The sequence below is a fragment of the Streptomyces sp. NPDC030021 genome (genome assembly GCF_055574035.1).
This window is the reverse complement of the sequence record NZ_JBVIAH010000038.1, coordinates 1-44,822: the sequence shown is the minus strand read 5'-3', so window position 1 is coordinate 44,822 and position 44,822 is coordinate 1. Positions and strand designations below refer to the sequence as shown.

Here is a 44,822-nt window from a genome sequence, read left to right as displayed (position 1 = left end):
CCCCCCCCCCCCCCCCCCCCCCCCCCCCCCCCCCCCCCCCCCCCCCCCCCCCCCCCCCCCCCCCCCCCCCCCCCCCCCCCCCCCCCCCCCCCCCAGCGGCGCCGCGCCGGAAACCAGACGGTTCGGCGCCCGCGCCGTTGCCGGGGCTCCGCCCCGGACCCCGCTCCTCAAACGCCGGAGGGGCTGAATCTGCCCAGCGAAGCCGCATGCGCCCGGAGGGCCGGGGCAGGCCAGAGGCCTGGAGCGAGCCGGAGGGGCTGAAGGTGCCCGGCGGTGCCGGATGGGGCCCGTTACTCCTCGCGGATCGGGATGCGGCCGTTCACCGGCGGGGAGGCCGGGGAAGGGGTGCCCGACGGCGGGGTCTGGCCCATCGAGGCCAGGAGTTGGCGGGCCACGCCCAGGCCCGTGCCGCCCATCGTGAGCGCCTTCGCGAACATCTCCGACATGCCCTCGGCCCCGTTCAGCAGGACCATGTGCTCCACGTTCCCGAAGGCCCCCGCGCCCGCCTCGACGATCGCCGGCCAGTTCTCGGCCAGCTGCTGCGCGACGACCGCCTCCTGGTTCTCCGCCAGCGCGGCGGCCCGCGCCTTGATCGCTTCCGCCTCGGCCAGACCGCGGGCCTTCGCCGACTCCGCCTCCGCGAGGCCCCGCGCCTGCGTGGCCGCGGCCTCCGCCTCACCGGTCGCCCGCGTGGCCTTCGCCGACGCGATGCCCCGCGCCTCCACGGCCTGCGCGTCGGCGGTCGCCGCCGTCGTCACCCGCGTGGCCTCGGCGGCCGCCGCGAGCTCCGTCTCCCGCGCCTTCGCCTGCGCCGCCGAGATCCGGGCGTCACGCTCGGCCTCCGCCCGGGTGCGGGTCTCGTACGCCGCCGCGTCCGCGGGCTTGCGTACGTCCGCCTGCAGCTGCTGCTCGCGCCGGTGCGCCTCCAGCTCCGCGACCCGGGTCTCCTGGACGACGACCTCCTGGCGGGCGGCCGCCTCCGACAGCGGGCCCGCCTGACGGGCCGTCGCCGCCGCCTTGTCCCGTTCGGCCTGGTAGCCGGCCTGCAGGATCTCGCTGTCGCGCGTCGCCTCGGCCATCCGGGCGAAGGCGGCCTGCTCGGCCTCCGTGGCCAGCCGGTTCGCCTCGGCCTGCGCGATCCGCGCGTCCCGCTGCACGGCCGCCGCGTGCGGCATCGCCAGGTTCTTGATGTAGCCGGTCGGGTCCTCGATCTCGTGGATCTGCAGCGAGTCGACGATCAGGCCGAGCTTCTCCATCTCGGTACCGCAGGCCATCCGGGTCTGGCCCGTCAGCTTCTCCCGGTCGCGGATCATGTCCTCGACCGTCAACCCGCCCACGATGGAGCGCAGATGGCCCGCGAAGACGATGTGCACGCGCTCGGGCATCATCTTCTGCTGGTCCAGGAACCGGCGGGCCGCGTTGGCGATCGACACGAGGTCGTCGCCGACCTTGAAGATGACGACGCCCTTCACCCGCAGCGGGATGCCCTGGTGGGTGACGCAGTCCACGGACAGCTGTGTCTCGTTGAGGTCCAGGGACAGTTTCCGTACCGCCTGCACGCCCGGGAGCACGAGCGTCCCCCGCCCGGTGACGATCCGGAACCCCATGCCCTGCCCGAGGCCCTCGGTCTTGTGCGTGGAACCGGAGATGACGAGTGCCTCGTTCGGTTCGGCCACCCGCCACATGAGCTTGAACAGGCCGATCAGAGCCACGATTGCGGCGAGAACGATTCCCGCCACGACGCCGATAGCCATCGGCAACGCCCCCTTAGCGCGGTGCCGTTCGGCACCGACGAGGCCGAGTCTGCGCCTGCCGCAGCCCCGCCGGAAGATGCGGGCCGAGTCTTGTCGCCATCTTGATACGTACAGGTGGGACGGGGCGTCAGTTGTCGTAGGCGGCCATCACGTACACCGTGCGCGGCGGCAGGTACTCGACCACCGTCACCACCGTCCCGACGGCGATGCGGCCGGTCCCCGCGACCGGGTGGGCGAGGAAGTGCTCCGCCCCGCCCCGGATCCGTACGATGACCTCGCCCACCAGCCCCGGCCCGACCGTCCCGGTCACCCGGCCGGTCAGTCCCACCATGTCCGCGTCGGCGCCCGTGTCCCCCATGGGGCGAGGGTACGCCGCACGGCCACCGGAAGGGGCCTGCCGAGCCGGAGCGGGCTGCGAGGCTACGAGTGGCCGAGGTCCGCGGCCGGCAGGTCCGATTCCGAGACCGGGACCGAGCCGGTGTCGGGGGCCGGTCGCAGGGTGAACTCGTCCGAGGCCATCGAGTCGAGCACCGGCGGGGCCGGGCGCAGCGGCGCGGGCATGACCGCGGCCTCCGAGTGGCCGCCGCAGCCGTAGGACAGCGACACCAGACGGCCGTCGGCCGGGCTGAACTCGTTCGCGCAGACGCCGAAGGCCTGGCCGAGCGAGCCGCCGATGGCGACCAGGAAGCCGCAGGAGACGCAGGACGCGGGCGCGGCCTGCGCCATCGGGGTCTTGGCGCCGAAGGACTCGTCCCAGCGGTCAGCGGCGGTGTGCAGCCCGTACCGCGAGAGCACGCGCGCCCGGCGCATGCCCAGTTCCTCGGCGACCGAGGTGATGGAGCCGCGTACGGGGACCACCGCGCGGTCGGTGACGTCGGCGTCCTCGGCCTCGACCAGTTCGGCCATCTCGGTGGAGACCACCGAGTTCGGCGGCGGGGTGTCCTCGCCCGACCAGCCCGGCTCCAGGCGCAGGTCCTCGGCGTCGGTGGGCAGCAGGTCGCCGGGGCCCATGTCGCCGGGGCGCAGCCGCTCGCTCCACGGCACCCACTCGGGGGCCAGCAGCGCGTCGTCGCCGGGCAGCAGCACCGTTTCGTCGAGGGTGACGTTCTTCGCGCGGGAGGCGCGGGTGACGGTGACGGCCCAGCGCCAGCCGCGGTAGCCCGGTTCCTTGGACTCGAAGAAGTGGGTGACGACGCGGTCGCCCTCCGCCACGGCGGAGACGTGCGCGCCCACCACTCCGGGGAAGGCGGCCTCCTCGGCCGCCGCGCGGGCGAGTTCTACCGCCTCGACGCACAGGCGGTCGGGGGTACGCGGGGTACGGCTTCGCGTCGTCGCAGCACTCACTGGTCTCGTTCTCTCCTACGCCGTCTCACGTGTGCGCCGTCCGTACTGTCGTCCACAACGACCCGCCGGTGCTGTCCGTACGTGGCGCGGGCGGAGCGGACCAGAGGGCCGCGTCGACGTCCGCACCCGATCGGACTCCGGGCGCACCTCACTGCGACCCATTCTGCGGGATCACGAAGAGGCGCGCGGCCAGGAGCAACCGCCGGTGGCGCGCTACGCACGCTACCTCCTCTTAAGCCTCGGGCACACATGCAAGGTCCGATTCGCGGACAAGCCACCGGCCGGGCGACGCGCCGGGAGGCGCCCGGCAGGGCCGGGTGGGGCACTATGTCGAGTGTGGCACCCGTACGGTCGTCCGACGACGGCTCGGGACCGGCCAGGCGGGCCGGCCGGGCTGTCGGGCGTGCGCTGCACCTTCCGGCGCGCGGGATCCGGCGGGCCACGCACGCGCACGGGGCGGGGGAATCGGGCCTCGGCAAGCTGATCGAGCTGCACGCCATCAACGGCGCCGGCGATGTGATGATCACGGTGGCGCTGGCCTCGACGGTGTTCTTCTCCGTTCCCACGGACGAGGCACGCGGCCGGGTGGCCCTGTACCTGGCGATCACGATGGCCCCCTTCACCGTGCTGGCCCCGGTGATCGGTCCGCTGCTGGACCGGCTGCCGCACGGCCGGCGGGCGGCGATGGCGGCCTCGATGCTGGCGCGCGCGCTGCTGGCGCTGCTGATGTCGGGTGCGGTGGCCACGGGGGGCATTCAGCTGTATCCGGCGGCGCTGGGCGTGCTGGTGGCGTCCAAGGCGTACGGGGTGGTCCGCAGTGCGGTGGTGCCCCGGCTGCTGCCGCCGAAATTCTCACTCGTCAAGGCGAACTCCCGGGTCACGCTGGCCGGTCTGCTGGCCACGGGCGCGGCGGCACCGGTGGGTGCCGCCCTGCATCTGATCGGGCCGCCGTGGCCGCTGTACGGGGCCTGCGTGATCTTCGTGTGGGGCACCGTCGCGGCGTTCACGCTGCCGCACAAGGTGGACGAGGCCAAGGGCGAGCGCCGGGCGCGGCTGTCCACGCACGAGCCGCACTCGAAGCGTCCGGGCCTGCGGACGGTCAGCCGGCCGGTGCTGTGCGGGCTGCTCGCGAACGCCTCGATGCGTGCGCTGTCCGGGTTTCTGATCTTCTTCCTGGCGTTCCTGCTGCGCGAGCATCCCCTGGCGGGGCAGAGCGCGGCGGTGTCGCTGGGCATCGTGGGCGTCTCGGCGGGCGTGGGCAACGCCTGCGGTACGGCGGCGGGCGCGTGGCTGCGGGCGCGGGCGCCGGAGGCGATCATCGCGGCGGTGCTGTGCCTGACCCTGGGCGTGGCGGTGCTCGCGGCGGTGTTCTTCAGCGGGCTGTTCATGGCCGTGCTGGGCGCGACGGCGGGCTTCTGCCAGGCGCTGGCGAAGCTGTCGCTGGACGCGATGATCCAGCGGGACGTGCCGGAGTCGGTGCGGACCTCGGCCTTCGCCCGTTCGGAGACGCTGCTCCAGGTGGCGTGGGTCCTGGGTGGCGCGATCGGCATCGTGCTGCCGCTGAACGGGGTACTGGGGATGTCGGTGGCCGCGGCGATCGTGGCCCTGGGTACGACGATGGCCCTGCGCGGCGTCCTCTCGGCCCCCCGCCCCCACCACACGGGCACCACCCGCCCCCGCGTGGCGTGACGCCGAGCCTGCGGCGCCGTTGCCGGGGCTCGCCCCGTACGTGCGCTGCGCGCCCGTGCCCTCAAACGCCGGGCGGGCTGGAAGACAGCCCCGCCAGGGGGCACCTCCCAGCGGTAGCCGGGGGAGTTTGAGGCGCGGGGTCTGGGGCGGAGCCCGGGGAAGCCCGGGCGGAGCCCGGGGCCGCTCGCGCGGCGGCGCCGCACCGACAGAACCGCGCCGCGCCGCAGGCCACCGGTACCCCGTGCGGCGGCGCAGCCCACCGGCCCGATAGCCTTCGGCTCATGACCGCACCGCTTTTCTCGGGTAGGGCCCGCCGCAGCGTCGCGGCCCTCGGAGCCGTGTCCGCCGGCCTCCTCCTCCTCTCCGCCTGCGGCGAGAAGCCGACACCGCTGGCGACCGTGACGGTCGGCACCTCGTCGGTGTCCGCCGAAGCCTCCTGCCACAACGACGGCAAGGAGCTCTCCATGGACCAGGTCCAGGAGTGCCTCACCAACCTCAAGAACCCCAAGACCGTCGAGTACGCCCGCGGTGACACGCTGCGTCTCGGTGTCGAGCCGGAGATCGTCGAGGACGGCAAGCGCTGGTCGGCGGTCCTGGACGGCCAGCCGATCACCGAGCCCTCCTCGAACACCTACCGCAGCTTCCCGGGTGCCGACGTCTTCGCGACCGGCGGCCAGGGCGAGGCCCCCTCCTCGAAGAAGCTCGCGTTCCTGCAGATCGCCGAGGACGGCAAGCCGCTCGCCGTCTGGTCCTTCAACCTCAAGCTCAAGTAACCGGGCGGCAGCGGTGCGCGTGCTCGTCGTGACCGCGGTGGCGGCGGAGGCAGACTCCGTCACCACCGGGCTGACCCCTCATCCGGACACTCCTGGTCCTGAGCCACGCACCTTGTCCGGCGGTTACCTGGTCAACCGCCGGGACCTTCCGGGCATCGCCTTCGACGTGCTCGTCGGGGGCGTGGGTCCGGCGGCGGCCGCCGCCGGGACCGCCACCGCCCTGGCCCTCGCCAACTACTCGCTCGTCGTCTCCGCCGGCATCGGCGGCGGGTTCGCGCCCGCCGCCCCGCTCGGTTCCCTCGTGGTCGCCGACGCGATCGTCGCCGCCGACCTGGGGGCCGAGACCCCCGACGGCTTCCTCGACGTGACGGAGCTCGGCTTCGGGCACAGTGTGCACCTGCCGCCCGCCGAGCTCGCCGCCCGCGCCGCCGAGGCGACCGGGGCGCTGCTCGCGCCCGTGCTGACCGTCTCCACCGTGACCGGGACCGCCGCCCGGGCCGCCGCGCTCGCCGCCCGGCACCCGATGGCCGGGGCCGAGGCCATGGAGGGTTTCGGGGTCGCGGAGGCGGCCGCCGCGCACGGGCTGCCCGTACTGGAGATCCGCGCCGTGTCCAACGCCGTGGGCCCTCGTGACCGTGCCGCCTGGCGGATCGGGGACGCGCTGACCGCGCTCGCCGACGGCTTCCGCGTGCTGGGGCCCGTACTCGCGAACTGGGGAGAACGCCATGAGCACGACCACCGGTGAACCGCTGAAGATCGCCTATTCGCCCTGCCCGAACGACACGTTCGTCTTCGACGCGTGGGCGCACGGCCGGGTCCCGGGCGCGCCCGCCCTCGACGTCACCTTCGCGGACATCGACCTCACCAACGGCATGGCCGAGCGCGGCGAGCTGGACGTGCTGAAGGTGTCGTACGCCGTACTGCCGTGGGTGCTGGAGGAGTACGCGCTACTGCCCTGCGGCGGGGCGCTGGGGCGCGGCTGCGGCCCGCTGGTGCTGACCCGCGAGCCGGGGCTGGACCTGACCGGGCGGACGGTGGCCGTGCCGAGCGAACGCTCCACCGCCTACCTGCTGTTCCGGCTGTGGGCCGCGGACGTGCTGCCGGAGGGCGTCGGCAAGGTCGTCGTCCTGCCGTTCCACGAGATCATGCCGGCGGTCCGGGACGGCCGGGTGGACGCCGGGCTGGTGATCCACGAGGCCCGGTTCACCTATCAGGACTACGGGTTGCACTGCCTGGCCGACATGGGTGAGCACTGGGAGTCCACGACCGGCCTGCCGATCCCGCTGGGCGCGATCATCGCCCGGCGCTCGCTGGGCGCGGAGCGGCTGCGCGCGCTGGCCGAGTCGGCCCGTACGTCGGTCCGGATGGCCTGGGACGACCCGGAGGCCTCCCGCCCGTACGTCCGCGCGCACGCCCAGGAGCTGGACCCGGCCGTCGCCGACCAGCACATCGGTCTCTACGTCAACGAGTTCACCGCGGACCTCGGCGACTCCGGCTACGCGGCGGTGCGCGGGCTGCTCACGCGGGCGGCGGCCGAGGGTCTGGTACCGGCCATCCCGCCCGGCTCGCTGGACTTCCCGCAGGACTGACCGCCCGCACACACGACTGCGCCCCGCCGCTCTTCCGAGTGGCGGGGCGCAGTCGTACGCGTGACGGTGCGAGGCTCAGACGTCGAGCTGGTCGGCCACCGCGCGCAGCAGTCCGGCGATCTTCGTGCCGTGCACCTTGTCGGGGTAGCGGCCGCGCTCCAGCATCGGGGTGATGTTCTCCAGGAGGGTCGTGAGGTCCTGCACGATCGAGGCGAGCTCGTCCGGCTTGCGCCGCTGCGCGGCCGCGACGGAGGGTGCCGGGTCCAGTACCGTCACCGAAAGTGCCTGGTCACCGCGCTGGCCCGCGACGACACCGAACTCGACGCGCTGGCCGGGCTTGAGAGCGTCCACCCCGGCAGGGAGCACCGACGAGTGGACGAAGACGTCGCCGCCGTCGTCGCGGGAGAGAAAGCCGAAGCCCTTCTCACTGTTGAACCACTTGACCTTGCCGGTAGGCACGTCCGTCCTCTGTCCTTGTGCTCGTCGGGGGTCCGAAGTGCCGTGAACGGCTCCGGACAACAGCGCAGCGGGCCATGTGTGACCCGCCACCTCAAGGCTAATGGTCGGGGGCCGGGTGACAAGACGTTCCCCGGTCCTTCACGGTCGGCTGCTTCGGCCAGGGAACTACCCTGGTGAGGTGACTGTTACTCCTCATTCAGACGAAGCGCGGCCCGGCGACGGACTCGTCAGGGCCGGCGGCATCGTGTTCATCGCCGGGGCCGTGGCCACGCTGGCGACCATGGCTCCGCTCTTCCTCGACATCGACCCGTTCCCGCCGTACGCGTGGGCGGTCTGCATGCTCATGGGCGTCGGCTTCGCCATCTCCGCGGCGGGCGTGCTCCGCTCGGCCTCGGCGCAGCGCCGGGCCGCCCGGGCCTCGCAGGCGTAGCGGCCCGGGAAGCCTTCAGACGGGCTGCGCGGCGACGTATTGCGCGAGCCACTGGGGCAGCGCCGTGAGGTCGGGCAGCACCACGTCCGCACCCGCCTCGCGCAGTTCCTCCTCCGGGCACGGGCCGGTCGGCACCACCACGGACAGCGCGCCGGCCGTACGGGCCCCGCGTACGTCGCCGACGTGGTCGCCGACGTAGACCTGCGCCCCGTACTCGCGCAGCGCACCGGCCTTGGCCTCCGCCCAGAGCCAGCCGATGACCGCGTCGGGCTCGATGCCCAGGTGCGCCAGGTGCAGGCGGGCGTTGGGCTCGTGCTTGGCCGTGACGACGATCGCGCGGCCGCCGAGCGCCCGGACGGCATCGATCGCCTCGCGGGCGCCCGGCATCGCCGGGGTCGGCGCGATGGCGTGCGTGGGGTAGATCTCCCGGTAGCGGTCGGCCACGGCCGGGATCCGGTCCTGCGGGAACCAGTGCGCGAGCTCCTCGTCCAGCGGCGGGCCCAGTCGGGTGATCGCCGCGTCGGCGTCGATGAACGTTCCCGTTTCGGCCGAGAGGGCCTGGTAGGCGGCCTTGATTCCCGGGCGCGAGTCGATGAGGGTCATGTCGAGGTCGAAGCCGACGGTGAGGTTCATGCCTTCCATTGTGCCGAGGCACCCGCACGGCAGGCCGACTGCGGACCTACGGCCGGCGGACTGCGGGCCTACATCGGGGGAACGCACACCGAAGACGGACTCCAGCCCCGCCAGGGGGTACCTCCCAGCGGTAGCCGGGGGAGATTGAGGTGCGGGGTCCGGGGCGGAGCCCCGGCAGCGGTGCCGCGCCCCGGCTACCGCCGCCGCGCCCGCCACACCAGGTACAGCGCGGAGGCCAGCGCAGCGCCCCGCAGGACCCACGGCCACATCCCGTGCAGCGCCCCGCTCAGCTGGTCGTCGGGCAGGGTCTCGCCCCACTTGCCGTTCATCCGGCCCCACACCCACAGCACCGCCCCCGCGAGCACCGCGCCGGGCGGGCCGAAGACCACCCATTTCCGCTCGGCCGGCCTCAGCACGCGCGAGGCGAACGGAAGGAGCCAGCCGACCACGAGGAGCAGCCAGTAGCCGGTGACCATGCCGACGACGAGGACGGCCGCCGCCAGCAGCAGGAGGGCGTTCGGCCGCGGGCGGGCGGCCGGGGCCGCCGCGGCTTCCGGCCCGGCGGCCCCGGCCGCCGCGGCCTTCTTCGCGCGCCGCCGCTCGCGCAGGAACCGTACGAGGCTCCGCGCGCGCCCCTCGTCCTCCCCGGGCGGAGCCGGCGCCGCCTCCCCCTCCCGCGGCTCGTCCTGCGGCCCTTCCTTGAACAGGTCCGGGATCTCGATGCCGCCCGCGAAGCCGTCGACCTGCGGGCCCGCCCCGTACGCGGCCGGGCTCACCCGCCACCAGTCGGGCTCGCCCCCGCCGGAGGGGCCGAGCTCGTCCAGCCCGGCCAGGTGCGGCGGCACGTTCTCGGGCTCCGCCGCCGGGCGGGCCGGGGCCGCCTTCCGGCTGCGCAGGCGGCCCGGTCCCCGCTGGACGGGGACCGACAGGCCGGCGTCGGCGGGGGCCGCGGGGGCGGGGGCCGCGCCCTGCCGGGAGCCGAGGGTGTCCAGGACCTCCTCGGGCGTGCCGATCCGCTCCAGGATGCGCCGTACGGCAGCCGGGGTGTCCGGGTCGTACTTGGCGCGCCGACGGTCGATCTCGTCCCGCAGCCCCGACACCAGCCGCATCCGGTCACCGGAGGACAGCTGCCGCCGTTGCGCCAAGTCCCCGACGCGGCTCAGATATTCGTAGACCAGATGGTCGCTCTCGATCCCCACGCCCAGGCTCCTCCCTTACCCCTTGTCCCGAAGGTAGCGCGTGCGCCCGTGGAGCTGCTGCGGGCGCAGCGGATACCGTTGACCGGATGGGGACCGGCCGACTGACCGGCCGACGCGACCAGGAGGCGACTGTGCCCGAGGCAAGCACTGCGGCGGGATCCGCCGGCGGGAGCCCGGCGGGAAGCTTCCCGCGTTCACTCGCCGAGGCGCTGCGCGCCCGTGACGACGCGGCGCTCGCGGCCCTGTTGCGCGCCCGCCCGGACCTGCTCGGACCGGTGCCCGGCGATGTGACGCAGCTGGCCACCCGGGCCGGCACCCGGGCTTCGGTGGTGCGCGCCCTGGACCGGCTGGACCGGTTCGCCCTGCAGACCGCCGAGGCCCTCGCGGTGGGCCCGGAACCGTGCCCGTACCCGGTGCTGGAGGGGCTGCTGACGGGCGGCGAGGACGAACGGGCCCGCGCCGCGCTCCCCGATGCCCTGGCCGTCCTGCGCGACCAGGCCCTGGTGTGGGGCGACGAGGAGCGGCTGCGGCTGGTCCGCACGGCGCGCGAGCTGCTCGCCCCCTCGGCCTCCCGGCCCTCCCCCACCGGGCTGGGTCCGACCGTCGCCGAGGCCACGGCCGGGATGTCGCCGACCCGGGTGCAGGAGATCGTGGCGGCCGTCGGGCTGCCCGCCACGCACGACCCGGTGTCCGCGGTGACCGCGCTGACCGGGCTGTTCACCGATCCGGAGCGGATGTCGGCGCTGCTGGACGAGGCTCCGGCGGAGGCGCACCAGGTGCTGGGGCGGCTCGTGTGGGGGCCGCCGTACGGGGAGGTCACCCCGAATCCGACGCCGCCGGTGCGCTGGCTGCGCGACCGGGGGCTGCTGCTGCCCGCGACGGCGCGGACCGTCGTGCTGCCCCGCGAGGTGGCGCTGCACCTGCGCGGCGGGCTCGCGCACCGGGACACCGCGCCGGTGGCTCCGCCGGTGCCCGCGCACCGCGAGCACCGTCCACAGCTTGTGGACGCGAACGCCGCCGGGCAGGCGCTGGCCGCGCTGGCCACCGTCGAGGAGCTGGTGAAGTCCTGGGAGCACGCCGGTCCGCCGGTGCTGCGGGCGGGCGGGCTCTCCGTACGGGACCTGAAGCGGACCGCGGCCCTGCTGGACACGACCGAGCCGCAGGCGGCCTTCTGGGCCGAACTGGCCTATGCGGCCGGTCTGCTGGCCAGCGACGGGGAGGCGGACGAGCGGTACGCGCCCACCCCGGCCTTCGACGACTGGGTCGAACTGCCGCCCGCCGAACGCTGGTCGCACCTCGCGGCGGCCTGGCTGCCGGCCACCCGCACGGCCCCGCTGGTCGGCGAGCAGGACACCAAGGGGCGCACGCTGTCCGCGCTCGGCCCCGAACTCGACCGTTCCGCCGCCCCCGAGGTGCGCCGGCGCGTGCTGGAGCTCCTCGGGGACCTGCCCGAGGGCGGGTCGCCCGACCCGGAGACCCTGTTGGCGCGGCTCGCCTGGGAGCGTCCCGTACGCGGGGCGAGCGATCTGCGGGCCCGCCTCGCGCGCTGGGTGCTGGCCGAGGCGGAGGTCCTCGGCGTGACCGGCCGGGGCGCCCTGTCCGGGCCCGGCCGGGCCCTGCTGGAGCACCGCGACCCGGCGCCGCTGCTGGCCCCGCTGCTGCCGGAGCCGGTCGACCACGTGCTGCTGCAGGCCGACCTGACGGCGGTGGCCCCGGGCCCGCTGCGCCGCCCGCTGGGCGACACCCTCGCCGTGCTCGCGGACGTGGAGTCCAAGGGCGGGGCGACGGTGTACCGGTTCACGCCCGGCTCGGTGCGCCGGGCCCTGGACGCCGGTCATGCCGCCGCGGACCTGCACGCCTTCCTCAAGGAGCACAGCCGTACGCCGGTGCCGCAGCCGCTGGCCTACCTGATCGACGACGTGGCCCGCCGGCACGGACACCTGCGGGTCGGCGCGGCCTCCTCGTACCTGCGCTGCGACGACGACGCGATGCTGGGCGAGATCCTGGCCGACAAGCGCTCGGCCGGGCTGGGGCTGCGCCGCCTCGCGCCGACGGTGCTGGCGGCGCAGGCGGATCCGACCGTCCTGCTGGAGGGGTTGCGGGCGATGGGTTACGCGCCGGCCGCGGAGTCCCGTACCGGCGACGTGCTGGTGGCGCGGGCCGACGCCCACCGCACCCCGGCCCGCTCGGCGCCCGTACCGGTGCCGGAGGGTCCGCCGGTGCCGGACGCGACGCTGCTGGCGGCGGCCGTACGGGCGATCCGCGCGGGCGACGTGGCGGCGACGGCGGTGCGCAAGGAGCCCGCGACGACCTCCGCCGCCGGGACCGGGGTGCCGGGCGAACTGCCGCGCACGAGCGCGGCGGAGACCCTGGCGACGGTGCAGGCGGCCGCGCTGACCGGATCGGCGGTGTGGATCGGGTACGTGAACGCGGAGGGCGCGGCGAGCCAGCGGGTCATCGCGCCGGTGCGGGTGGAGGGCGGCTTCGTCACCGGGTACGACCACACGGCGGACGAAGTACGGACGTACGCGCTGCACCGGATCACCGGTGTCGCGGAGCTGGCGGACGACCAGGTGTAGGGGGCGGGGTTCCGGTGGGGCGGTCGCGGCTCCTGGTCGGCGCCCGCGCCGAAAACCGATGGTCAGCAGGGTGACGGGCCGTCATCCTGAGCCCATGTCCGACGAGCACGTCCCGAACCGCCAGATCCGCGCGGCGCACAGCGACACCACGATCACGGTGTACCAGGCCTACTCCCCGGCGCTCGGGGTGCCGGCCGCCCGCGACGGGCGCTTCCCGCCCGCGTGGAAGCGGGAGCGGATGACGTGGATCAAGCCGTCGTTCCTGTGGATGATGTACCGCTGCGGCTGGGGGACCAAGGACGGCCAGGAGACGGTGCTGGCGGTCGAGATCACCCGTGAGGGCTTCGACCGGGCGCTGCGCGACGCCTGCCTGTCGCACTACGCGCGGGGCGTGCACGAGGACCGGACGGCCTGGAAGGAAGCGCTGCGCGGGGCGCCGGCCCGGGTCCAGTGGGACCCGGAGCGGGACCTGCGGCTGAAGCCGCTGCCGTACCGCTCGCTCCAGCTGGGCCTGTCCGGTCCGGCGTCGCGGGCGTACGCCGACGAGTGGACGGTCTCCATCCGCGATGTGACCGGGCTGGCGCGGGAGATCCGCGGCCTGCTCGGGGCCGGGGACGAGGCGGCCGCGCGCGCCCTGCTGCCCGTGGAGACCCCGTACCCCGCGGGTCCGCTGCCCCACCTGGGGGCGTAGCCGGTCGGTGCCGGTCGGTGCCGGTCGGTTCAATCGCGGATGAGCAGGACGACGAACCCCGCGACGACGCCCACCAGCAGGGCGATCAGGGAGTAGCGGGGCCGGTTCTCGCGCAGCACCGGGAGGTAGTGGTCCACGGCGAAGCGGCCCGGCCCGGTGAGGGTGAGGGCGACGATCGCGGCGAACAGCACCACTTCGAGTTCCACGCCCTTGGGCGGGAAGTAGGCGCTCAGTCCCCGGACGTCGAGGACGTTGATGAAGGTGCCGGTCAGCGCCGCTCCGGCGAGCGGGGTGAGCAGGCCGAGGGCGAGGCCGAGGCCGCCCAGGGTCTCGGCGAGACCGGCGATGACGGCCATGGCGTCCCCGGCGGGGTAGCCGGCCGCCGTGAAGCCCTTTCCGGTAGCGCTGAGGCCCGGGCCGCCGAACCAGCCGAAGAGCTTCATCGTGCCGTGGCCGGCCATGCTGAGGCCGACGACGAGCCGGAGCAGGAGCAGGCCGGTGTCGTGGGTGACGGTGGTGGCGGGAGCCGAGGAGGTGCTGAGGAGCGTGCGGTCCCAGCTTGCTTGCGTCATGAGGGTCCGTTCCGACGTCGCCTGTGGGCGCCTGCGGGCGCCTGCCACCCTAGGCGGCGCGTCGGTGACGCTCCGGGAGCGACGTCTCCGCCCGTCCCATCGGCCCACGGCGTCTACCCGTTCGGCCCTGGAACGCCTGGACACACCCCGGGCAAGGGGCCGCCGTCGACGGTTGGCTACTGTCCCGAGCCATGTCTGAGCTGCCTGATTTCCACAGTGCCATCGTCTACCTGATCAACGCCGACTCCGCCCGGGCGACGCTTCCCTTCCAGCGGGTGGCTGCGTAGGTCACAGGCAGAAACGGTTGTCGCCGGATTCCGGGAACGACTGCGGGCTGCTGCCTGAAGAATGTTGGCGAGAGGTAGGAACAGGGGTCTGCTCGTATCGCGCGATGGCAGCCCTGAAGCGGCGGCTTGGTCAGGCACCTGACAGGCGATCCCGGCAGCCAAAGTCACCTATCCGTAGGTTATTTTGACTGGCCTTCTATCTCAAACCGACCTATCCAGAACGAACGAAGGGGGAACGTCATGAGCATCACCAGGACCGCACGTAGGACGCGGGCCAAGATGACCGTGTCCATCGCGGCCCTGGCCGCGGGCTCACTCATACTCACCGCCTGCAGCGGAAGCAGCGACAGCGGCAGCAAGCTCGACGGTACCTACTACGTCAAGGACGTCAACGGCACGTCCGACCTCGGCCAGCTGGTCGTCAAGGGCAACAGTGTCTCGCATCATGAGTACAGCTGCGATGGTGTCTACGAGAAGCCGGGTGTGACCAGCACCGGCGAGTTCAACAAGGATCAGTCCCAGATCATCTGGACGGTCGCCGGAGACGACAGCCGCAACAAGCGGACCGGCAGCGAGTCGATCTCAACCAGCGAAACCTCGATCAGCATCAGCGGTAGCGCGTACGTGCGTGACAACTCGGATGCTGGCAAGGCTCTGCTGGACGGCTTCAAGACCAAGTGCGGTAAGTAGCGTCGACGTCCCGCTCGGCCGGCCAAGCAGCGCAGAACCCCGTGGACATCGCGTCCACGGGGTTCTGTCCTTCTCGGCTGGTCAAGCCTCTGACGCCTACTCATGAAGCTGCAGCGCCCGGTACTCCTCGATCGTCTCCGGCGGCCGGCCGTACTTCGGGGCATGCCGCTCGACGAAAACGAGTCCGGCCCATGCTGCTGGCCTCCGAATCCTCGACTGGGCCACCACGACGAACACCACGGCGCTGACGCCGATGTTGGACAGACACCACACCGTCAGCACCACAGGCAGATCATTCTCGATCTCCATGGTGCCCAAAACGCCCAAGCCTGCGCCGTTGACCAGAAGGCACGACACGTACCCCTCGAACGAGCCGGCCAGACGCGCCAGAGTCCGCGGCTCGTCACGATGCCGCACGGCGCGCACCATCTCGCCGATGGCTGCGTAGGTCACAGGCAGAAACGGTTGTCGCCGGATTCCGGGAACGACTGCGGGCTGCTGCCTGAAGAATGTTGGCGAGAGGTAGGAACAGGGGTCTGCTCGTATCGCGCGATGGCAGCCCTGAAGCGGCGGCTTGGTCAGGCATTCGCGGGGTGGCGGGCAGGCCATGTGGGCCGGAGGGTGGTCGGTAGGGCGGGACCCGGGCGCAGGCCACGCATTTGAGCGTGTTCAAATGCGTGCTGAGTCCGTGGACGCGGGCCTGGCTGTGGGGGTGGAGTTGCCGTGGGATGCATGGGATGGCGGCGTGCCGGGCTGATGGTGGCTGTTGGCGCGGTGACGGTTGCCTGCAATGCTGCGGCGTACCACGCCGTGGCGCTTTCGGCCGACCAGCTGGCCGGCCAGTGGCGCAGCCGGGAGGGGACGGTCTTGACCTTCCACGCGAACGGCAGTTTCACCAGTGACGGGGTTCCCCGGTTGTCGGCGGCAGAGCGCTGCGGCAACCGGTCGGACATGTCCTCCGGCAGCTGGCACTTTGGTTCGGGTGTGGACGAGCCGGTGGATCGCGGTGCCTACCTGCAGCTCACGTTCTCCGGTACCGACTGCAGGGTTCCCGTTTCCCTCTTTGGCGAGGCGGATGATCCAGTGCTGTGTCCGACCGTCGGCGATCCCGACGCCGGCTGCGAGTACGACGAATACCTCCGCCGCGTCGCACTTGCCGCCTCGCCCTGACCCGGGTCCAGGCCGGCTCCTCGCCGACGCACGTCGTGTTGAGCACAACCACGGTCCTGAGGCAAGTACTGAGGCGTTCTCAGAACTCGGCAACACCACTTCCCCGAGGAAGAGCGCGTTCTCGCCATTGAGCAACAGACGTTCTCGAAACGCAGCTACAAAACCAAGCGGGTGAACCGGGCGGAGCAGCACGCGACGGCCTTCTGGTTCAACGAACTCGTGGAGGAGACCGCCGAGGGTGCGGTCGTCCGGCAGTACCTGGTGACAGCCGGTGAGCCGACGAGGGTCGAGACGGCCGAGATCACCCTCCGGCCGGAGCTGTGCTCACCCGCGATGAGCGCGGAGAAGGTGGCGATGATGGGCTTCGCGGAGGGGTGGACCCACCTCGGGGACCTGGGCGGGGCGGTCATGCCCGACACCGCGCTGTACGCGTACGCCGCGCGCAAGGGGTGGAGCTGGACGACGGACGAGATCACCGACGGTGTCGCGGCCACGGAGGAGGACATCGCCCGTCTCGGCGGGACGCCGGTCCCCGCCTACCTGCTGGGCCACCCTGTCGACGCCGAGAACGGCGCGCGGGAGCAGGCCCTCGTGGTCGGGGAGATCGTGCGCACCGGCGAGGACGGCGTCCGCTGGGTCGGAACCCTGCCGCAGGGGTGCGTCGGCGCACCGGTGTTCATCGGCGCCGGTCTCGGCGAGAACAGCTTCAAGCTGGTCTGCGTCGGCGTGGCGCTGCCCGGCGACGGGCATCACCCGATCGCGACCTTCGACCGCATCCGCACGGCCCTGCGCGCCCTCGCCCCGGACGCCGCGGCACCCCGGCGGCCTTCGAGCCCGCCGCGCCGAAGCGACGCTGGTGGCAGCGGCGGCGCGGCTGATGCCGGCCGCCGCGGTCGGCGCGCCCGGCGGCGAGCACCGGTCTCACCTGGGGGCGTAGTCGATCCGCCCGGCGTCGAAGGGCCACACCTCGTGGAGCCGGCGGGTGATCCTCTCGTGGACCCGCGCGTCCAGAGCGGCCCGGTCGGAGCGCACCCAGTGGCTGACGACGACCCGGACCGCGAGTTCCACGGCGGCCTCGCCCTGCTCCTGGACGGCCTGGGCCGCTGACCTGTCGGGGGCCCACCCGGTGCCCCGCGTGGTGCCCCGCCGAAGCGCCGTGTTCCCACCCTCCGCGCCGTACGGCACACTGGAGGTTTGACCTGAATGAAACGGGGCGCCGCGCGTGAATGGTCCACTCATCGTCCAGAGCGACAAAACCCTCCTCCTCGAAGTCGACCACGAGCTCGCCGGAGCCGCCCGGCGTGCCATCGCCCCCTTCGCCGAGCTGGAGCGGGCCCCCGAGCACATCCACACCTACCGGATCACCCCGCTCGGCCTGTGGAACGCCCGGGCCGCCGGCCATGACGCCGAGCAGGTCGTCGACGCGCTCGTCGAGTACTCCCGCTACCCCGTCCCGCACGCACTCCTCGTCGACGTCGCCGAGACCATGGCGCGCTACGGCCGCCTGACCCTCTCCAAGCACCCCGTGCACGGACTGGTGCTGACCAGCACCGACCGGCCGGTGCTGGAGGAGATCCTGCGGTCCAAGAAGGTCGCCCCGCTCGTCGGTGCGCGGCTCGACGCCGACACCGTGGCCGTGCACCCCTCCGAGCGCGGGCAGATCAAGCAGACGCTGCTCAAGCTGGGCTGGCCCGCCGAGGACCTCGCCGGCTACGTGGACGGCGAGGCGCACCCGATCGACCTGGCCGAGAACGGCTGGGCGCTGCGGCCGTACCAGCAGCAGGCCGTCGAGGGCTTCTGGCACGGCGGCTCCGGTGTGGTCGTCCTGCCCTGCGGCGCCGGCAAGACGCTGGTCGGCGCCGGGGCCATGGCGATGGCCAAGGCGACGACGCTGATCCTGGTGACGAACACCGTCTCGGCCCGCCAGTGGAAGCACGAGCTGGTCAAGCGGACCTCGCTGACGGAGGACGAGATCGGCGAGTACTCCGGTACCCGCAAGGAGATCCGGCCCGTCACCATCGCCACCTACCAGGTCCTGACGACGAAGCGGAAGGGCGTCTACCCGCACCTGGAGCTCTTCGACTCCCGGGACTGGGGCCTGATCGTCTACGACGAGGTGCACCTGCTGCCCGCGCCGGTCTTCAAGTTCACCGCCGACCTGCAGGCGCGCCGCCGGCTCGGCCTGACCGCGACGCTGGTGCGCGAGGACGGGCGGGAGTCGGACGTCTTCTCCCTCATCGGGCCGAAGCGGTTCGACGCCCCGTGGAAGGAGATCGAGGCGCAGGGCTACATCGCGCCCGCCGACTGCGTGGAGGTCCGGGTCAATCTGACGGAGTCGGAGCGGCTCGCGTACGCGACGGCCGAGACGGAGGAGAAGTACCGCTTCTGCGCGACGACGGCGACGAAGCGCAAGGTCACCGAGGCGCTGGTGGCCAAGCACCGCGGTGAGCAGACCCTCGTCATCGGGCAGTACATCGACCAGCTCGACGAGCTGGGCGAGCACCTGGACGCCCCCGTCATCAAGGGCGAGACGTCCAACGCGCAGCGCGAGAAGCTCTTCAACGCCTTCCGCGAGGGCGAGATCAGCGTGCTGGTCGTCTCGAAGGTCGCGAACTTCTCCATCGACCTGCCGGAGGCCACCGTCGCCATCCAGGTGTCGGGCACCTTCGGCTCCCGCCAGGAGGAGGCCCAGCGCCTGGGCCGCGTGCTGCGGCCGAAGGCGGACGGCCACGAGGCGCGGTTCTACTCGGTCGTCGCGCGCGACACGATCGACCAGGACTTCGCGGCGCACCGCCAGCGGTTCCTCGCCGAGCAGGGGTACGCCTACCGGATCATGGACGCCGACGAGCTGCTGGCGAGCGACTGACTCCGGCACGCGCGGGCGGTCAGGACGGCCAGTAAGGGAGCGCACCAGACCCACAGCGGCGGCCAGTCCAGTACGAGGGCCCGGGCCGCGTCGGCCAGGTGCCGGGTCCAGAACTCGGCGGAGGCCTCCGGCAGGACCAGCAGCCCGAGCAGGGCGGTCCCGGCCGTAGCCGCCAGCGCGGTGAGCCCGGCGCGGACGCGGCGGGTCAGCAGGAGGTAGGCGGCGATGGCCGCCGGGGCGAGGGTGATCCCGGCGGCGACGCCCAGCGCGAAGCCCTTGCCGAGCGCGGAGCGCGGTCGGCCGAGGTCCCACAGGACCAGGCAGGCGAGGGCCAGGTTGATCAGCCCGGGCAGCGGTGCCTGGAACAGCGGCTGCAGCCACAGCCCGGCGATGGTGGCGGCCAGCACGGGCCCGGGCCGGGACCGGAGTCCCGCGAGGCGGCAGGACAGCGTGATCAGCAGGGCGAGCAGGCCGGCGTTGCCGAGGACGAGGACGGCCTTGAGCGCGCCGCTCGGCAGCCACGCGGCGGGCGTGAACAGGATCGCCGCGAACGGCGGATACGTGGCGGACGGCCCCCACTCTGCGGCGGAGAAACCCTGGACGAGGGCGTCGGCCACCGGAATGCGCAGGGCGATGCAGAGCACACCGAGCAGCAGCAGCGAGCCGGTCAGCAGCACACCGGCGAAGGACGAGGGTGAGCGGCTGGGAACGGGACTCCGGGTCACCCGCGTGACCCTAGTGGATCAGTGGATGTGCTGCGCGGGGCCCGAGGTCAGTGGCGTATGACGCCCGCGTCCTCGGCGTATTCACCGAGCACGACGACGCTGACGGCGGTCGCGGCGAAGATCTTGACGGCGCGCAGCATGCCGCCGAGGCCGCCCTGCGGACGGGAGTCGGATGCGGCGCCGCTAGGACGGCTGCCCTGGATCGAGGTGAAGGTTGCGGGGCTCATGCATCCATGGTGCGTTTTCGCGCCGTCCCGCACATCGCTCCCGGGAGGGAACCTCACGGCCCCCCGGGTCCTCCTCCCGTCGCATGCGTACCCCTAGGGGTGGATACCAAGGTCTGACACTCCCCGGTACGACAGGTGCGACACGGTGCGACACCCGTCCGGATGCACGCGGGCGGGTCGGGACGGACCCTGGGAAGGTCCGCGGTGCCGGCGACCACGCCAGGGAGTGATCCGCATGACCCAACGTTCCCGGACGCAGCGCCTCGCGCTGCTCTCCGCATCGACAGCCCTGGTCACAGGAGGGCTGCTGCCGTCCGCCACCGCGGTCGCCGCCCCGGCACACGCCGCCGCGGCCGCCGTCGCCGCCGCCCCCACGCCCACACCCACCCAGCCCACCCAGGGCGCGGTGAAGACCACCGATCCCCCCAGCGGCATCACGGCCCGGCTTCCCGGAAAGGCCGAGGTCCGTATGGGTGCCATCCCCATGGAGGGCGAGTCCGTCGACGCCCGCGTGTACGGGGTGGAGACCCCGGACGGAGCCACCGGCTTCGCCGTCTACGACATGCCGGGCGACCGGATTCCGCTGGAGGACGCCCTCAAGGCCTTCGTCGACGCGTACGGCCTGACCGGCGCCGGGACCCTGACCAGTGACAACGTCCGCAAGACGACGGTGGACGGCCGTCCGGCCCTCGACGCGAGCCTCTCCGGCGAGGACGCCGACGGGGCCGCGGTCGGCTCCATCCGCTTCATCTCCGACGACGACCATCTCGTCATGGCCCTGACCTACGGTCCCGAGGCGAAGGAGAAGGACCTGAAGGAGATGCACCAGCAGCTCCTCTCCTCCCTCCAGATCCCCTGATCCCCGCCTCCGATATTCGTTCGCGCCGCACCGCACCGGTGGCTAGAATCTCCGCTCTTGCCGCCTCCCGCCGCCTCATCGGGGAGAGCCGCCCTCCGGCCGGAAACCGGCGGGCCATCTGTTCCGCATCCAGCAGCTGGAGGCAGTTCCGTGCCCGCGCACGCCCCCGAGACCACGCACGACGACCCGACCGCGCCCACCGACCCGCTGGGCCGCGAGCGGGCCCACCTCACCGCCTCGCGTTCCGCCCTGCGCGCCATGCGCGCGGACGTCGAGTCCCTCGACATCCGCGACGTCACCGCGAACTGGGTCAACGCGATCGTCCTCCAGGCCCAGATCGACGACCGCATCAAAGCCCTCGCCGACCTCGCCCACACCCCGCTGTTCTTCGGCCGCCTCAACTACCTGCACGCACCGGGCGCGGAGCTCGCCGAGGGCGCGGAGGGCGAGCAGTTCTACATCGGCCGCCGCCACGTCCACGACGCCTACGGCGACCCGATGGTCATCGACTGGCGCGCGCCCGTCTCCCAGCCGTTCTACCGGGCCTCCAAGACCGACCCGCAGGACATCGCGCTGCGCAGGCGCTTCGGGTACACCGGCGGCGAGCTGACGGCGTACGAGGACGAGCACCTGTCCGATCCCGGCGAGGCGGCCGCGGTCAGCAAGCTGCTCCAGCAGGAGATCGAGCGCCCGCGCGTGGGCCCGATGCGGGACATCGTCGCGACGATCCAGCCAGAGCAGGACGAGATCGTCCGCTCCGGCCTGACCGGTTCCGTCTGCGTGCAGGGCGGCCCCGGCACCGGCAAGACCGCCGTCGGCCTGCACCGGGTCGCGTACCTGCTCTACGCGCACCGCGACCGCCTCGCCCGCACCGGCACGCTCGTCATCGGGCCGAACCGTTCCTTCCTGCACTACATCGAGCAGGTCCTGCCGGCCCTGGGCGAGCTGGAGGTCAAGCAGGCCACCGTCGACGACCTGGTCACGCGCCCGGGCCTGGAGGTACGCGGCACGGACGCCGCCGAAACCGCCGTGGTCAAGGGCGACGCCCGCATGGCGGAGGTACTGGGCCGCGCCGTCCGCTCGCACGTCACCCGCCCGACGGAGCCGCTGATGGTGGTCCGCGGCTCGCGCCGCTGGCGGGTGCCCGCGTACGAGCTGGAGGAGATGGCCGAGGAGCTGCAGAAGCGCGACATCCGCTACGGCGCGGCCCGGGACGCCCTGCCGCAGCGCATCGCGCACGCGGTGCTCGTACGGATGGAGCAGGCGGGCGAGGCCCCGGACGACCGGGTGCAGGACGCGGTGGCCCGCAACGCGGCGGTGAAGGCGGCGGTCAAGGAGATCTGGCCGGCCGTCGAACCGGCGAAGCTGGTCCTGCGGCTGCTGTCCGACCCCGAGTTCCTCGCGCGGCACGCGGCGGACGTGCTCACCGAGGACGAGCAGAAGCTCCTGCTGTGGCCGAAGCCGTTCCGGAGCGTGAAGTCGGCGAAGTGGTCGGCGGCGGACCTGGTGCTGATCGACGAGACGGCCGACCTGGTGGAACGGACGCATTCGCTGGGCCACGTGGTCCTCGACGAGGCCCAGGACCTTTCGCCGATGCAGTACCGGGCGGTGGGACGGCGCTGCACCACGGGCTCGGCGACGGTCCTCGGCGACCTCGCGCAGGGCACCACGCCGTGGGCCACGCGCAGCTGGGACGAGGCCCTCACGCACCTGGGCAAGCCGCAGGCGGTGCTGGAGGAACTGACGGCGGGCTTCCGCGTGCCGCGCGAGGTGATCGCCTACGCCTCCCGGCTGCTGCCGTCGATCTCCCCGGGCCTGGCCCCGGTCTCCTCGGTCCGCGAGACGCCGGGGTCGCTGCGGATCGAGGAGGTCTCGGATCTGACTGCGGCGGTGGTCGCCGCGTGCCGTGACTCCTTGGCGCAGGAGGGGTCGATCGGCCTGATCGCGGCGGACGCGCGGATCCCGGTGCTCGCGGAGGCGCTGGCGGAGGCGGGGATGCCGTACCTGTCTCCCGGCCAGGAGACGACCTCGGAGTCCCGCCTGACGCTGGTCCCGGCGTCGCTGGCAAAGGGCCTGGAGTACGACTACGTGGTCCTGGACGAGCCCGCGGCGATCGTGGACGGCGAGCCGGACGAGCGGACGGGCCTGCGCAGGCTGTACGTCTGCCTCACCCGAGCGGTCTCGGGCCTGACGGCCCTCCACGCGGCCCCGCTCCCGGCCGCCCTGTCCTGACCTGCGGCCCGCCCTCCTGGGGCTCCGCCCCAGACCCCGCGCCTCAAACGCCGGAGGGGCTGAAAGACCGGGGCTCCGCCCCGGGTATCTCAGCCCCTCCAGGGGGCACCTCCCAGCGGTAGCTGGGGGAGTTTGAGGCGCGGGGTTCGGGGCGGAGCCCCGGGTATCTCAGCCTCGCCGGCGTTTGAGGCGCGGGGGTCCGGGGGCGGCGCCCCGGCAGCGGCGGCACGCCCGACCGCGGACCCCGTCAGGACAGGGCGGCGCGCCCGACCGCGGACCCCGTCAGGACAGGGCGGTGCGCCAGTCCGCGACGGCCGCCGCCGAGACCGGCCCGCCCCACCCGGAGGGACGGGCCGCACCGCCGATGTGGAAGGCGTCGATCCCGCCCGCGCGCAGCACCGGCAGGTGCGCGAGCGTCAGCCCGCCGCCCACCAGGATCCGCGCCCCGTACCCCGGCTCACCGCCCCGCGCCGCCTCCGCCAGCAGCACCGGCAGCCCGGCCTCCACCCCCGCCGCCGAGCCCGCCGTGAGGTACGTGTCCAGCCCCGGCACATCGGCCAGCGCCTTGCGCAGCTGGTCCCGGTCCGCCGCGCGGTCGATCGCCCGGTGGAAGGTCCAGCTGCAGCCGTCCAGCTCCGCGACGACCGCCTCGACCGCGGCCAGGTCGGGGGTGCCGTCGGCGTCCAGGAAGCCGAGGACGAACTCCCGTGCGCCCTCCGCCCGCAGTTCCCGTGCCGCCCGGGCCAAGGCGGAGACGTCGCCGGCCGCGAAGCCGTCCGTCTTGCGGAGCATCACGCGCAGCGGGATGTCGACCGCCGCCCTGATCGCCGCGAAGGTCTCGCGCGGCGGGGTGAGCCCGTCGGCGGCCATGTCGGTGACCAGTTCGAGTCGGTCCGCCCCACCGGCCTGGGCCGCGACCGCGTCCTCCACGTCGAGGGCGATCACCTCCAGGAGCGCACGGTTGCTCATTCGATCCCATCCTTCTTCGGAAAGCTCGGGAAAACTCAGGAAAATAGGTCTAGTCCAATATTCAGAATACGGGCCTCCGCCCGCCCTTCACCAGCACAATCACGCCACCCCACAATGTGCCCATGGACACAGGCACCCAGAGCAGCGACACCCACCCGGACACCGCCGACCTGCGGGCCCGCTGGCAGGCGACCGTCACCGCCGCCGGCGCCGCCGCCGACCGTGATCCCGCGCCCTACGCCGACCGCCTCCTCACCGCCTGGGCGGAGCCGCAGCGCCGGTACCACACCACCGCGCACCTGGCCGACGTACTCGCGCGGATCGACGTACTGGCCCCGCACGCCGCCGATCCGGCCGCCGTTCAGCTCGCCGCCTGGTTCCACGACGCCGTCTACCGCCCCGACCGGTCCGAGAACGAGGAGCGCAGCGCCGCCCTCGCCGAGCGTGCGCTCCCCGAGCTCGGCATCGACCCCGCGCGCACCGCCGAGGTGGCCCGCCTGGTCCGGCTCACCGTCACCCACGACCCCGCCCCCGGAGACACCGACGGCGAGGCCCTCTGCGACGCCGACCTGGCCGTCCTGGCCGGGGATCCCGACGCGTACGCCGCCTACGTGGCCGCCGTCCGCGCCGAGTACGGCTTCGTCCCCGACGACGCCTTCCGGACCGGCCGCGCCGCCGTCCTGCGCCAGCTCCTCGACCTGCCGCGGCTCTTCCGCACGCCCTACGGAGCCGCGCACTGGGAGGCCCCGGCCCGCACCAACCTCGCCGCCGAGCTCGCCACTCTCGTCCCGTAGGGAATGTGATCGCGTTCGCACTGGTTGGTGACAGTCATGCCCGCAGCCGCAGCACGCCCCCGCATGCCCGTAGCCGTGTACGTCCTCGGTCTGTCCGTGTTCGCGCTCGGCACCAGCGAATTCATGCTCTCCGGTCTGCTGCCACCCATCGCCGAGGACATGGGCGTCACCATCCCGCAGGCGGGCCTGCTCATATCCGCCTTCGCGATCGGCATGGTCGTGGGCGCACCCCTGCTGGCCGTGGCCACCCTGCGCCTCCCCCGCCGCACCACCCTCATCGCCCTCATCAGCCTCTTCGGCCTCGGGCAGGTCGCGGGCGCGCTGGCCCCCACGTACGAGCTCCTCTTCGCCTCCCGCGTGGTCTCCGCGTTCGCCTGCGCCGGCTTCTGGGCCGTGGGCGCGGCCGTCGCCATCGCCATGGTCGACAAGGACCAGCGGGCCCGCGCGATGGCCGTCATGATCGGCGGCCTGTCGATCGCGAACGTCCTCGGCGTCCCCGCCGGCGCGTTCCTCGGCGAGCACCTGGGCTGGCGCTCCGCCTTCTGGTCGGTCGCCGCCGCCTCCACGATCGCCCTCGTCGGCATCCTGGCGCTGATCCCGAAGATCCCGCTGCCCGCCGAGAAGCCGTCGCTCAGGCGCGAGCTGCGCATCTACCGCGACCGCCAGGTGTGGCTCTCCATCGGCATCACCGCGCTGGCCGCGGGCGGCGTCTTCTGCGCCTTCAGCTACCTGTCACCGCTGCTCACGGACGTGGCCGGGCTCGACTCCCGGTGGGTCCCGTGGATCCTCGGCCTCTTCGGCATCGGCGCGCTGGCCGGCACCACCGCCGGCGGCCGGGTCGCCGACGCGCACCTGTTCGGCGTGATGATCTGGGGCATCACCGCCTCGACCGTCTTCCTCACCGCGCTCGCCCTGCTGGCCTCCACCGCCGCCGCGGCGATCGCCCTGGCCTTCCTGCTCGGCTTCTCGGCCTTCTTCACCGCCCCGGCGCTCAACGCCCGTATGTTCAACGTGGCCGGCGCCGCCCCGACCCTGGCCGGCGCCACCACCACGGCCGCCTTCAACCTCGGCAACACCGGTGGCCCCTGGCTCGGCGGCACCGTCATCGACGGCGGCCTGGGCTTCGCCGCCACCGCCTGGGCGGGCGCCGCCATGACCGTCACCGCGATCGCCCTCACCGTGCTCGCCCTGCGCCTGGACCGCCGTACGCCGCTGCGCGCGACCCGCGTGATCGCCACTGGCGGCGCCGCCGCGGAGCCCTCCGCGACCCCCGCCGAGGAGCCCGCCCGCGCCTGAGCGCGGTCCCCGTCCCGGTCGCCGCCGCGGACCCGGGTTCCTACGATGAGATGGTCCGCTCGGGGAGCTGGGGACCGCTCGGGGACGTGCGTCAGAGGTGATCCTCCATGAGCCGGTACCGCACGCCCACCGTCCTGGCAGCCGCCTCCCTGCTGCTGACCGCGCTGTGCGCGGGCCAGGCGCCCGCGGCCGCCCCGCCGGGCCGGGTCGACTTCGACCCGGTGACCGCCGAGCAGCTCGACGACGCGATCACCGCGGCCATGCGCAAGGCCGCCATCCCCGGGGTGGGCGTCGGCCTGTGGATCGACGGCGAAGACCCCTACGTGCGCGCCTTCGGCACCGCCGACAAGGCCACCGGCGTCCCCGTCAAGACCGACATGCACACCCGCATCGGCAGTGTCACCAAGACCTTCACCGTCACCGGCGTCCTCCAGCTCGTCGACGACGGGAAGATACGGCTCGACGCGCCCATCTCGACGTACCTCGACGGCGTGCCCGGCGGCGACAAGATCACCGTCCGGCAGCTCGCCGACATGCGCAGCGGCCTCTACAACTACACCGAGGACCCGCGCCTGCTGGCCACCTACAAGGCCGACCCGCACCGTGCCTGGACCCCGCAGGAGCTGCTGGACACCGCCTTCCGGCACCCCGCCAACTTCCCGCCGGGAACGCGCTGGGAGTACTCCAACACCAACACCGTCCTGCTCGGCCTGCTCGTCGAGAAGGTCGGCGGGCAGCCCCTGCACACCTACCTGGAGCAGCACGTCTTCGAACGGGCCGGCCTGGACGCGACCTCGCTGCCGACCGGCGCGGAGATCGCGTCCCCGTACGTGCACGGCTACACGGACTTCACCCCGGACGGCGCGACCGTCGACGCCTCCGCCTGGAACCCGTCCTGGGCCTGGGCGGCCGGAGCGATGATCTCCACCATGGACGACCTGCACTCGTGGGTCCCGACCCTGGTCAGCGGGAAGCTGCCCGACGGTGACCGCCTGCTGGAGCCGGGCACCCAGGCCCAGCGGCTGCGCATGCTGCCCACCGGGCACCCCGACGTGCGCTACGGGCTCGGCATCGCCGAGCTCGACGGCTGGATCGGCCACAACGGCGAGCTGCCCGGCTACGAGACCGTCGCCGTCCGGCTCCCGCAGGCCCGCGCCACCATGGTGATCGTGGTGAACTCCGACGCCGACGGGAAGTTCGGCAACCTGAGCTCCCTCATCGCCAACGCGGTCACCAAGATCGCGACCCCGGACCACGTCTGGGAGCTCCCTTCGGCGGCCCAGCCCAACACCGTCCCGGAGCCGTCCGCACCCCCGACCCCGGCCCCGGCCCCGAAGCCGAGTTCCTAGGCCACCGGCCGGCCCTTCGGGTGGTCATTCGCCGTCGAAGATGTCCTCGGCTGCCGGGGCGGTGACGGCGCGCGTGAGCCAGCGGCGCAAGGTGTCGGGGTCGTCGCAGCCGGTGATCCGTTCGCGGACGCCGTCGGGCACGTCGAGGCCGCGCTGTTCCAGCACGATCAGCAGGTCCTCGGCGCGGCCCTGGGCGCGGCCCTGGGCGCGACCTTCGTCCCGGATCTCTTCGGAGATGTACGACTTGTAGAAGGAGAGGTCCACGGCCACCAGGGTCCTCCAGAGCTCGTTGGCCGGACGGTTGCCCAGCCCCTGTGCGGTGAATTCGATCATCGGGTCGGCGACGTTCTCAGGAACGTCCCGCAGTGCGCTCGACAGGGCTTTCAGTGCTGACCATGGGGGTCCTCGGTGTGCGGGGGTGCGTCGTGCCTGGTGCGGCAGCCGCCGCAGGTGCCCGGTTCCGGGCCGCGGAAGGCGCGGTCGCAGTTGTCGCAGTTGTGGAGCGGGTGCCTGACGGCCGGGGGTGCTTCCCGGGCGCGGAACGGCGGCACGGGCGGGAGCTGGGCGGCGAGGCGGTGGGCCAGGAGGGCGGCCGGGCGGTGCAGGGGCACCGACGGCAGGTCGGCGGTCAGGGCGTGGTGCACGGCGCTCGGGGGCAGATCGCGCTCCAGCCAGGCCGCGACTCCGGGGGCGAGGTGCTCGACGTCCGTGACGGAGAGCAGGAGGCGGGGATCCCCACGGCGGAGGCCGGCGAGGACCTCGATGGCGGACTGGAGCAGGTCAGGGGCGGGGTACGCGGGCTGCGGTACGGCGGGCAGGGCACGGCGCGGCGGCTCGCCCTCCCGGCGGGCGGGGCGCTTGGGCTTCGCTTTCGGCTCCGGCTCCGGCTCCGACTCCGGCTCGTCCGTGGCGCCGGACCGGCCCGGCTGGTTGCAGGAGACCGTGCGGGTGACGACGCGGCCGCTGCTGGTGCGTTCGCAGGTGCGGCGCAGATAGCCGTGGGCCTCCAGTTCGCGCAGGGCGGCGGCGATCCGGGTCTTCCCCTCGGGGAAACGGGCGGCGAGGGTCCTGATGTCGATGAGGGCGCCGCCGGGAAGGGACTGGATGTGGACGGCCAGGCCGATGGCCAGCAGCGACAGCTCGGCGTGCTGGGCGAGGTGGTTGCCGATCACGGTGAAGCGGGCGGTGTGGCGGGCGTTGTCGTGGATGACACCGCCGGAGCGTGTGTGCGCACGGGTGCGCCGGGACGGGTGGTTTTCCCCGCCGTTACGGGACTGGGCGTGCGGGCGCGCGCTAATGTTCTGGATATCCATCGGGAAGCCCTTACTTCCTCGGTGGTCAGGCCCTCGCCTTGGGATTGCAGTCCCGGCGGGGGCCGACGTATGTCAGCGGTGATGTGGTGTGTCGCGCTGAGCGTAGATCAGGCAACCCGTCCCGAAGCCAGCCAAGTCGGTGTCTTTCACTCAAGTGAGTGAGCGTGCGCCATGGGCGGGAGGGGTGGGGTTTGGTGTGGTCCTTTCCCTCCCGTGTCTTGAATCCCGGGATCGTCCCCGCCACCGGAGGCCCAGCGCGCGGGCTCCGGTGCGCGAGCGATGTCCGCAGGTCAGGGGCGCGGCAGGTCGAGTTCGGCCCATACGGTCTTGCCGGGGGGTGGCGGCGTTCGCGGTGAAGCCACTACGCCGCCGGCCGGCCCTTCGGGCGGCGCAGGCCCGCCGCGGTGAGCCGGCGGACGAGTTCCTTGCTGCCGATCTCCACCGCACCGGCGCCGACCGCGTCCGCGTACCGGTACGAGGGCACGTCGTAGTGGTCCCGCTCGAAGGCCCGCGGCGGGCAGCCGATGGCCGCCGCGAAGGCGTGCAGCTCCTCGTACGAGACGTCGCTGACCAGGTGCGACCACATGCGGCCGTGGCCCGGCCAGGTCGGCGGGTCGATGTAGACGGTCACCGGCGGCTCACCGGAGTCCGAAGACCGGGCCCAGGCCGCCGATCGCGGCCACCTTCACACCCGCCTCCGAACACACCCAGTGCGGGTCGGGTCCCAGCTCCGGCTCCACGTCCAGCGCGTGCGGCTCGCCGTGGTTGCAGACCGGGCACAGCGGCCATCGTCCGTACTTCTCCAGCAGCGCGTCCTTCACGTCTTGGGCGACGAGTCCGGCAAGGTAGTCGGCACCCTCCGGCCACTGCTCCACCCACCACCGGCGGTGCGTGACCGAGTCCTCGACGAGGGAGACGACATCGGCATCGGCGACCTCGCCGGCGGCGAGGTCGGCGAGAACAAGGGCACGGGCGACGTGCAGCGCCTGCTCCAGGGGGGTCGCGTGGTCCATGCGCCCATTGTGGACCCGCGAGGGCCCGGCGATGAAGGCCATCTTTCCGAGGGCCCAATGGCGTATTGACCGGACCTTGCGCTGAAAATAAATTTCAGGAGTGAGCCAGAACGCGAAGGAAACTGCCAGCCGCCCGCCCGTCCCCGGCGAAAGCCCCGCCCCGGCTCGCCCGGCTCCCCCGGCTCCCCCGCCCCACGCCCTCCGGGCCCGGATCCGCAGCCTCGGCCCCTCCATGACCCGCTCCGTGCAGGCCGTCGCCGACGCCGTCGCCGCCGACCCGGCCGCGTGCGCCCGGCTCACCGTCTCCGCCCTCGCCGAACACACCGGCACCAGCGAGGCCACCGTCGTCCGCACCGCCCGCCTCCTCGGCTACCCCGGCTACCGCGACCTGCGCCTCGCACTCGCCGCCCTCGCCGCCCAGCAGGAGTCCGGCGCCGCCCCCGCCGTCACCGTCGACATAGCCGTCGACGACCCGCTCGCGGACGTCGTCGCCAAGCTGGCCCACGAGGAGGCGCAGACCCTCACCGACACCGCCGCCGCCCTCGACCTCACCCAGCTCGCCGCCGCCGTCACCGCGCTCGCCACCGCCCGCCGCATCGACATCTACGGCGTCGGCGCCTCCGCCCTCGTCGGCCAGGACCTCGCCCAGAAGCTGCTGCGCATCGGCCTCCTCGCCCACGCCCACAGCGACCCCCACCTGGCCGTCACGGGCGCCGTGCAACTCCGCCCCGGCGACGTCGCCGTCGCCATCACCCACTCCGGCACCACCGGCGACGTGATCGAACCGCTGCGCGTCGCCTTCGAGCGCGGTGCCACCACCCTCGCCCTCACCGGCCGCCCGAACAGCCCCGTCACCCGCCACGCCGACCTCGTACTGACCACCTCCGCCGCCCGCGAGACCCAGCTGCGCCCGGCCGCCATGTCCAGCCGGACCAGCCAGCTGCTCGTCGTCGACTGCCTCTTCGTCGGCGTCGCACAGCAGACCTACGACACCGCCGCCCCCGCCCTAGCCGCCACCTACGAGGCCCTGGCCCACCGCCACACGCCCCGCTGACATCCAGCCCACGCCACCAAATCCAGCCCCTCCGGCGTTTGAGGAGCGGGGCCTGGGGCGGAGCCCCGGTATTTCAGCCCCGCCAGGGGGCACCTCCCAGCGGTAGCTGGGGGAGTTTGAGGCGCGGGGTCCGGGGGCGGCGCCCCGGTATTTCAGCCCCGCCAGGGGGCACCTCCCAGCGGTAGCTGGGGGAGTTTGAGGCGCGGGGTCCGGGGCGGAGCCCCGATCGTGAAGCTCAGCCCGCACACCACCCGCCGCACACCACCCGCACGGGAGCCGCCCATGACCGCGTACGAAGAACTCCGCGCCCAGCTGGACACCCTCACCACCGAGGCCTTCCGCCAGGACCTCGCCGAGATCGACCGGCTGCCCACCCTCGACATCGCCCGCACCATGAACGCCGAGGACGCCACCGTCCCGGCCGCCGTCGCCGCGCAGCTCCCCCGGATCGCCGCCGCCGTCGACGCGATCGCCGAGCGGATGGCCCGGGGCGGGCGGCTGGTCTACGCGGGCGCCGGCACGGCGGGCCGGATGGGCGTCCTGGACGCCAGCGAGTGCCCGCCCACCTTCAACACCGACCCCGCCGACGTGGTCGGCCTGATCGCGGGCGGCCCCTCCGCCATGGTCAAGGCCGTCGAGGGCGCCGAGGACTCGAAGGAGCTGGCCGCCGAGGACCTCACCGCGCTGGAGATCGGCCCGCACGACACGGTCGTCGGCATCTCCGCCTCCGGCCGCACCCCGTACGCGATCGGCGCCGTCGAGTTCGCCCGTACCCGCGGCGCGCTCACCGTCGGGCTCTCCTGCAACGCCGGATCCGCCCTCGCCGCCGCCGCCGACCACGGCATCGAGGTCGTCGTCGGACCCGAACTCCTCACCGGATCCACCCGCCTGAAGGCCGGCACCGCGCAGAAGCTCGTCCTCAACCTCATCTCGACCATCACGATGATCCGCCTCGGAAAGACGTACGGGAACCTGATGGTCGACATGCGCTCCTCGAACGAGAAGCTGCGCGCCCGCGCCCGCCGCATCGTGGCGCTGGCCACCGGCGCACCCGACGAGGAGATCGAGGCCGCCCTGACCGCCACCGGCGGTGAGGTGAAGAACGCTGTACTCGTCGTCCTCGGCGGAGTCGACGGCCCCACGGCCGCCGAGCTGCTCGCCGCCTCGCAGGGCCACCTGCGCGCCGCCCTCGAAGGCGCCCTCGCCCACACCCGCTGACCCCCCCGAGCCAAGGCGACCCCCATGTCCACTGACAAGAACCGCGCCACTGCCGCCGCGATCCTTCCGCTGGTCGGCGGCCCGGACAACATCACCTCGATCGCGCACTGCATGACCCGCCTGCGCATCGCGCTGCGCGACCGCTCGCTGGTCCAGGACGAAGCCCTGCGCGCCCTCCCGGCGGTCCTCGGCGTGGTCGAGGACGACACCTACCAGATCGTGCTGGGCCCCGGCGCCGTCGCCCGCGTGACCCCGGAGTTCGAGGCGCTCGTCGAGGAGGCCCGCTCGGCCGCGCCGGCCGCGCCTGCAGCCCCGGCGGCCCAGCCCTCCGGCGGGATCACCGCGGACGACCTCGCCGCCCAGGGCGCGGCACTGAAGGAGGCTCAGAAGGCCCGGAACGCCACGCCCTTCAAGCTGTTCCTGCGCCGCATCGCGAACATCTTCGTCCCGCTCATCCCGGCCCTGATCGGCTGCGGCATCATCGCCGGACTGAACGGCCTGCTGACGAATCTCGGCTGGGTGCCCGCCGTCGTCCCCGCCCTCGCCGCCATCGCATCCGGCTTCATGTCCCTGATCGCGGTCTTCGTCGGATACAACACGGCCAAGGAGTTCGGCGGTACGCCGGTCCTGGGCGGCGCGGTCGCCGCGATCATCGTCTTCCCGGGCGTCGCGAAGATCGACGCCTTCGGCCTGGAGCTCAAGCCCGGCCAGGGCGGCGTCCTCGGCGCGCTCGCCGCCGCCCTCCTCGCCGTGTACGTGGAGAAGTGGTGCCGCAGGTGGGTACCGGAGGCCCTGGACGTCCTGATCACTCCCACCCTGACCGTGCTGATCTCGGGCCTGGTCACCCTCTTCGGCCTCATGTACCTCGCCGGTGAGGCCTCCGCCGCCATCGGCACCTTCGCCAACTGGCTCCTCGCCAGCGGCGGCGCCTTCGCGGGCCTGGTCCTGGGCGGCCTCTTCCTCCCCCTCGTGATGCTCGGCCTGCACCAAGCCCTGATCCCCATCCACACCACTCTCATCGAGCAGGACGGCTACACCGTCCTGCTGCCCATCCTGGCCATGGCGGGCGCGGGCCAGGTCGGCGCGGCCATCGCCGTCTACTACCGCCTCCCGCGCAACGGCTCGCTCCGCGCCACCATCAAGTCCGCCCTCCCGGCCGGCTTCCTGGGCATCGGCGAACCGCTGATCTACGGCGTCTCCCTGCCGCTCGGCCGACCCTTCGTCACCGCCTGCATCGGCGGCGCGGCCGGCGGCGCGTTCGTCGGCCTCTTCCACCAACTGGGCGTCGCCTTCGGCTCCACCGCCATCGGCCCCTCGGGCTGGGCCCTGTTCCCGCTGCTCGACGGCCGCTCCGGCGCGGGCATCACCCTCGCGATCTACGCGGGCGGCCTGCTGGTCGGCTACCTGGTGGGCTTCACCGCCACCTACTTCTTCGGCTTCACCCGCCAGATGCTGGCCGACCTCGACACCGACACCGGCCCGGACCAGGACCCGGACACCACCACCGCCACCGGAACACCCCCGAAGGAACGGGTCCCCGCATAGCCCGCATGCTGTGCGGATGCTGCTCCCCGCCGAAACCGTCGCCGCCACGACCCGTATCGACGTCGTACGCATCACCGCCGGTCCCGAGCGGCACGGCGACCCGATGACCGGACCCGTCGTGGGGCACTGGGAGGGTCCCGCCGTCGCGGAGATGCTCACGGCCGTACGGAAGATCCCCGCCGCCGAAGTCACCCTGTGCGGGTTCGCCCCCGGCTGGGGCATCCGCGCCTACGCCGACCCGGCCGGTCCGCCCCTGTACGAAGCGGCGTTCTGCTACGGCTGCGACATGGCCTGGCTCTGGGGCCCCCGGGTCCCGGAGCCGCTGCACCGCCAGACCTTCGCCTCGGACTCGCCGTACGCATTGTTCCTGCCCATGCGCATGCGCGCCGCCGGTCCGCAATGATGCAGAGATGATCAACTCCATACCTCCCGTGGTCCCCGCCGGCCGGATGCGCGCCCTGCCGCAGCCGGAGTTCGAGCTGCCGGGCGGCCTGCTGCTGCGCCGCTGGGCGGCCCACGACGTCCCCGCGCTCGTCGAGTCCTGCCTCGACCCGGACATCCGGCACTGGAACCGGCCCGCCCTCCTGACCCCGGCCGAGGCCGAGGAGCGGATCGCCCGCTGGCACGCCCGCTGGCAGGACGAGGAGGCCGCGATCTGGGCCGTCGCCCCCGCCGGCGGAGGCCCGGCCGTCGGGCTCATCGGCATCGGCGACCTCGATCTCGCGGGCGGCAGCGGCGAAATCCTGTACTGGCTGCTGCCCGCCGGGCGTGGACGCGGGGTCATGGTCGCGGCCACGGACCGCGTCACCCGCTGGGCCTTCGAGGACCTCGGCCTGCACCGCGTGCGGATCACCCACTCGGTGGCCAACCCGGCCTCGTGCGCCATCGCCACGAAGGCGGGCTACCTCCTGGAGGGCACCATGCGCGGCGCCCTCCTGCACGCGGACGGCTGGCACGACGAGCACCTCCACGCCCGCCTGCGCACCGACGCCCCGGTGTGAGAGGGGGTCACAGGGGCGGGGGCGGGGGCGAGGGCGGAGTCGGGGACGAGGGCAGGGTCACGCCCTTTTCGGTGGCGCCGGCCTTTTCCAGCAGCTCCGGGTAGGGCGTTTGCGCCATGGAGCCACGGACCTGAGTGAGACCGTAGCGTTCGATGGCCCTCGGATCCAGCGGCGGATCCTCGGGATCGAACCGGAACCGTTTATCCGGTGGGGACACATCTACAATGACCGTAGGCACCCTACCGCTCAGCTTCCACACCGTTACACACTGCGGACCACGGATCACGTTCAGAATTTCACTGCTATTCGAGATCCCGGTCCGAAATTTATATATGGGATTGGGTGGATCTCCCTCTCTCAAGGACTGCTTGAGCGTCTTCCCCTCCAACCTGACATTCTCATAGTTCCCGGTCATTTTCATTCTGTCTTTCCTGATCACGTACACCTCGCTCTGAGCGCTCATCGCCTCATATTTGCGAGAATCGGGATTCTTCACTTCGATGACCGCGTCCTGGGAGACCTCTTCTCCTGGATTCAGTACGCGACCGTCCGGCGCGACGAACTCTCCGTTGTAGATCATGTCGGGATTGGGGCCCTTGTCGTCGGGCGTGCTCTTCGCGGACTCGCCACGGATCCAGTAGATGCTGCCCAAAACATAGACCGGCACCCGACCGGCGTTCCTCACGTACAGATGGACCGTCACGTACAGCTTCGCCGCCCCCTTGTCCATGTCCGAATTCTTGAACTCTGCCCCGGTCTGGATGAGCGGCGTCGTCACATAGGGAACATAGATCTGCGAGTACGCCAGATTGGCGGCGGCCAGAACGGTGGAAAGGATCACCCCGATCGCAATGTTCTTGGGAATACGGAGACCCTTCCACGCCCGACATTTGACCAGACTGAACAGAACGATCGAGGACCAGACGACGAGGGCTATCCCGATAACGGTGGAGAATGTGAAACGCTCGCCGATCTGCAGCAGCAGGACGGAGATACCGCAGAGGAGGGCGATCACGACCCCAAGGAGAACGACTGCCCCCGAGTAACGCCATCGCCGCGTTTCCCAGAAGTCGACTGCAGCCGCGGCAGCGATCAACACCACCAAGGCCACGAAAACAATGGTGAATCCTGCAACGCGTCCGCCATAGGTCAGGGCATTACCACTGTCCGCGATTCCGATACGGAAGAGCGGATATGAGGTCGCGAGGAGGCCTGCGACCACGAAGAAGCCGGTGGTTCGTCGCATCCACGCCCGGTCCGGCCAGACAGTGGCGTCCTCGCCGAGCCAATGGATGTGGGCTCCGTCTGTCACACCTTCACGACGCAGGAGTCTCTTGAGTTCCTTGTCGGACCAGACCCCGCCCATCGGCCTGCCATCGATCAGAACTTCCCGCAAGCCGAGCTCATCCGGCGCTCCCACGGTCACCACACGCGTGTTCGCCATAACTCCAGCCTGCCCCCCGACCACAGAGGGCGCTTCTCGTGCGCCCCCTTGTGCGCCCCCCGTCAACATGCAAGCGCCGCGCCACAGAGGGAGGGTGGTGGTGGACGTATCGGTGTCACCCGATCCCGGAGGAGCCCTCATGCGTACCCGAATCCCCGCGTTCGCCGCCGCCCTCGTACTGGCCGCTCTCGGCGCCGCGGTCCCCGTCGCACAGGCAGCCGCACCGGCCATCCCCGGGCCGACGTGCACGGCCGCCGGCGGGGCGGTGGAGTACAACCCCACCACCGGCCAGTGGACCTGCAGCGGCGGCGCGCACGACGGCGAACTCATCACCAAGAGCTGAGACTCAGTCGGCCGCGGTACGCAAGAACCGCACCAGGTCATCGACCTCGTAGCCGAGCTTCGGCCCGCGCTCGGCGGCCATCAGCAGCAGCTGGCCCACGATCTCCGCACCCCAGCCGTCCGTACCGTCCTGCGACCACTCCCACAGCTTCTCGATGCCCAGGTCGGACATGAGCAGCCCGTGCTCCGTCCGGACCTCCCGGCAGGTCTCGGCGACGGCATCCAGCAGCCGCGCCCCCGGCCGCTCGCAGCGCAGCCCGAAGTACCCGCCGACGTACTCGACCACGCACCCCCGCGGCGGCCGCGCCTCGATGCGCTCGTAGCTCGGTGACTCCCCCACCGGGCAGTGGATCAGAGTGAACCGGTGCCAACCCGGCGGCGGGGGCGGCTTGGGGCGCCATGCGGTCAGCCCGAAGGCCTCCTGCACCAGCGCGGTCGCCTCATCTGCGGTGGCGGCCGTCCGCGACTCGCGCCGCTCCCCGTCGTCCCCGACGGCCGTCCAGAGCCCGCCGCCCTCGTCGCTCTGCACGCGTACGGACAGTCCCACACCTCCACGCCTCCACGCGCCACTGGCAAGGGCTGCCTCCAGCCCCCGTAGCTTCCAACCGAGTTCGAAGGCGAAGTTCACCGCCTCCACGGCCTCGCTCACGCGCCCCCCGCCCGCTCGTGCAGGACGGCGGCCAGCCGGAGCGCGGTGTCCAGGTTGCAGCGGCCGAGGTCGACCAGCGGCAGGCCGTACGTACCGGCGGCCGAGACCCGCTCCACGTCCAGCGAGGGGAACAGCACCCCGACCGCGGCGAGCGATTCCCGCAGCTGCCGGACGGCCTCCTCGGCCGCCTGCATGCGCTCCTGTGGGGAGAGCACCATGACATGTCACCTTTCTACTCTGAGTATCCAACTTCTTCACACAGAGTGGCGACGCGCTCACTAGCCTTTCAAGTGCGGACCCCGCAACAACCGCACATGTTGCTCAGGGAGTTGCCATGGCACGGAAGAACCTCGATCCCTCCTCCTCACCCCGCGCCCTCCTGGGCGCGGAACTGCGCGTAGCGCGCGAACGCGCGGGCATGAGCCAGGCCGAACTCGGCGAACGGCTCTTCGTCAGCGGGTCGTTCATCGGCCAGCTCGAAGCGGGCACGCGTCGTATGCACCTCGAATTCGCCCGCCAGATCGACGACATCCTCGGCACGGACGGCTTCTTCGTCCGCAACTGCGGGGCGGCTGCCGAGTCCAAGTACCCGGACCATTTCGCAGAGGCGGCCGAAGCCGAGGCTCGGGCGAAGACCATCCGGGAGTACGCGCCGCAGCTGATCCCCGGACTGCTCCAGACGGAGGCGTACGCGCGCGAGGTGTTCCGCGCGTACCAGCCGACGGCCACGGAGGAGACCATCGACGAGCTGGTCACGAATCGCCTGGCCAGGGCCTCACTGCTCAATGACCCAACAACCCCACTGTTGTGGTGCGTCCTCGACGAGGCGGTCCTGCGACGCGCCGGGGACAGCCCCGCGATCCTGGCCGAGGCCCTGCGGCACATCGCGCGCCTGATCCGCTCCCGGCGGATCATCGTGCAGGTCCTGCCCTTCAGCGCGGGTCCCCATGCAGCCATGGAGGGATCGCTCAAGCTGATGTCCTTCGAGGACGCACCCCCGCTCGCCTACGTCCAAGGCATGGGAACGGGGCAGCTGTTCGACGATCCGGCCACGGTCACGCAACACACCCTGGCCTACGATCTCCTCACGGCCAACGCGCTGTCACCGCGCAAGTCCCTGGCCCTGATCGAGTCGGTGGCGGAGGAACACGAAGATGACCAGCACGCCTGAGTACGACCTGTCGGCAGCCACGTGGCACAAGTCCAGCTACAGCGGCGGCAGCGGCGGCGACTGCCTGGAGATGGCCACCTGGCGGAAGTCGACGTACAGCGGCGGCGACGGCGGCGAGTGCCTCGAAGTGGCCGACGGCCACCCCGGCGTCGTCCCCGTGAGGGACTCCAAGCAGCCCGAAGGCCCGCACGTGGTGTTCCACGCGCAGGCCTGGGCCCGGTTCGTCGGGTCGCTCTGAGCGGTCAGAGACCGTCGGTGAACAGCAGCTTGTTCGGGCTGTCGTCGCTGAGGTTCTGGACGATGTCCTTCGTGGACACCTCGTCCAGGAAGTCCGACACCTCCGCCGGCAGCGCGTTCGGGTGCTCCGACTTGTAGAGCGCGGCCACACCGGTGACGTGCGGCGCGGCCATGGACGTACCGTTCAGGGCCACGCTGCCGCCGCCCAGACGCGCGGAGATGATGTCCTTGCCGGGGGCGTAGAGGTCCAGGCAGGTGCCCCAGTTCGAGAAGTCGGTCTCCTCGTCGAAGCGGTTCGTCGCGCCGACCGTCACCACGCGCGCGGCGGACGCGGGCGAGACCCGGCAAGCGTCGATATTGTCGTTGCCCGCCGCGATGACCGGCAGCACGCCCCGGTCGGACACGGCGGTCACGGCCGTGTTGACCGCTTCGAGCCGGCCGCCGCCCAGCGAGGCGTTCAGGACGGCCGGCTGCCGGATGTTGTTGGCCACCCAGTCGAAGCCGGCGATGATGCCCGCCCAGGAACCGCGGTTGTCACAGCCGAGGACCCGGACGCTGACCAGGCTCACCTTGCGCGCCACGCCGAACGTCTCACCGCCGACCGTGCCCGCGACGTGCGTGCCGTGGCCGTTGCAGTCCGCGCCGTTGCGGCCGTCCCCGATCGCGTCGAAGCCCGCCTGCGCGCGGCCCCCGAATTCGGGGTGCCGGAAGTCGATGCCGCTGTCGACGATGTACGCCGTCACGCCCTGACCGCTGCGGTTGGCGCTGAAGTCGTTGTTCAGCGGCAGGAACCGCTGGTCGATGCGGTCCAGGCCCCAGGAGTGGGCGGGCGACTTGGTGCCGATCCCGTTCGCGGGGGTCGGCGGCGCGGTCACCATCGCGTCCTCCGACACAGACGTCACACCTTGCGTCGCACGAACCGACTTCAGCTGCTCCGCCGTGAGGGACGCCGCGAAGCCGTTGATCGTCTTGGTGTAGGTGAACTTCGCCGCCAGGCCCAGCCGCTTCGCGAACGCCGCAGGGGCGACCTGCTGGTCGAGGGTGACGATGTAGCTGCCCGGGATGGCGTCCGCGGACGTGAGGAGCGGCGCCGGGGTCGGCTCCGGGGTGTCGGCGGAAGCCGCGCCGGCCGCGACGGGGGTCACTGCGAGGAGGGCTGCGGCGGTCAGGGCTGCGAGCTGACGCATGAAGGGAACTCCCTGAAGTGCGTGGTATATCGGCATGGGGGAGCCGCCCCCGCGATCTGGAGTCCTCCGCGGGTGCGGCCCTCCTCTACATCGGGCACCCTCCCGGCGCGACTTGAACCATCGCCTCCACCTGGCCGATCGTCCGATCGCCGCGTCAACATGCCGTGTCGGACACGCTGCAGAAAGGATTAATCCCTTGTGCCGCCGGGGCTGTGGGCCGCTCCGCCCGGGGTGTGGAAACCCGTGCGAGATTCACCCGTACGCCCCGCCCCCAGATCAGGGAGCGCGCGGCCGGTGCCCGCCGTGCACCCGCCACACCCGCGGGCCTCGTTGACCCGCCCTACCGCGCGTGATGGCCTCGGGCCATGCGCATCCGTCTGAGCCGAGCCCTGCCCGTGGCCGCCGCCGTACTGGCCGCCGTCGCCGTACTGGCCGCCATCGCCGCCCGGCCCGTGTCGGCGGCCACCGCCGGCGTGCCGGAACCCGTACCGCACACGGCCCCCACCGCCGACCACGCCACGTACATCGTCACCGTGCGGGGGGACGTAGACCCGGCCGAGGTGGCCGAGCGGGTCGGCGCCACCCCGGTCCACGTCTACCGCACCGTCCTGCACGGCTTCTCCGCCCGGCTGAGCCCCGACCAGGTCGAGGCCCTGCGCGCGATGCCGGACGTCGAGACCGTGGAGGCGGACCGCGGGGCCACCGGCTTCGGCACCGGCTTCTGAGGCCCGGGCTCCCGACCGGGCAGGGCGGCCCGGGGGCTGCGGTCGTCAGGACACTCCGGCACCGGGCGCGCCCGTACGGGATCCGGGGTCAGAGACCGCCGGTGAAGAGCAGCGAGTTCGGGCTGGTCTTGCTGATGCTCTTCAGGACGTCCTTGGTGGCCTCCGTGTCGAGGAACTCGTTGAGCTCGGCCGGGTCCGCCTTCGGGTGTGCCTGCTTGTAGAGGGCAGCCACACCGGCGACGTGCGGCGCGGCCATGGAGGTGCCGTCGAGGGCCACGCTGCCGCCGCCGAGCTTGGCGGAGACGATGGCCTGGCCGGGGGCGTAGAGCGAAACACACGTGCCGTAGTTGGAGAAGTCGGTCTCCTCGTCCCACTGGTTGGATGCGGCGACGGTGATCACGCGGGCGGCCGACGCGGGCGAGACGTTGCAGGCGTCCTTCGCGGAGTTGCCGGCCGCGATGACCGGCAGCACGCCCGCGTCGGAGAGGGCGGTGGCGGCGTTGTTCACGGCCTCCGCCCTGTCCCCGCCCAGGGAACCGTTCAGGACGGCCGGCTGCCGGGCGTTCTTCGCCACCCAGTCCATGCCCGCGATGATCCCCGACCACGTGCCCTTGCCGTCGCAGCCGAGGACGCGGACGCTGACGAGGTTCGCCTTGCGCGCGATCCCGTACGTCTTGCCCGCGACCGTGCTCGCGACGTGCGTGCCGTGGCCCTGGCAGTCCTGCCCGTTGCGGCCGTCGTTGACGGCGTCGAAGCCGAAGGTGGCACGTGTGGCGTCGGGACCGCCGAACTCGGGATGGCTGTAGTCGATGCCGGTGTCGAGGATGTACACGTTCACCCCGGCGCCGTTGCCCTCGACGGTGAAGTTGTCGTCCAGCGGCAACTCCTTCTGGTCGATGCGGTCAAGGCCCCACGAGTTCGACGGGGCCCGCATCCCCGCCGCGGAGGTCGGCCTCGGCACGGACTGGACCGAGGCGTCCTCCTCGACCGACTTCACGCCCGGACTGTTGCGGACGATGGTCAGCTGGAGCGGGGTCAGCGGGACGGCGAAGCCGGTCATCGCCGTGTCGTAGACGAAGGACGGATTCAGACCCAGCTTCTTCGCGAGCTTCGCCGCGTCCTGCCCCTTCTCCAGGGTCACGATGTACTGGCCGGGCACCGGATTGGCGGCGGTCATCAGCGGCGCCGGGGTCGGCTCCGGGGCCGCTGCGGAGGCCGTACCGGCTGCGACCGGGGGGACGGTGAGGAGGGCGGCCGCGGCCAGGCGTGCGAGGAGGCGCATGGAAGGAACTCCCTGACGTTGCTTGGAAGGCAGACATGGGTGGGCCGCCCTCACGGCACCAGGTGCTCCTGCGGGGGCGGCCCTCGGCTCCATCGCTGCCACCTCCGTGCAGCTTGAACCACCGCTCACCTGGTTGCCCGTCCGGCGCCCGCGTCGACGCGCCCTGCCGCGGGCACAGCGCAGAAAGGGTTGTCCCGCTCTGCCATACGGGTCGTGCCCCGGCCCGCGCGGCCGTCGGCCCGCCCCGCAAGATCACCCGTGCGGCCCGCCCCCGGACCAGGGAGCGCACGGCCGGTGCGCCGCCCGTGCCCCCGCATCACCCCCGGACCTCGTTGACCTGCACCGCAGCACGTGATGGCCTCCCCCCATGCGCATCCGCCTGAGCCGAGCCCTGCCCGTGGCCGTCGCCGTACTGGCCGCCGTCGCCGCCCTGCCCGTGGCCGCGGCCACCGCCGACGTGCCCGAGCCCGTACCGCACACGGCTCCCGCCGCCGACCACGCCACGTACATCGTCACCGTGCGGGAAGACAGCGACCCCGCCGAGGTGGCCGAGCGGGTCGGCGCCGACCCGGTGCACATCTACCGCACCGTCCTGCACGGCTTCTCCGCCCGGCTGAGCCCCGACCAGGTCGAGTCCCTGCTGGCGATGCCGGACGTCGAGACCGTGGAGGAGGACGGCCGGGCCACCGGGGGCGAGGCCTTCGGCCGATACTGGGGGTGGGGGTCCTCAGGCGTGTGACCCGCGGTCGCGCCTGCGGCCAGGCCCCCGGTCCGGCCGGCCGACCGACGAGGGAGACCCCCGTTGTGAAGATCAAGCAGGGCGCTCCGGTGCTCCTCGTGTCCCTCGCCCTCACCGCCCTCTGCGGATGCGGCCTGACCGGCTCCGACGCCGACGGGATGCCCCTCGCGGGCACCAGCACCTCGCGCGACGCCGCCGACGCGGTGGAGAAGGTGTCGGCCGAGCTTCGCGGCCTCACCGGGGTCGAGGGGAAGCCGTCCGAAGGACGCGCCGGCGTCACGGAGTGCCCGGGCAGGGACCCGGCCAGGTACTTCCGGGTGTTCCACCCGTGGAGCTTCCACCCCGCCTCGAACGACCGGCTCGACGAGGCGATGGAACGGCTCAAGGCCGCGCTCCCCGAGCACGGTTGGGAAGTCGCCCGGTACGGACCCGACACGAGCAAGAACAAGAACCTCGGTCTCACCGCCGACCACCGCGAGAAGAAGTACGGCGTCAGCGTCGTGCAGCTGAAGAAGAACGACCCGCCGAAGCTGAGCCTGACCGTCGTGTCCGGCTGCTACGAGGTCCCGGAGGGCAAGGAGGTCGAGAGGTTCTGATCCCCGATCACCGCGTGGTCCGGTCGGCGGGGACACTGTGTTCGTGCAGCTCCCCGCCGAAGTCCTGACCGGTACCGCCTTGATCGAGGTGGTACGGATCTCCGCCCTCCCGGCGAAGAGCGGCGCCCCCTACCCGGGCAGGACCGTCGCCCACTGGTCCGGGAGCGAGGTGACCGAAGCCCTGGCGCTCATCGGGACCCTGCCCGGCAGCGGTCAGCACCGCTGCGGCTTCGCACCGGGATGGAGCATCCGCGGCTACGAGGACTCCCTCGAACTGGTCCTGTTCGAGGCGGCGTTCTGCTTCAGCTGCCACGAGGTCCGCATGCACGGACCAGCGGTCCCGCCCGCCCTGACCACGCAGTTCTTCCACGCCGACGCGCCGCCCGCCCAGGCCCTCCTCGCGCTCTTCCGCGCGGCCGGGCCGTGACCCCGGCCGGCCGCCGTCACCAGCCGAAGACCGGATCGACGTCGAAGGTCGGCGGCAGCAGGCCCTTGCGGTCCAGGTTGACGAAGACGTAGGAGCCGGGCGGGCCGGGGTAGAACGCGAACCGCTCGCCCAGCGGCAGGTCGCGCAGGATCGTGGGCTCCGCCCGGCGCCTGCCGTCGGCCAGGCCGAGGTGGGTGAGGTACGTCCACCAGTGGCCGGAGGTCACCACGCCGACCTCGCCGGGGCCGGTCGGGGCCAGCCCGCGGACCTCCTCGTCGCCGGCGCCCGCGTGCCAGAGGCGACGGCCGTCGGAGAGGGAGTAGGCGGACACGCCGTTCTTCTTCCCCTGCTTCACCGCGGTGACCAGCGTGTCGCCGGTCAGTACGGGGGCCGGCTCGGACAGCAGGTCCCCGTCCGGGCCCGAGGCGGGTACGGAGCCCCGCACGCGGCCCGTGTCGTCGAGCAGCAGCACCGCGTCCACGCCGCTTTCCGCGGTCTCCGTGACACGCAGGACCGGCGGGGCGGCGGACAGCACCCGCACCTCGCGCAGCCGGCTCCCCGTCGGCAGCGCGGTCTGCCAGGCGCGGGTTCCCGTACGGGCGTCGACGGCGGTGATCCGGGCGGCGTCGCCGCACTCCTCCACGTACAGGGCGCGTCGCTCCGAGCCGTCGACGGCCTTCACCGTGCAGTCGGCCGGGACCGGGACCCGCCAGAGCTCCTGGCCGCCGTCCAGGCCGAGGCCGGTCACCGTGTCCCGGTCCGCCACGACGGCGCTCGCGCCCGCCGCGGCCACCAGGGCCCGGCCGCTGTCCCGGGTCCACCGGACCCGGCCCCCGGTCAGGTCCACGGCCACGACCTGAGAGCCGCACGTCCCCGGGCTCTCCCCGTACGCGAGGAGGCCGGTGCCCGAAGGGGTCGTCCGGCTGAGCGCGCAGAGCGGCGTACGCTCCGGGGCGGGCAGCCGCCAGCCCTTGCGGCCCTCCCCGTCGTACGCGACGAGGCCGTCGGTGCGGGCCCGTACGAGCATTCCGGGCGCGGGCGCCCAGACGCCGACCGGCGCCGCCGCCGGATGCACCGGCTCCTGCCACCCGGACAGGTCCAGCTGCGGGCCGCGCGCCCACTCGAAGCCCAGCCAGCCGGGCCCCAGCACGGCCACCGCCACGCAGCCGGCGATCACCCGGACGTGCACCGGGGCGCGGCCGTGGCCGCGCTTCCCCGGCGTACGCCACAGCAGCCACGCGGCGGCGGCGCACAGCGGGACGAGGAGCGCGAGGGTGCCCGTGCCGCGCGGGCAGCTGCCGATCCCGCACATGCGGCCGGGGGCGTCGGCGACCACCAGCTTCGCCAGCAGAACCAGATAAAGGGCCGCCAACGCCGCGAACGCGGCGGCGCCGACGCACGCGAGGTACCCCAAGAGCCGCACGGGCCGCGGTCGTTCCATGTCCATGATCCCCCCGAGTGGGACCCTATCGACCGGAGGCCGCCGTCCCCGCCCGGGGTGGTCGGTGCCCGTGCGGGGTGCCCTGCGGTCGGCTCGGCGGTGTGGCTTCCCTGCCGTGGTGGGTCGCCTCAATCGTCGGCGGGGCTGGGTGGTGTGGGGCGGTGCCCCGCACGAGGGTCTCCTCGGCTCGGCGCGTTCGGGCTTGTCACGGCCAGGCGGCCGCGGTCGCGCCTCGTCCTGCGGGGACCCTCCTGCGTGTCCC

The 44,822-nt window shown here is 72.7% G+C and carries 48 protein-coding genes and 1 pseudogene; 28 read left to right on the top strand and 21 right to left on the bottom strand.

What is annotated here, in order from left to right; translation table 11 throughout:
* Positions 1–290: 290 nt before the first annotated feature.
* The 3 genes from ACZ4YL_RS40175 to ACZ4YL_RS40165 form a co-directional block, all read right to left on the bottom strand.
* Positions 291–1,754 (bottom strand): flotillin family protein, encoded by a 1,464-nt coding sequence (locus tag ACZ4YL_RS40175; RefSeq protein ID WP_373044742.1) that lies wholly within the window; start codon positions 1,752–1,754, stop codon positions 291–293.
* Between the two features lie 127 nt (positions 1,755–1,881).
* Positions 1,882–2,112, bottom strand: a complete 231-nt coding sequence (locus ACZ4YL_RS40170; protein WP_030011817.1) for a hypothetical protein — start codon at positions 2,110–2,112, stop codon at positions 1,882–1,884.
* 62 nt (positions 2,113–2,174) lie between these two features.
* On the bottom strand, positions 2,175–3,098 hold the full coding sequence (locus ACZ4YL_RS40165; protein WP_189735105.1) for a DUF3027 domain-containing protein: 924 nt from the start codon (positions 3,096–3,098) through the stop codon (positions 2,175–2,177).
* Between the two features lie 327 nt (positions 3,099–3,425).
* Here ACZ4YL_RS40165 and ACZ4YL_RS40160 point away from each other — a divergent pair, with 327 nt between their 5' ends.
* The 4 genes from ACZ4YL_RS40160 to ACZ4YL_RS40145 all read left to right on the top strand — a co-directional run bounded on the left by ACZ4YL_RS40160 (position 3,426) and on the right by ACZ4YL_RS40145 (position 7,149).
* Complete coding sequence (locus ACZ4YL_RS40160; RefSeq protein WP_468123361.1) at positions 3,426–4,787, top strand: MFS transporter; 1,362 nt, start codon at positions 3,426–3,428, stop codon at positions 4,785–4,787.
* 281 nt (positions 4,788–5,068) lie between these two features.
* Positions 5,069–5,560: a DUF2771 domain-containing protein gene (locus ACZ4YL_RS40155; RefSeq protein ID WP_150257960.1), complete on the top strand. Its 492-nt coding sequence runs from the start codon at positions 5,069–5,071 to the stop codon at positions 5,558–5,560.
* Positions 5,561–5,573: 13 nt separating this feature from the next.
* Positions 5,574–6,305, top strand: a complete 732-nt coding sequence (locus ACZ4YL_RS40150) for a futalosine hydrolase (RefSeq protein WP_468123359.1) — start codon at positions 5,574–5,576, stop codon at positions 6,303–6,305.
* Complete coding sequence (locus ACZ4YL_RS40145; RefSeq protein ID WP_468123357.1) at positions 6,286–7,149, top strand: 1,4-dihydroxy-6-naphthoate synthase; 864 nt, start codon at positions 6,286–6,288, stop codon at positions 7,147–7,149. Before ACZ4YL_RS40150 ends, ACZ4YL_RS40145 begins: the two co-directional genes overlap by 20 nt.
* A 75-nt stretch (positions 7,150–7,224) precedes the next feature.
* On the opposite strand, the gene ACZ4YL_RS40140 is transcribed toward ACZ4YL_RS40145, so the two are convergent.
* The gene (locus tag ACZ4YL_RS40140; RefSeq protein ID WP_030012939.1) at positions 7,225–7,608 is read right to left on the bottom strand and encodes a cold-shock protein; all 384 of its coding nucleotides are present in this window, start codon (positions 7,606–7,608) and stop codon (positions 7,225–7,227) included.
* Between the two features lie 178 nt (positions 7,609–7,786).
* Here ACZ4YL_RS40140 and ACZ4YL_RS40135 point away from each other — a divergent pair, with 178 nt between their 5' ends.
* Complete coding sequence (locus ACZ4YL_RS40135) at positions 7,787–8,038, top strand: hypothetical protein (protein WP_468123355.1); 252 nt, start codon at positions 7,787–7,789, stop codon at positions 8,036–8,038.
* A 15-nt stretch (positions 8,039–8,053) separates the two neighbouring features.
* Here the strand turns inward: ACZ4YL_RS40135 and ACZ4YL_RS40130 are convergent, their stop codons facing one another.
* Positions 8,054–8,671, bottom strand: a complete 618-nt coding sequence (locus tag ACZ4YL_RS40130; protein ID WP_468123353.1) for an HAD family hydrolase — start codon at positions 8,669–8,671, stop codon at positions 8,054–8,056.
* A gap of 194 nt (positions 8,672–8,865) precedes the next feature.
* On the bottom strand, positions 8,866–9,870 hold the full coding sequence (locus ACZ4YL_RS40125; RefSeq protein ID WP_468123351.1) for a hypothetical protein: 1,005 nt from the start codon (positions 9,868–9,870) through the stop codon (positions 8,866–8,868).
* An 86-nt stretch (positions 9,871–9,956) separates the two neighbouring features.
* Here ACZ4YL_RS40125 and ACZ4YL_RS40120 point away from each other — a divergent pair, with 86 nt between their 5' ends.
* Both ACZ4YL_RS40120 and ACZ4YL_RS40115 read left to right on the top strand, forming a co-directional pair.
* Positions 9,957–12,449, top strand: a complete 2,493-nt coding sequence (locus ACZ4YL_RS40120; protein WP_468123349.1) for a helicase-associated domain-containing protein — start codon at positions 9,957–9,959, stop codon at positions 12,447–12,449.
* A gap of 94 nt (positions 12,450–12,543) precedes the next feature.
* Positions 12,544–13,140: a DUF4291 domain-containing protein gene (locus ACZ4YL_RS40115; RefSeq protein WP_468123348.1), complete on the top strand. Its 597-nt coding sequence runs from the start codon at positions 12,544–12,546 to the stop codon at positions 13,138–13,140.
* A gap of 29 nt (positions 13,141–13,169) precedes the next feature.
* On the opposite strand, the gene ACZ4YL_RS40110 is transcribed toward ACZ4YL_RS40115, so the two are convergent.
* A complete protein-coding gene (locus ACZ4YL_RS40110; RefSeq protein ID WP_468123347.1) occupies positions 13,170–13,712 on the bottom strand; it encodes a DoxX family protein in 543 nt (180 codons plus the stop codon).
* A 527-nt stretch (positions 13,713–14,239) separates the two neighbouring features.
* Here ACZ4YL_RS40110 and ACZ4YL_RS40105 point away from each other — a divergent pair.
* Positions 14,240–14,689, top strand: a complete 450-nt coding sequence (locus ACZ4YL_RS40105; protein ID WP_468123345.1) for a hypothetical protein — start codon at positions 14,240–14,242, stop codon at positions 14,687–14,689.
* A gap of 96 nt (positions 14,690–14,785) precedes the next feature.
* On the opposite strand, the gene ACZ4YL_RS40100 is transcribed toward ACZ4YL_RS40105, so the two are convergent.
* Positions 14,786–15,142, bottom strand: coding sequence for a hypothetical protein (locus tag ACZ4YL_RS40100; protein WP_468123344.1), 357 nt, complete (start codon positions 15,140–15,142; stop codon positions 14,786–14,788).
* A 279-nt stretch (positions 15,143–15,421) separates the two neighbouring features.
* Here ACZ4YL_RS40100 and ACZ4YL_RS40095 point away from each other — a divergent pair, with 279 nt between their 5' ends.
* The 3 genes from ACZ4YL_RS40095 (at position 15,422) to ACZ4YL_RS40085 (ending at position 18,725) form a co-directional block, all read left to right on the top strand.
* Positions 15,422–15,859: a hypothetical protein gene (locus ACZ4YL_RS40095; protein ID WP_468123342.1), complete on the top strand. Its 438-nt coding sequence runs from the start codon at positions 15,422–15,424 to the stop codon at positions 15,857–15,859.
* Between the two features lie 171 nt (positions 15,860–16,030).
* Complete coding sequence (locus ACZ4YL_RS40090) at positions 16,031–16,966, top strand: hypothetical protein (RefSeq protein WP_468123341.1); 936 nt, start codon at positions 16,031–16,033, stop codon at positions 16,964–16,966.
* A gap of 115 nt (positions 16,967–17,081) precedes the next feature.
* Positions 17,082–18,725 (top strand): DNA repair helicase XPB, encoded by a 1,644-nt coding sequence (locus tag ACZ4YL_RS40085; protein ID WP_030387353.1) that lies wholly within the window; start codon positions 17,082–17,084, stop codon positions 18,723–18,725.
* Here ACZ4YL_RS40085 and ACZ4YL_RS40080 read toward each other — a convergent pair.
* Complete coding sequence (locus ACZ4YL_RS40080; protein WP_468123339.1) at positions 18,683–19,450, bottom strand: glycosyltransferase 87 family protein; 768 nt, start codon at positions 19,448–19,450, stop codon at positions 18,683–18,685. The genes ACZ4YL_RS40085 and ACZ4YL_RS40080 overlap by 43 nt on opposite strands.
* Positions 19,451–19,497: 47 nt before the next feature.
* On the bottom strand, positions 19,498–19,677 hold the full coding sequence (locus ACZ4YL_RS40075) for a hypothetical protein (RefSeq protein WP_468123337.1): 180 nt from the start codon (positions 19,675–19,677) through the stop codon (positions 19,498–19,500).
* 235 nt (positions 19,678–19,912) lie between these two features.
* Here ACZ4YL_RS40075 and ACZ4YL_RS40070 point away from each other — a divergent pair, with 235 nt between their 5' ends.
* Together ACZ4YL_RS40070 and ACZ4YL_RS40065 are read left to right on the top strand one after the other, a co-directional pair.
* Positions 19,913–20,536, top strand: coding sequence for a hypothetical protein (locus ACZ4YL_RS40070; RefSeq protein WP_468123336.1), 624 nt, complete (start codon positions 19,913–19,915; stop codon positions 20,534–20,536).
* Positions 20,537–20,686: 150 nt separating this feature from the next.
* Positions 20,687–22,768: a HelD family protein gene (locus ACZ4YL_RS40065; RefSeq protein ID WP_468123334.1), complete on the top strand. Its 2,082-nt coding sequence runs from the start codon at positions 20,687–20,689 to the stop codon at positions 22,766–22,768.
* Between the two features lie 282 nt (positions 22,769–23,050).
* Here ACZ4YL_RS40065 and ACZ4YL_RS40060 read toward each other — a convergent pair whose 3' ends face one another.
* The gene (locus ACZ4YL_RS40060) at positions 23,051–23,737 is read right to left on the bottom strand and encodes a copper homeostasis protein CutC (RefSeq protein WP_468123333.1); all 687 of its coding nucleotides are present in this window, start codon (positions 23,735–23,737) and stop codon (positions 23,051–23,053) included.
* A 122-nt stretch (positions 23,738–23,859) separates the two neighbouring features.
* Here ACZ4YL_RS40060 and ACZ4YL_RS40055 point away from each other — a divergent pair, with 122 nt between their 5' ends.
* The 3 genes from ACZ4YL_RS40055 (at position 23,860) to ACZ4YL_RS40045 (ending at position 27,176) form a co-directional block, all read left to right on the top strand.
* Positions 23,860–24,531 carry an HD domain-containing protein gene (locus ACZ4YL_RS40055; RefSeq protein WP_468123332.1) on the top strand — a complete coding sequence of 224 codons (672 nt, stop codon included), beginning with the start codon at positions 23,860–23,862 and terminating at the stop codon, positions 24,529–24,531.
* 63 nt (positions 24,532–24,594) lie between these two features.
* Positions 24,595–25,827: a Cmx/CmrA family chloramphenicol efflux MFS transporter gene (locus tag ACZ4YL_RS40050; protein ID WP_468123331.1), complete on the top strand. Its 1,233-nt coding sequence runs from the start codon at positions 24,595–24,597 to the stop codon at positions 25,825–25,827.
* Between the two features lie 107 nt (positions 25,828–25,934).
* Positions 25,935–27,176, top strand: a complete 1,242-nt coding sequence (locus ACZ4YL_RS40045) for a serine hydrolase domain-containing protein (RefSeq protein ID WP_468123330.1) — start codon at positions 25,935–25,937, stop codon at positions 27,174–27,176.
* 24 nt (positions 27,177–27,200) lie between these two features.
* On the opposite strand, the pseudogene ACZ4YL_RS40040 reads toward ACZ4YL_RS40045, so the two are convergent.
* The 4 genes and pseudogenes from ACZ4YL_RS40040 to ACZ4YL_RS40025 form a co-directional block, all read right to left on the bottom strand.
* Positions 27,201–27,563 (bottom strand): annotated as a pseudogene (locus ACZ4YL_RS40040) (hypothetical protein); the annotation flags it as partial.
* Complete coding sequence (locus ACZ4YL_RS40035) at positions 27,560–28,489, bottom strand: helix-turn-helix domain-containing protein (protein ID WP_468123329.1); 930 nt, start codon at positions 28,487–28,489, stop codon at positions 27,560–27,562. The pseudogene ACZ4YL_RS40040 and the gene ACZ4YL_RS40035, both read right to left, overlap by 4 nt.
* 361 nt (positions 28,490–28,850) lie before the next feature.
* Positions 28,851–29,120: a DUF4031 domain-containing protein gene (locus ACZ4YL_RS40030; protein WP_030766289.1), complete on the bottom strand. Its 270-nt coding sequence runs from the start codon at positions 29,118–29,120 to the stop codon at positions 28,851–28,853.
* A 7-nt stretch (positions 29,121–29,127) separates the two neighbouring features.
* Complete coding sequence (locus ACZ4YL_RS40025; protein WP_382549582.1) at positions 29,128–29,502, bottom strand: hypothetical protein; 375 nt, start codon at positions 29,500–29,502, stop codon at positions 29,128–29,130.
* 100 nt (positions 29,503–29,602) lie between these two features.
* Between ACZ4YL_RS40025 and ACZ4YL_RS40020 the strand changes: the two genes are divergently transcribed.
* The 5 genes from ACZ4YL_RS40020 to ACZ4YL_RS40000 all read left to right on the top strand — a co-directional run bounded on the left by ACZ4YL_RS40020 (position 29,603) and on the right by ACZ4YL_RS40000 (position 34,320).
* Positions 29,603–30,556, top strand: coding sequence for a MurR/RpiR family transcriptional regulator (locus ACZ4YL_RS40020; RefSeq protein WP_468123328.1), 954 nt, complete (start codon positions 29,603–29,605; stop codon positions 30,554–30,556).
* 282 nt (positions 30,557–30,838) lie between these two features.
* Positions 30,839–31,774 carry an N-acetylmuramic acid 6-phosphate etherase gene (gene murQ / locus ACZ4YL_RS40015; RefSeq protein WP_468123327.1) on the top strand — a complete coding sequence of 312 codons (936 nt, stop codon included), beginning with the start codon at positions 30,839–30,841 and terminating at the stop codon, positions 31,772–31,774.
* A gap of 24 nt (positions 31,775–31,798) precedes the next feature.
* On the top strand, positions 31,799–33,319 hold the full coding sequence (locus ACZ4YL_RS40010) for a PTS transporter subunit EIIC (RefSeq protein WP_468123326.1): 1,521 nt from the start codon (positions 31,799–31,801) through the stop codon (positions 33,317–33,319).
* A gap of 16 nt (positions 33,320–33,335) precedes the next feature.
* A complete protein-coding gene (locus ACZ4YL_RS40005; RefSeq protein ID WP_468123324.1) occupies positions 33,336–33,722 on the top strand; it encodes a hypothetical protein in 387 nt (128 codons plus the stop codon).
* A gap of 7 nt (positions 33,723–33,729) precedes the next feature.
* Positions 33,730–34,320 (top strand): GNAT family N-acetyltransferase, encoded by a 591-nt coding sequence (locus ACZ4YL_RS40000; RefSeq protein WP_468123322.1) that lies wholly within the window; start codon positions 33,730–33,732, stop codon positions 34,318–34,320.
* 7 nt (positions 34,321–34,327) lie between these two features.
* Here ACZ4YL_RS40000 and ACZ4YL_RS39995 read toward each other — a convergent pair whose 3' ends face one another.
* A complete protein-coding gene (locus ACZ4YL_RS39995) occupies positions 34,328–35,764 on the bottom strand; it encodes a hypothetical protein (protein ID WP_468123321.1) in 1,437 nt (478 codons plus the stop codon).
* 139 nt (positions 35,765–35,903) lie between these two features.
* On the opposite strand from ACZ4YL_RS39995, the gene ACZ4YL_RS39990 reads away from it, so the two are divergent.
* Positions 35,904–36,107, top strand: a complete 204-nt coding sequence (locus ACZ4YL_RS39990) for a hypothetical protein (protein WP_468123320.1) — start codon at positions 35,904–35,906, stop codon at positions 36,105–36,107.
* 3 nt (positions 36,108–36,110) lie between these two features.
* Here the strand turns inward: ACZ4YL_RS39990 and ACZ4YL_RS39985 are convergent, their stop codons facing one another.
* On the bottom strand, positions 36,111–36,755 hold the full coding sequence (locus ACZ4YL_RS39985) for a hypothetical protein (protein WP_468123318.1): 645 nt from the start codon (positions 36,753–36,755) through the stop codon (positions 36,111–36,113).
* On the bottom strand, positions 36,752–36,973 hold the full coding sequence (locus tag ACZ4YL_RS39980) for a hypothetical protein (RefSeq protein WP_468123316.1): 222 nt from the start codon (positions 36,971–36,973) through the stop codon (positions 36,752–36,754). The genes ACZ4YL_RS39985 and ACZ4YL_RS39980 overlap by 4 nt, the downstream gene beginning before the upstream one ends.
* Before the next feature lie 116 nt (positions 36,974–37,089).
* Here ACZ4YL_RS39980 and ACZ4YL_RS39975 point away from each other — a divergent pair, with 116 nt between their 5' ends.
* On the top strand, positions 37,090–37,926 hold the full coding sequence (locus tag ACZ4YL_RS39975) for a helix-turn-helix domain-containing protein (RefSeq protein ID WP_468123314.1): 837 nt from the start codon (positions 37,090–37,092) through the stop codon (positions 37,924–37,926).
* Positions 37,910–38,164 carry a DUF397 domain-containing protein gene (locus ACZ4YL_RS39970; RefSeq protein WP_468123312.1) on the top strand — a complete coding sequence of 85 codons (255 nt, stop codon included), beginning with the start codon at positions 37,910–37,912 and terminating at the stop codon, positions 38,162–38,164. Before ACZ4YL_RS39975 ends, ACZ4YL_RS39970 begins: the two co-directional genes overlap by 17 nt.
* A gap of 4 nt (positions 38,165–38,168) precedes the next feature.
* Here the strand turns inward: ACZ4YL_RS39970 and ACZ4YL_RS39965 are convergent, their stop codons facing one another.
* Complete coding sequence (locus ACZ4YL_RS39965; RefSeq protein WP_468123311.1) at positions 38,169–39,350, bottom strand: S8 family peptidase; 1,182 nt, start codon at positions 39,348–39,350, stop codon at positions 38,169–38,171.
* 365 nt (positions 39,351–39,715) lie between these two features.
* Between ACZ4YL_RS39965 and ACZ4YL_RS39960 the strand changes: the two genes are divergently transcribed.
* Positions 39,716–40,075: a protease inhibitor I9 family protein gene (locus tag ACZ4YL_RS39960; protein ID WP_468123309.1), complete on the top strand. Its 360-nt coding sequence runs from the start codon at positions 39,716–39,718 to the stop codon at positions 40,073–40,075.
* A gap of 88 nt (positions 40,076–40,163) precedes the next feature.
* Here ACZ4YL_RS39960 and ACZ4YL_RS39955 read toward each other — a convergent pair whose 3' ends face one another.
* On the bottom strand, positions 40,164–41,357 hold the full coding sequence (locus tag ACZ4YL_RS39955; RefSeq protein ID WP_468123308.1) for a S8 family peptidase: 1,194 nt from the start codon (positions 41,355–41,357) through the stop codon (positions 40,164–40,166).
* Between the two features lie 367 nt (positions 41,358–41,724).
* Here ACZ4YL_RS39955 and ACZ4YL_RS39950 point away from each other — a divergent pair, with 367 nt between their 5' ends.
* From ACZ4YL_RS39950 to ACZ4YL_RS39940, 3 genes are all read left to right on the top strand, one after another.
* On the top strand, positions 41,725–42,096 hold the full coding sequence (locus ACZ4YL_RS39950; RefSeq protein WP_468123307.1) for a protease inhibitor I9 family protein: 372 nt from the start codon (positions 41,725–41,727) through the stop codon (positions 42,094–42,096).
* 65 nt (positions 42,097–42,161) lie between these two features.
* Entirely contained in the window at positions 42,162–42,692 is a 531-nt protein-coding gene (locus ACZ4YL_RS39945; RefSeq protein WP_468123305.1) for a hypothetical protein, read from the top strand.
* Between the two features lie 43 nt (positions 42,693–42,735).
* Entirely contained in the window at positions 42,736–43,119 is a 384-nt protein-coding gene (locus ACZ4YL_RS39940; RefSeq protein WP_468123304.1) for a hypothetical protein, read from the top strand.
* 16 nt (positions 43,120–43,135) lie between these two features.
* Here the strand turns inward: ACZ4YL_RS39940 and ACZ4YL_RS39935 are convergent, their stop codons facing one another.
* Entirely contained in the window at positions 43,136–44,560 is a 1,425-nt protein-coding gene (locus ACZ4YL_RS39935) for an outer membrane protein assembly factor BamB family protein (protein ID WP_468123302.1), read from the bottom strand.
* Between the last annotated feature and the right edge of the window lie 262 nt (positions 44,561–44,822).

Coding starts and splice junctions, on each gene's coding strand:
- ACZ4YL_RS40175 (WP_373044742.1), bottom strand. CDS start 1,754: ATGGCTATCGGCGTCGTGGCGGGAATCGTTCTCGCCGCAATCGTGGCT.
- ACZ4YL_RS40170 (WP_030011817.1), bottom strand. CDS start 2,112: ATGGGGGACACGGGCGCCGACGCGGACATGGTGGGACTGACCGGCCGG.
- ACZ4YL_RS40160 (WP_468123361.1), top strand. CDS start 3,426: ATGTCGAGTGTGGCACCCGTACGGTCGTCCGACGACGGCTCGGGACCG.
- ACZ4YL_RS40155 (WP_150257960.1), top strand. CDS start 5,069: ATGACCGCACCGCTTTTCTCGGGTAGGGCCCGCCGCAGCGTCGCGGCC.
- ACZ4YL_RS40145 (WP_468123357.1), top strand. CDS start 6,286: ATGAGCACGACCACCGGTGAACCGCTGAAGATCGCCTATTCGCCCTGC.
- ACZ4YL_RS40130 (WP_468123353.1), bottom strand. CDS start 8,671: ATGAACCTCACCGTCGGCTTCGACCTCGACATGACCCTCATCGACTCG.
- ACZ4YL_RS40120 (WP_468123349.1), top strand. CDS start 9,957: ATGGGGACCGGCCGACTGACCGGCCGACGCGACCAGGAGGCGACTGTG.
- ACZ4YL_RS40115 (WP_468123348.1), top strand. CDS start 12,544: ATGTCCGACGAGCACGTCCCGAACCGCCAGATCCGCGCGGCGCACAGC.
- ACZ4YL_RS40110 (WP_468123347.1), bottom strand. CDS start 13,712: ATGACGCAAGCAAGCTGGGACCGCACGCTCCTCAGCACCTCCTCGGCT.
- ACZ4YL_RS40105 (WP_468123345.1), top strand. CDS start 14,240: ATGAGCATCACCAGGACCGCACGTAGGACGCGGGCCAAGATGACCGTG.
- ACZ4YL_RS40095 (WP_468123342.1), top strand. CDS start 15,422: ATGGGATGGCGGCGTGCCGGGCTGATGGTGGCTGTTGGCGCGGTGACG.
- ACZ4YL_RS40075 (WP_468123337.1), bottom strand. CDS start 19,677: ATGAGCCCCGCAACCTTCACCTCGATCCAGGGCAGCCGTCCTAGCGGC.
- ACZ4YL_RS40070 (WP_468123336.1), top strand. CDS start 19,913: ATGACCCAACGTTCCCGGACGCAGCGCCTCGCGCTGCTCTCCGCATCG.
- ACZ4YL_RS40060 (WP_468123333.1), bottom strand. CDS start 23,737: ATGAGCAACCGTGCGCTCCTGGAGGTGATCGCCCTCGACGTGGAGGAC.
- ACZ4YL_RS40055 (WP_468123332.1), top strand. CDS start 23,860: ATGGACACAGGCACCCAGAGCAGCGACACCCACCCGGACACCGCCGAC.
- ACZ4YL_RS40050 (WP_468123331.1), top strand. CDS start 24,595: ATGCCCGTAGCCGTGTACGTCCTCGGTCTGTCCGTGTTCGCGCTCGGC.
- ACZ4YL_RS40045 (WP_468123330.1), top strand. CDS start 25,935: ATGAGCCGGTACCGCACGCCCACCGTCCTGGCAGCCGCCTCCCTGCTG.
- ACZ4YL_RS40035 (WP_468123329.1), bottom strand. CDS start 28,489: ATGGATATCCAGAACATTAGCGCGCGCCCGCACGCCCAGTCCCGTAAC.
- ACZ4YL_RS40025 (WP_382549582.1), bottom strand. CDS start 29,502: ATGGACCACGCGACCCCCCTGGAGCAGGCGCTGCACGTCGCCCGTGCC.
- murQ (WP_468123327.1), top strand. CDS start 30,839: ATGACCGCGTACGAAGAACTCCGCGCCCAGCTGGACACCCTCACCACC.
- ACZ4YL_RS40010 (WP_468123326.1), top strand. CDS start 31,799: ATGTCCACTGACAAGAACCGCGCCACTGCCGCCGCGATCCTTCCGCTG.
- ACZ4YL_RS40005 (WP_468123324.1), top strand. CDS start 33,336: ATGCTGCTCCCCGCCGAAACCGTCGCCGCCACGACCCGTATCGACGTC.
- ACZ4YL_RS40000 (WP_468123322.1), top strand. CDS start 33,730: ATGATCAACTCCATACCTCCCGTGGTCCCCGCCGGCCGGATGCGCGCC.
- ACZ4YL_RS39995 (WP_468123321.1), bottom strand. CDS start 35,764: ATGGCGAACACGCGTGTGGTGACCGTGGGAGCGCCGGATGAGCTCGGC.
- ACZ4YL_RS39990 (WP_468123320.1), top strand. CDS start 35,904: ATGCGTACCCGAATCCCCGCGTTCGCCGCCGCCCTCGTACTGGCCGCT.
- ACZ4YL_RS39980 (WP_468123316.1), bottom strand. CDS start 36,973: ATGGTGCTCTCCCCACAGGAGCGCATGCAGGCGGCCGAGGAGGCCGTC.
- ACZ4YL_RS39975 (WP_468123314.1), top strand. CDS start 37,090: ATGGCACGGAAGAACCTCGATCCCTCCTCCTCACCCCGCGCCCTCCTG.
- ACZ4YL_RS39970 (WP_468123312.1), top strand. CDS start 37,910: ATGACCAGCACGCCTGAGTACGACCTGTCGGCAGCCACGTGGCACAAG.
- ACZ4YL_RS39965 (WP_468123311.1), bottom strand. CDS start 39,350: ATGCGTCAGCTCGCAGCCCTGACCGCCGCAGCCCTCCTCGCAGTGACC.
- ACZ4YL_RS39960 (WP_468123309.1), top strand. CDS start 39,716: ATGCGCATCCGTCTGAGCCGAGCCCTGCCCGTGGCCGCCGCCGTACTG.
- ACZ4YL_RS39955 (WP_468123308.1), bottom strand. CDS start 41,357: ATGCGCCTCCTCGCACGCCTGGCCGCGGCCGCCCTCCTCACCGTCCCC.
- ACZ4YL_RS39950 (WP_468123307.1), top strand. CDS start 41,725: ATGCGCATCCGCCTGAGCCGAGCCCTGCCCGTGGCCGTCGCCGTACTG.
- ACZ4YL_RS39935 (WP_468123302.1), bottom strand. CDS start 44,560: ATGGAACGACCGCGGCCCGTGCGGCTCTTGGGGTACCTCGCGTGCGTC.